Here is a 54,102-nt window from a genome sequence, read left to right on the forward strand (position 1 = left end):
TCAAATCTCAAATCTCAAATCTCAAATCGATTGACTTTTCCCATCGCAATGTGGCGCGTTAGCCAAAAAGAAAAGTTTCGCGGTTTTCATGTCAAATCTTTGAGAATCGAGCGGCCCAATCCCGCTAATGCTGTTGCTAAGGGCGGGGCCTAACCAGCTATTTCGAGTAACAGTGGGCTTCCGGCTGCAAATAATTACAGCTTAGCTATTTACAACCCCAAAAATTTGCCTGACAAGTCTCCAGAGGTTGTACCTTTCACTAATAGGTCTACTGAAACCGCTATTGCGAGTACCCCTACAGATAAGACTGTCCAAGCTGTACCTGTATCAGCATGCCAGCAGCAAGTTCAGGCGGTGGATCGAACAAATCAGACAGCAGAAATTACAGATCGCGTAAAACTAGATGAGCTAGCTCTGAAAGTCTACGATCGCATCGATCGAAGTTGGCAAACTAGCCCTACGTTCAATCAAAATCTAGTCTATCGAGTCACTACAAGTCAAGATGGGGCGATGGCGTTCCGCCCCGCAAGCTACGGCAATTTCGAGCCACTCAATCAACCCGCCAAGGATTACACCAAATAAACTCCTTTGCCACATCTGCTCAAATCTTCCGAAACTAGCAGCAGTAACAGTGCAGCACCAGTCGCTAAGTTTACTGTAGTGTTTGAACCTACAGGAACCTTAGAAGTTAACCCCTAGCTCACATACAACATCTCTCCGGTAAGGCACGCCATCAGCACCTTACTTTTCCTTTTTAACTTAAATGTGCTATTATAAACAGCGCCCTCTAAGGCATTCTACCTCTAAAACAACAAATGAAAGAACTTGACGAGAAAAAAACCCAGGAACTGCTATGCACCATCATGGAATGGGAACTTGCAGGTGTCGTGCGCTATACCCACTATTCACTAATGGTGACAGGGCCAAACCGGATTCCCATCGTGCAGTTTTTTAAAGCACAAGCCACGGAATCCCTACTCCACGCCCAACAAGCAGGAGAAATTCTCACCGGTTTAGAGGGGCATCCCAGTCAGAAAATTGCTCCCATCGAAGAAACCTACAAACATTCGGTGAAAGACTTGTTGGAAGAAAGTTTAAATCACGAGAAAAAAGCGCTCAAAAAGTATAAATCTTTACTTGAAGTTGTGACTGACTCCAGCGTGTATTTGGAAGAATATGCCCGCAATCTAATTGGACAAGAAGAATTGCACCAAGTAGAACTCAAAAAAATGCTGCGGGATTATAGTTGATTTAATCATTAGTTAATTGTTATTGGTTATTGGTTATTTTAAATCACCAATGACCAATGCCCCATTCCCATTCGCTATGATTATAAAAAATGAATTTTAGTGAAGCCATACCAACTTTTGTAATTACCCTGCGCGAAGGCGTAGAAGCCGCCTTAGTCGTCGGAATTGTACTAGCTTGCCTCAAAAAAGCCGATCAAAGCCACCTCAATTCTTGGGTTTATGCAGGTGTCGCCGCCGGCATTGGTGCTAGCGGTATTGTGGGTGTTTTATTCAATGGATTGCTCGCAGCCCTATCCACATCGGCGCAGCCCTACGCACCAGTCATTAAACCGCTATTAGAGGGCGTTTTGGGAATTGTGGCGATCGCAATGCTAAGCTGGATGCTAATTTGGATGACTCAGCAAGCGCGCTTTCTCAAAGCTGAAGTTGAAGGAGCAGTTACAGCAGCTTTGACAGAAAATAGCAATGCCGGCTGGGGCGTATTTGGCTTAATTTTTATTGCGGTACTGCGCGAAGGTTTTGAAACAGTTATATTTGTCAGCGCTCAATTTCAACAAGGTTTAACTCCTGCTTTAGGTGCTTTGGGCGGTTTGACTGGGGCGGCAATCATTGGCGCGCTACTATTCAAGTGGGGCGTAAAAATTGATATCCGCCTGTTTTTCAAGTTTATGGGGGTTTTGTTGCTGTTAATCGTGGCAGGTTTGGCAGTATCTGCACTCAAGCATTTTGACCAAGCCGCTGGGATTTTGTCGCAGATGAATAGCAAGTATGCAGCGATTTGTTTTTATTACGATCGCCTCGCACCACTCCACTCTTGTATTTTAGGGCCGATGATGTGGAATGCAGCGGAGATTTTGCCCGATCGACAATTTCCAGGAGTGATTCTCAAAGCACTGTTTGGATACAGAGATCGACTTTATCTCGTCCAAGCGGCGGCTTACACCATATTCTTAGCCACCATCGGCGGTCTTTATTTCCAAAAATTAGGCTCTCAGGCAACTGTTCCCAGCAAAAATACTCAGCCCGCTCAAAAATCAACTCTTTCTCAGTAGTTCTGTCGGCTAGGGTTACAGCTTATTTCACTGCTTTCACTGCTTCTGAGGCACAAAAAAATTGCCTGATTTTCCAAAATCGGCCAAAAATTTTAGGGGTTTGGGATAGACTCTTTGACATGTGTATGATATTATTTAATAATGGGAATAGTGACTTTTTTTTAAATAAATAGTTATATTTCTATTATTCAATAATACAGTCAAGAGCTAAAAAAAGCAAGGGCTAATCCTCAAAAAAAACAAAATTTTTCTCAACCTCACCAACTTTATAAATCACAAGTCGTAGAGTGGGCGATCGTCGAAAATATGTAACTCGCAGAGAGCAGAATTGGCAATGTCAGGCCCGCAAAGGTGTCGATAGAGAACAGGGGCGATGACCCACTACCAGCAAACAAACGCAGGGTGGCTCTAAAATCTCAAATCCCATCATCACTCGTCGCCACATAAGTCGCGCCCGCCAACAAAAAATCTACTCCAGGCCAGATTTCTGGCGAACAGTCTTTCTGATAACCACTGAAGGCGCTTATAATTAATACAACAATTTTTACATAGCTCAAAAAGGTCTTAATCAACCTTATAATTCTTAAATGAAGCTTAAAATTAAAAAATTGCTTGTTAAAGTTACCTGGAACCCCCAGAAGGCTGTAGCCTCCCCAATCTGGTTAGCGGTGAGATAAATAATGATGCCCCGGATACTTGTTATTGATGATGACGCGGCGATCGCCGAACTCGTAGCCGTCAACCTAGAAATGGCTGGCTACGAAGTCACCCAGGCAGAAGACGGCATCAAAGGTCAGGCACTGGCCATACAACTGCTGCCCGACCTGATCATGCTAGACCTCATGCTGCCTAGAGTAGACGGATTCACCGTATGTCAGCGTTTGCGGCGTGACGAGCGCACCTCAGACATTCCCGTCTTGATGTTGACAGCCTTAAGTCAAACTCAAGACAAAGTAGAAGGCTTCAACTCCGGCGCCGACGACTACCTGACAAAACCCTTTGAACTAGAAGAGATGCTAGCCCGAGTGCGAGCTCTACTAAGGCGCACAGACCGCATTCCCCAAGCGGCAAAACACTCCGAAATTCTGAATTACGGCCCGCTGACCCTTGTCCCCGAAAGGTTTGAAGCTGTTTGGTACGCTCAGACAGTCAAACTGACCCACCTAGAGTTTGAGTTGCTGCACTGCTTGCTTCAGCGCCACGGTCAGACAGTCTCTCCCAGCGAAATTCTCAAAGAAGTGTGGGGTTACGACCCCGACGACGACATCGAAACTATTCGTGTACACATCAGACACCTGAGAACCAAGATGGAACCCGATCCCCGCCATCCTCGGTACATCAAAACCGTATACGGGGCTGGTTATTGCCTGGAGTTGCCCAACAACGAGCAAGTAGCTGAAGAAACCAAATCCTCTGCTTGAGCTAGCACGCCAAATGCAACAAGCAGTTAAAAATCCCGCTAGAAAAGCCTGAGAGCATTAGCTCTCAGGCTTTGTTGTTTGGAGTTTGAGTGAATATGTCAACAAGTAGCCCTTAACTCTCTTGATTCGGAAAAAAACAATCCCGCAGCCCCCTCTAACCCCAGGGCGGTTTCATTCTCTTGTAGGGGCTGCCCCCCGTGGCTGCCCCATGTCTGAAACTGTGAAATCGTCTGTGGGGGGTAGGCACGGAGGCACTACCCCTACAAAATCGCGATTTTCGTGAGAATGAAACCGCCCTGCCTCCAACCGTACTTTTAGAGAAGCTTGTCCATAGGAAAGTACCGGATTTCTTTTTCCCCCTTGTCTTTTCCGAGAGGATTGGAGAGCTACTTAAACAATACTCTAGCCATAATACTCTTTAATAATATTATTTATCAATAAATTTAGACGTATTCTTTTAGCTGCTATTTTGCTAACGAGAGGCCAAACTCCGATCAAGCGCCAAAAACACTCATCATCGTGATATAACGATTTTTTTTCCTACAGATTTACATACCTGAACTCCAATCAGTGAAAATTTTTCTCAAATACCCCTTGACGAAACTACTAAAATTGTTGATTATCTATATCAATAACCTGCGATCGCTGAAAACTCCCCTGACATCTTTCTCAAGAGGTAAATCGCCGTGACCAGCATGGCAAAATCCTTCCCAGCCGAAGAAAAATCATTTCCCTGGTGGGTCGGCAACGCCCGCTTAATCAACCTTTCGGGCCGTTTGCTCGGTACCCACGTCGCCCATGCCGGCCTCATCGTCTTCTGGGCGGGAGCCTATACCCTATTGGAGCTTTTCCGCTTTAACCCAGAATTGCCCATGTACGAACAAGGCTTAATCCTGTTGCCAAACCTAACCAGACTCGGCTTGGGCGGGGGTGCGGGAGGCAAAATTGTCGATACTGATCCGTACTTCGCCCTTAGGGCGATTCACCTCTTTCTCGGCTTCGGCGGCATCTTTTACTCCCTCAAAGGGCCAGCAACCCTCGAAGCAAGAACTTCTTTCTTTGGCTACACATGGGAAGACGCAGACAAAATGACCATTATCTTGGGAATCCGCCTAGTTTTGCTGGGTATCGCTACCTTCTTGTTGGTGGCCAAAGCTATGTATTTTGGTGGTTTATGACTGTCTTTTTCTAATATTTATGTATCGCCACTTTGATTATTTTTGTGGAGTCTGTCCGTAACATTGCCGCAAGGAGCGCATCAAATCAAGCGCTTGTATCCAATTCCTTGTTATTGGGATTTTTTTACTACGGACTACCGCCTCACATTTACAGTGCGCCCGTGCGTTGCTTGTACTGAAGATGCGATGGTTGCACTGACTTTGAACCTAAGACTTGTTTGACCAATGCTTATCCGCAACATTGCTCTAAACTTCACAAAAATTACGCTGAAATACCGACTACCACTGCTTCAGTTCCACCTTGAGCAAGGGGGATAGGTGGCTAGCAGAGTGAGTCTAAACTTAGATTGATTTTCAAGGAAAATATACTTTTGGACAATCTAAACAAGAGCGCGAACAAATAACAGATAATCCAGCAAAATCTCCCTTCAATTTTTTGATTTTTTTCCGACATGAATTTATACAGTGCTAACTCACTCAAAGTCGAACTCAACCAGAGAGGCTGCCGCCTGACTCCCCAACGAGAAACTATTTTGAGTGTCTTTCAAAATCTACCGCAAGGCAATCATTTAAGTGCGGAAGAATTATACAAGACTTTGCAGAATAAAGGAGAACGAATAGGCTTGTCTACTGTCTACCGAACGCTGCATTTATTAGCAAGGATAGGAATTTTGCGGGAACTAGAATTAGCAGAAGGACACAAACATTACGAACTGAATTTTCCCGAATTGCACCACCACCACCATCTAGTTTGCATTCAGTGTCACAAAACCTTTGAATTTAGCGATGAATCGATTTTAAAAATTGGCAAAAAGCAAGTTGAAAAAGCTGGGGTAGAACTGCTTGACTGTCAATTAACTGTGCGTGCGGTTTGTTTGGAAGCGCTACGGAAGGGATGGCCTTCTTTGGTACCCAGCAATTGGTTGTGTCCCAGATATCATTCAGAAATTGATGAGGAAATTAGTTGAGTTGAATGAAATACCCTTCGGTAATTGGTAATTTGTGCTTTTTTATTCGTTATGAGCTGTTAGTTATTAGCACCTACAAATAACCAATGACTACTGACAACTGACTGCTGACTGCTGAATTCTCTTTTGCAATCAAGCAACCTCAGAATCGCAACGTTGGTGTTCCATCCGAAATATGTTAGCGTACAAACTAGCAACAATCTGTTTACCTTCCTGAGTCAACTGCAAGTAACCGAGAGATTCACTGATGTGAGGATAAATGCCGCTCCAGTAAAACTTAGAGTAGCTTTGCAGCAAGTCGCCCGGATGTCGGTAGCCCAAAAGTTTAGTAGCACCGCTTTCTTCCAACTCGTAAAACAGCGCGCCAATTTTCTGCAAATATTGCGGGTTGCTTAGCTGACCTATCAAGTCAGCACCGCGAACTAAACTAGAATAATTAACTGCATCCTCGTCAGTGTTGCCGTCAAGCACCGAAAAACGAGTTTGTTCTATGTTCTGCTTAATTATCTCAGCATTAATTAGCTTGTGGTTGCCGAAGCGCTCGTCAATGAACAATTTAGCTCTGTCAACTCGGTAAGGAGCTAGGCTGGCAGCTGTTGCACCGGGAGCAAGTGCAATTCTCATGCCATCTTTTCCCGTAGCATACAACCCTTCTGATTCTTGGTCTTGCCGGCAAACTCCTTTGACATATCCGATGTCTTGGCACAGCAAAGAAATGATGAAGTGCAGCCAATCTTCGCAGGAAACTCCGCCCTTGCGAATGTGTTTTCCCCGCAAGATTTCTTGACCGACTAAGCTAATGCAAATGGCGTGTTCTACATTGTGATAAAGAGCGTCGCTGTTGGCGATGTTTTCTAACGCCATTGCCCCCACCCAGGCAATAATGTCAGCATAGTCTGATTTGTAGCCTCCGTAAGTGCGGCTGTAACCGTTCTGAAGTTGTTCGATGAAAGCCTCGATCAGCAGTTCTGTAGAATTAAACATACCCTATCCTTTTACCTTAATATTGCCTTTCCACAGCGGTGCATCTATTGGGGAGTCCTCTAATTTTATGGATGAGATTTTAGCTCACAACTCATGCACCCCGTGTGTGTTGTGATCTGTGGGTGGCAAGTGGGTAGCAATCTCAAAACTCATTGACGCTGCTACGCCGGGGGAGTCACGAAGCAATCTCGCGCCCTGACTCAAAACTCCCAAGCAACTCAGTCCGTCACTGACACCCATCCCCGCCGTACTGCATACAGCAGCCTGCTGACAATTTTTCGATCGTCTGAACTTTTTAAACTGTGAGAATTAATTGCGTATTGAATTTGCTGGAACACAGTCCGATCGATCTTACCGGATTTCCAAATGTTCAAGTAAAGTTCGGAAATTTTATATTCAGCAATATAAGCTTTGGTTGTCATCTGCCGTCAACTCAATGTATATTTCTTATTGTCGGGCAATTTTAGATAACTTTATGTGATGTAGATCGGCTATAGACTGTGATGCGATCGCAGGCTGGAGTTAATGCGCCTCTCCTCACAATGGTAATTCGATCGCAAAAGCGCGATATTGCGATCGTCATAAATTTTGCTGACGGCTGTGAAAATCATCATAGTTGCGCCTAAATTATAGGATGTCACATACCATTCGCCCGTTGCGCTCGCCCCCTCCCAACTTGCAGCAAGGAAGGAAGTTTGAGCGCGGGTGGCGCAAATTTCTTGCCAAAGAAACTCGCGTCGTGTACAATACAGAGTCTGGTATCCTCACTTACCCATAATTATTTTCATTAATCCCGTCCCCCCAGAGGGGAAGGGACTTTCAGTGCGGATGCAGCCAAATCACTATATTCAGCAAAAAGCTAGAAATGCCGTAACTCATGCCCACTATTCAGCAACTCATCCGTTCAGCACGGGAACAAACGCAGAAAAAAACCAAATCGCCAGCTCTCAAGAGTTGCCCCCAGCGGCGCGGAGTTTGCACCAGAGTGTACACGACCACCCCGAAAAAACCAAACTCGGCGCTGCGGAAGGTGGCTCGGGTACGGCTGACCTCTGGTTTTGAAGTCACCGCCTACATCCCAGGGATCGGTCACAACTTGCAAGAACACTCGGTAGTAATGATCCGGGGCGGTCGGGTAAAAGATTTACCCGGAGTTAGATACCACATCATTCGGGGTACATTAGACACCGCTGGGGTGAAAGACCGCAAGCAGGGTCGTTCCAAATACGGGGCCAAGCGTCCTAAAGAGAAAAAATAACACGGAACTCGCCCGATCGTCGGGGTAGGGAAGCAAAAATAAATCCGATCGCGCCGCTCAATTGCAAGCTCGATCGTCATAAATCGAGATGTGATCCCAAAACCCCAAACTCAATCATTCAAAATCAAAAATCCCAAATAAAACTATGTCTCGCCGCACAGTTATTCAAAAACGTCCAGTTCCACCAGATCCAACCTACAACAGCCGGTTGGTAAGCATGATGGTGAGACGGATCATGCAGCACGGCAAAAAATCCGTTGCCTCCAGCATCGTCTACGACGCCCTCAAAACCATCCAAGAACGCACAGGGGCTGAACCGTTAGACTTGTTTGAAAAAGCAGTCAAAAACGCAACACCCCTGGTCGAAGTCAAAGCCCGCCGGGTAGGTGGCGCCACCTACCAAGTGCCAATGGAAGTGCGTTCCGATCGCGGTACAACCCTCGCCCTCCGCTGGCTGATCAGATTTGCCCGCGCCCGCACCGGCCGCTCGATGGCAGCCAAGCTAGCCAACGAACTGATGGATGCAGCTAACGAAACAGGGAGTGCTATTCGCAAGCGCGAAGAAACTCACCGCATGGCTGAAGCTAACAAGGCTTTTGCTCACTACCGCTACTAACTGCAACATCGGGCATGGAGAAGAGCGCGATCGTGCGGTATAAAAGCATCGGGTGAGAAATTGGAAAGTGTAAGTTTTGAGTGTTGAGATTGCTTCTCTTGGCGCAGTTGCGATTCGTGAAGCAAACTCAAAACTCTCAAAATCAAAATTCATGCACTCAAAATTCATGCACTCTCTGAATCCTCCATGTCGCATCCTTAATATTTTTGTAAACAAATCTTGCAAAAAATATTAAAATGTAACAATAAGCTCCAGAGACTTTTGTAAGTCACTGGGGAGTGCAAAATAGGGTTACTGTGTAGTATAATAGTATTATAACAGCAACACAAGATTAAGGAGGTAGCTGTGGCACGTACCGTCCCGCTAGAAAAAACTCGCAACATCGGCATCGCAGCCCACATAGACGCGGGCAAAACAACAACAACTGAAAGAATTCTGTTCTATTCAGGCATGGTTCACAAAATGGGTGAAGTGCACGAGGGAACAGCAGTCACTGACTGGATGGAGCAAGAGCGGGAGCGGGGAATTACGATTACTGCCGCTGCTATCACCACCAGTTGGAAAGATTACAAAATCAACATCATCGACACTCCCGGACACGTAGACTTCACGATCGAAGTCGAACGCTCGATGCGAGTGCTCGACGGAGTGATCGCAGTGTTCTGCTCGGTAGGGGGAGTGCAGCCGCAATCCGAAACAGTTTGGCGACAGGCCGATCGGTATAAAGTACCGAGGATCGTGTTCGTCAACAAAATGGATCGGATGGGCGCAAACTTCTACAAAGTCTACGGCCAAATTCGCGATCGCATGAGAGCGAACGCCGTACCCATCCAAATCCCGATCGGCAGTGAAGAAAACTTCCGGGGAATTGTAGACTTAGTGCACATGAAAGCCTATATCTACAACAACGATACGGGAACCGACATCGAGGAAGTAGAAATCCCCGATGAAGTAAAGGATCTAGCCGTAGAATACCGCACCAAGCTGATCGAGTCGGTAGCAGAAACCAACGACGCCCTCACCGAGAAATACCTCGAAGGCGAAGAGTTAACGGAAGACGAAATCCGCTTGGCCCTGCGTCACGGCACTGTCGAAGGTACGATCGTCCCCATGCTCTGCGGTTCGGCGTTCAAAAACAAAGGCGTTCAGCTTTTGTTGGATGCAGTGATCGACTACCTGCCGTCGCCCTTGGAAGTTCCCCCAATTCAAGGACTCCTGCCCAACGGCGACACCGCAGAACGATTTGCAGACGACGGCGCGCCCCTGTCAGCCCTGGCATTCAAAATCATGGCTGACCCCTACGGCCGCCTGACCTTTGTTCGCGTCTACTCCGGTATCCTCAAAAAAGGAACCTACGTCCTGAACTCCACCAAAGACAAAAAAGAGCGGGTTTCTCGCCTAATTGTACTCAAAGCGGACGATCGGATAGAAGTTGAGGAACTCCGAGCCGGAGACTTGGGAGCAGCCTTGGGTTTGAAAGACACCTTCACCGGCGACACCCTCTGCGAAGAAGGAGCGCCAGTGATTCTGGAATCTCTGTTTATACCAGAGCCAGTTATCTCGGTGGCTGTCGAACCCAAAACCAAACAAGACATGGAGAAGCTCTCCAAAGCCCTCCAGTCGCTCTCGGAAGAAGACCCCACCTTCCGAGTCAACGTTGACCCAGAAACCAACCAGACAGTCATCGCCGGCATGGGCGAACTGCACCTGGAAATCCTGGTAGACAGGATGCTGCGGGAATTCAAAGTAGAAGCCAACGTGGGTCAGCCACAAGTAGCCTACCGTGAAACCATTCGCAAATCCGTCCGCGCCGAAGGTAAATTTATCCGCCAAAGTGGCGGTAAAGGTCAGTACGGTCACGTCGTGATCGAACTAGAACCCACCGAAGTCGGAAGCGGGTTTGAATTTGTCTCCAAAATTGTTGGTGGCACTGTACCCAAAGAGTACATCGGCCCGGCAGAACAAGGGATGAAAGAAGCCTGCGAATCAGGTATTGTAGCAGGATATCCCGTGATTGACCTCAAAGCTACTATGGTAGACGGGTCTTTCCACGACGTAGACTCCTCAGAAATGGCATTTAAGATCGCCGGTTCAATGGCGATCAAAGAAGCCGTGATGAAGGCGTCGCCAGTGCTGCTAGAGCCTATGATGAAAGTAGAGGTTGAAGTTCCCGAAGATTACATCGGGAACGTCATCGGAGACCTCAACTCGCGTCGGGGTCAGATCGAAGGTCAAGAGACGGATCAGGGGATAGCCAAAGTTTCTGTAAAAGTTCCACTAGCAGAAATGTTTGGTTACGCCACCGACATCCGCTCGAAAACCCAAGGTCGAGGCATCTTCACAATGGAATTCAGCCATTACGAAGAAGTGCCGCGAAACGTGGCTGAAGCCATTATCGCTAAGAACAAAGGGAACTAATGATTTTAGATTTTAGATTTTGGATTTTGGATTGAATCCAAAGTCTAGAATCTAAAATCTCAAGTCTAAAATCGCTAAAAGAAACAAGGAACAGATCAAGAATGGCACGCGCAAAATTTGAACGGAATAAACCCCACGTAAACATCGGCACGATCGGTCACGTTGACCACGGCAAAACAACTTTGACCGCCGCGATTACGATGACTCTCTCTGCACTAGGTCAAGCAAAGGCTAAGAACTACGCCGACATCGACGCTGCGCCAGAAGAAAAAGCACGGGGTATTACGATTAATACTGCTCACGTGGAATACGAAACCACAGGTCGGCACTATGCCCACGTAGATTGCCCCGGACACGCTGACTATGTGAAAAACATGATCACCGGTGCTGCTCAAATGGACGGCGGCATCCTAGTAGTGTCAGCGGCAGACGGCCCCATGCCTCAAACTCGCGAACACATCCTGCTAGCTAAGCAAGTTGGCGTTCCCAGCCTGGTTGTCTTCTTGAACAAAGAAGACATGGTGGATGATGCTGAACTGTTGGAATTGGTAGAACTGGAAGTTCGCGAACTTTTGAGCTCTTACGATTTTCCGGGCGATGACATCCCCATCGTCACAGGTTCGGGATTGAAAGCTCTCGAAGCGATGCTTGCTAATCCCAAGACTGTCAAGGGCGAAAATGAGTGGGTTGACAAAATTTACAAGCTGATGGAAGAAGTAGATGCTTACATCCCCACCCCAGAGCGCGAAATTGACAAGCCTTTCTTGATGGCTGTAGAAGATGTATTCTCGATTACGGGTCGGGGTACTGTTGCTACTGGTCGGATTGAGCGCGGCACAATCAAAGTCGGCGAAACAGTCGAATTGGTCGGTCTTAAGGACACTCGCAGCACTACGGTGACTGGTGTGGAAATGTTCACCAAGCAGTTGGATGAAGGCTTGGCCGGCGACAACGTGGGCCTACTGCTACGGGGGATTTTAAAGGCGGATATTGAACGCGGAATGGTGATTGCCAAGCCGAAAAGCATCATGCCTCACACTCAGTTTGAATCTGAAGTGTACATCCTCAAGAAGGAAGAAGGCGGCCGGCACACGCCCTTTTTCTCTGGCTATCGCCCTCAATTCTACGTCCGTACCACTGACGTGACCGGCACGATCGCACAATTCACCGCTGATGACGGTAGTGAAGCAGAAATGGTGATGCCCGGTGACCGGATCAAAATGACTGTTGAGTTGATTCACCCGATCGCGATCGAACAAGGAATGCGCTTCGCTATCCGCGAAGGCGGCCGCACCGTCGGCGCTGGCGTTGTTTCCAAAATCCTCAAGTAGGACTCCGATAACAGCTTAAATAGCAGAAAAGCCGCCAAATGTCAATAGGCTTTTCTGCTATTTAGTGAGTAGTGAGTAGTTATAGGTTAGTGGCCAGTTGTTAGTAGTTATGGGTTAAATGTTCAATAACAAATAACAAATAACAAATGACTGATGACTAATGACTAATGACTAAAAATAAACTGAACCTCGAAAATTCAAGAAACAAAAATGGCAACAATTCAACAACAAAAAATTCGCATCCGCCTCAAAGCTTTCGATCGCCGAATTCTAGACGCATCCTGCGAAAAGATTGTAGATACAGCAAATCGGACAGCAGCCACAGCGATCGGCCCGATTCCCCTACCGACAAAACGGCGGATTTACTGCTTGCTGCGATCGCCCCACGTAGACAAAGATTCTCGCGAACACTTTGAAACCCGCACGCACCGCCGGATTATCGACATTCACCAGCCATCGGCCAAAACAATTGACGCTTTGATGAAACTGGATTTGCCAGCCGGCGTAGATATCGAAGTCAAGCTATAGATTGAGGCATTGGAAAATAACAAAAAAAGGAACAAGGGAAAAATACTTTGTTCCTTTTTTTTCATTCCCGGATGCAAGAATAGTCAGAAACCAGTTTTAAAGTTGAGAATACGATCGAGGTGTTGTAAGCTGCGTTGCTGGTAATGCTATGGTTGATAAGATTCTTTTCTTTTTAGAGAAATTTGCTATGATAGTTTAAGCGATCGCTATTCGATATTTCTTCAATTACCAGCTATGAACATTCAGTTGGTTGACTCCTTAATTCAAGTCATTGAATCGCTGACACCTGAAGAGAGTTTGTTGTTCCAAGAAAAACTTTCAGCTAGGGCGATTCAGAGTACACCTGGAGTCTGTGGAGGAAATGCCCGGATTCGCAACACCCGCATTCCTGTTTGGACACTGGTTTCGCTTCACCAACAGGGGGCTGATGATGCTGAGTTACTTCGGAATTATCCAGTCTTGGACGATCGCGATCTAGAGAATGCTTGGCGTTATTACGATCGCCACCGCGAAGAAATCGATCGTATTATTATTTCTCATCAAACCGATGATTGAAAGGGTGAGGCTTTATTCCAATGAAAATTTCCCGATCCCAATGGTCGAGCATTTACGTAGTCTTGACAGTGATGTTTTAACTTCTTATGATGCCGGTCAAGCAAATCAAGGAATTCCTGATGACGAGGTTCTGCGCTTTGCCACTGCACAAAATCGGGCGGTAATTAGCTTCAATCGCGATGATTTTGTGGCGCTGCACCGTCGTGGCGATCGCCACGCAGGAATTATTGTTTGTAAAGACGATCGAGATTACCTGGGACAAGTTACTATTCTTCATGCCTATCTTCAGCAAGTTGATTCGTTGCTCGATCGCCTAATTCGGATCAAAAAGCAGAATCAGCGTGGGTTGAGTCATCCGGTTTTTGTGGTTGAAGAGTATGGGCGATAATTCACCCACACCAACCAAAAACCTGGGTAACAACCAAGGATTTTTGAGGAAAACCCGGTTTCTGATCCTACGCATCAGCCGAAAGTCTCGATCGCCCGCGTCCCATTTCCCCCCGATCGCCCCTCACCCCCGCCCGGAATTGCCTTTAATCAGTTAAAGTAAGAAAAATAAGCGCAAGTACCGTCACTTTTGAGCGACAATGGCATCCTCTTCCTCTGTAGCAGTTCGCGAACTCCCCTTATTTCCGTTGCCGGAAGTGGTTCTATTTCCAGGTAGACCACTCCCACTGCAAATCTTCGAGTTTCGCTATCGAATCATGATGAATACGATTCTGGAGGGCGATCGGCGTTTCGGTGTGCTCATGTGGGACCCCAACCAAAACAAAGTCTCTGCCGTTGGCTGTTGCGCCGAAGTGATTCACTGTCAGCGCCTGCCCGACGATCGCATGAAAATTATGACCCTCGGCCAGCAGCGGTTCCGAGTGCTCGACGCCGTTCGGGAAAAACCCTATTTAGTCGGTCTAGTAGAATGGATCGAAGACGCACCGCCGCAAAAAGACCTCAGACCTTTGGGAAAAGATGTCGAACAACTGCTGAGAGATGTAGTTCGCCTCTCCAGCAAATTGATGGATCAGCCGATCGACCTGCCCGAAGACATTCCCAGTTTGCCCACAGAATTGTCCTATTGGGTAGCCAGCTACCTTTACGGCGCAGCGACAGAACAGCAAACTCTTTTAGAATTGCAAGATACTGCTGCGAGATTGGAACGCGAAACCGAAATTTTGACTTCTACTCGCAATCACTTGGCAGCGAGGACTGTACTGAAAGATACACTCAAATAGTCAATGGGGCAGGCAAAAAGTACGATCGGTTTTGCCTGCATGGAAGCAAGAATCACACAGAGTCATACCATTTTCGATTTTCGATTTTCCCATTGGAGATTAAATAATTGAGAATTAATAGACCTTTTACACAAATATATAGCAACGGGCAAGATGCCCGTTCCACAAAAATAAATTATTCTGTGGAACGGGCATCTTGCCCGTTTCTAAATTAGATGCTTGTGTTAGAAAATCACGACCAACCGAAACCATACGATGCAGTTAGAGGCGGTCAACTGCCACCTCCTGTGGGCGGTGTAGTGCTTGGCGGACTAGCAGGAGTTAAACATCGGCTGTCTAGTTCTGTCAGCGAACATCGCATCGCCGCCCTCAGAGAGACACTGAATTACGGCGATGCTGGCTTAAAAATAGTCATCAAGATTTGTCAAAGCGAAACAGGGCCAGTGCAGCGGGCGGCCTGCGATTTGCTTCGACAAAGGCTGAATTCGATCGCCCGCGAAAAATTACAGGCCTTTGTAGCTTCAAGTTCAGATTCAGAAGCTGAGTTAGACAGCACGGAAAAAATATTAAAGCACTCATCCGGTGCAGTCTCAGAAAAAAATTACGATCGGCAAATGTCCGAAGCACAGTTAATATTTGAGACAATTACGCAGCAAATGCAACCAAATTTGTTGCTATTAGAAGCACTGGTAGCTTCTGTAGAACGCGAAGAATTTACCAGCGAACTGATGAATCTTTGGGAACTATTAATCTTAGAAATTCAGGAACCTCTCAAAGAACTGCGTCAGGCTGTTGGCACTGCGATTTCCGCCCAACTGCGGATTCAGTGGCTGTACAATCAAGCTGAATCTCAAGCCAACCAGTGGCAGCAGCGAGCTTTGCTAGCTCTTCAGAAACAGGATGAGAATTCAGTCCGCCTCGCCGTGGTTCGCCAGCAGGTTCAATTCGATCAGGCTGCAGAACTAAAAATTGACTTAGACTACCAAACTGTGCGAGTAGAAACTCTCAATCGCAACTTGCTGGCTTTGGAAAGTAAGATTGCTCAAGCTAATTCCAAGAAAGAGATCCTCAAGATGCAGCTTCATTTTGCTAAGGTACAGCAGCAAATAGACTTCACTTTCAGCCAAGTCAATAGTATATTTTTTAGTCCTTAGTTGTCGGATTCTCCGGTTATATATTGCGTGAACTCAAACTTGTCTGACGCAAAAATGTATGGCCCCACTTAAAATTGCCTCATCTAACTTAGCTCCTTCCAGATTAGCCCCGCATAAAAATGCCCCGCTCAAATTAGCACCGCTCAAATCTGCTTCTCTTAAATCTGCGCCCTCAAGGTTACTTTCACACAAAAAAGCCTTTCTCAAGTTGGCTTTTCTCAGACTCGAACCCCGCAGTTTAGCGTCGCTTAGATTGGCTTTTTCAAGGTTTGTATTGTCCAAGCAAGCATCTAAGAGGTTTGCTTCCATCAAGTTGGCGTTTTTCAAGTTTGCTCCGCTCAAATTAACACCAATCATTTTGGTGTCGCTCAAGTTGGCGTTTTCCAAGTTTGCTTCAATCAAGTCAGCTCCTGTTAATCTTGCGAAAGTTAGATCGGCTCCGCTCAGGTTAGCCCCATTTAGGCGGGTCATCACCAGGCAGGCATTCTTTAGCTTGGCTGCTATTAAGTTGGCCCCCATTAAGTTCGCCAAAGCAAAATTGATTTCCTTCAGATTTGCACAGGCTAGATTAATATGAATTAGGAAAGCTTCTCGCAAAAAAGCCTCTTTCAAGTTGGTTTCATGAAAATTTCTTTCTCCGGCTGCGTATCGCTTGAGAAGTTCATCAGCATTCATCTCGCCAGCCTCCTAAGTTTTACTTAAAAAGTATAGTACATAAAAAGAAATTATACTACTGACACTAAGCTGTAGCAACCAAAGATTTTTAAAGTTTCTGTGTGATTTTTTAACTCTTCGAGTGCCGATCGAACAAATGCTTCGCAGGCGTTAGCTTCAACGTCCATAAAGAAAATATATTCTCCGAGCGATCGTTTAGTCGGTCTAGATTCAATCCGACTTAAATTAATACCGCGACTGGCAAATACTTGCAAAGGTTTTACCAGTGCTCCCGGCATATTGGCCGGTACGCTAAAAGCTAGTGAGGTATGGGTGCAATTAGACGGTGAAGTATCGAGGATCAACTTAGAAGCAGATTTTGTGGTGGATTTAATGGATGAGCGATCCGCTGCTTCTACGTTTCCGATTTCTCCACCACTCCTGCTGAGTACCCAAAAGCGAGTGTAATTATCGGGATAATCATTAATGGGGTGAGCTAACACTGGCAAATGGTAAAGTTCAGCCGCTCTTGGCGAAGATATCGCTGCTACATTTGTATCTTCCAGATATTGCAATGCTTCCGTGGTTGAATTGGCCGGAATTAATTGAGCTGAGGGAATAAACTGCCCCAACCATACCTGACACTGAGCTAGCGCTTGCGGGTGAGAGTAAACTTTTTTAATCTCGTTAAAATGTTTGGCATTAGACACTAGCGCGTGGGAAATTGGCAAAACTAAGGCGTGTTGAATGCGGAGTTGATCGAGTCGCCACAGTGTATCTAATGTGACAGTGACGCTGCCTTCGATCGAATTTTCGACGGGCACAACTGAATAGTCAACCTGCCCTACGGCAGATGCCTCTAGCGCTTGGGAAATGGTGGAATAAGGACATAGGGTGCATTCCAAGTTTGTTTTCAGGCTCAACCAATTGACATAAGCTAGAGCCGCTGTTTCTGCATTTGTACCAAGAGGGCCGAGATGTGCGATCCTCTTCGAGGGCTTCGCTAACGAAATTTTCATTTAGAGGCAATTTTAGGTTACAAAAGTTTGCTTTACTCTCATCAGCTAGGAAGTATGATGAAAAATTAGCGATGTCCCGAAAGCTTTTATCAGTGATATCTCGGATGACATTGCTGGGCGCGCGACTTAGTGCGCTACGTATGTCACCTTAAAAAGGTGATACTTTATTAAGATATGCTTAGGAATCCTATATTTTGATATTTTCTCATGTATACCCGCTTTAATTCTTCCCAATCCGTTGAGATCGCCGTACCAGAGGAACGAGTTCCCATTCAACATTATCTGCGCCAGCCGAGGCGACTGGTGAACGCCCTTGTGGATCAAAGTCGCACACAACAGCTAAGCGATGACTGTTTCCGCCTAAAAATGCGACCATTACAATTTATGATGCTGAGCATTCAACCCACAGTAGACATGAGGGTGTGGGCCCAGTCGGATGGCACAATCAATTTGGAGTCCGTCGCCTGCGAAATTCGTGGCGTGGGTTATATAAACGATCGCTTTGCTCTCAATCTCAAAGGAAAGCTTTGTGTACACCAAAGCAGCGGGGTAGCATACTTGAAGGGAAAAGCGGATTTGGAAGTGCAAGTAGAATTACCGCCGCCGTTTTGGCTGACGCCCAAACCCATTTTAGAAGCAACGGGGAATGCTTTGCTCAAGAGCGTACTGCTGAGCGTCAAACAGCGGTTGATGCACCAGTTGCTCTTAGATTACCGCCGCTGGGCAAGCAGCGAAAGTGAGCTAAGATCGATCGATATCCCCCCAATCTTATCTTTAGAAGGGTGAAATCCTACTAGAGAAGCTGTTAATTAATTTATAGGGATATTTAGGCACCAATCAGGCCACTTACCACAATATTAGTTAGACGCTAGAATGGGGCATCGGTCGCTTTGTTGGAACTAGCCAGCAGGGATATATAGATAGCTGCCGGTCAGTCAAGATCGATTTGAGTGATCCCTCCAAGTTCATCGTCTTCGATTATTCCCACGCCCCCCGGCAAAGGAGTTGACCTGTCTTTTGAAACTTCGTCCTTTTGGCGGAGTTCGCGCTGCGGTGGCTTGATTATTTTGCCCGGTTGATTCGTGGCGGCCACCCGAATCCTGATTTTTGGCCCGGAATTGCCCAAGCGAATTGTCATCCCGTCTACAACTGACACCTGAGCGATCGGTCTATCATTTACATAAGTGCCGTTAGCACCAAAATTAATAATTTCCCAGCCCTGGGCGTGATTCCACAGCTCTACGTGGTGGCGGGAAACTACAGCGCTGTAAATAATTACATCATTGTCGTTTGATCGACCGATCCGAACCACCGGTTCTGATTCAAAACACCAACTTTGAACTGGGACAGACTGGATAGGATGTAAAAGAGTTAAGGTAATCACTGATGTTTTGACACTCCACCGCCAGACAGAAACGGGGATACTTCCAGAGAGAGAGAGATTTTTTGGGAGAGAGCTGCAAAAATTTTGATTTTTAAAGCCGTCATCAGTGCGCCCGGATTTCCTCGCTCTGCCCTAAAAGTCGAACTTTTGGCTGCTTGAGGCATTGGAACCAACTTTTGAGGGTTAGCTTTTGGCGCAGGCGCAAATTTTTGCTGTCCTCGGTAACAACCAAACACGCTGGTATTAATCGGGTGAACTTCCCAGTGATGGACAGCGGTCTTAACCGCTTGATTAATTTGGGCTGTGAGGGAGCGATTGTGCCGATGGGTGAGCCGCTCAATTCGATCGGCCAAATCACCCTTTTCCCGCTGACGAACCAGAGAATTTAACTCAGACCCGCGCTGGTTGCACCGCTGATTCGAGTTCTTGAGGGGGCGACAGTCACTGCTCAACGAATCGCTGTTTGTAAAGAAAGAAGTTAACCAATTATTAATCCTGGGGTCTCTAGATAAAATACTTGTTGATGGTATCTGAGATGTTGCACCATTCTCAATTAATTGTTTAGGAACAGGCTTTTGGGCCTGTTCCACAAGAAAATTCACTCTTTGTGGAACAGGCCCAAAAGCCTGTTCTTGAGAATGGTGAAAGATGTGAGTTGTATCAAACAGCATAGGTCATTTTGAGTTGCTAACATTTTCCTTATTGATGCGATACCTTTAAAATACAATGCTTTGAGCAGCACTGGAATTTTGAGCGACAACGGATCAATCTCTCATAGCGAAAATACCGATCGACCTTCCTCGCGCGCGTCGCCCCAAAATGCGATCGGCAATTAGTCCCCCGGCGAGCGGGAAGGCCAAACTTCAGCTCAAATCTGACTCAGGCGGCTCCGGCTTCGGCTCTGGCGGGACAGATTCTTGCCTTTGCCGCTTCAACTCTGCAACTTTTTCTTGAGCTACATCCCTGACTTCTAGAGCTTTATCTTGGAATTTTTCCGCCAGACTTTGAGCGCCCCGCTTCACGCCTGCCACATTTTTGAGAGTTCTGTCGAAATCTTCATGTAAAAACTCTGCTACCAAACCGACTTTTTTGTGCAGTCCCTCCGCGTACTGCACTGGCTCCGATACAGCCGCTTCAGAGACGATCGCCCGCTTGCTGCCGATGGTCGAAATAGCTGCCACAGGTAACAAGTAAATGTCGTCTAAAACACCGCGCCAGCCGCTCGATTTAAATAGGTAGTGGGTGACTGAACCCGTGCGGACATCAAATAGGTAGTCAACCACTGCACCTGCCTGATTCCCCGTGTCTGTGAGCACCTCAAGCCCGATCGGACAAACAGCTTGTTCCGGCTGATGCAATGGGGGCAGTTCCGGGTTAATGGTGACAAAAACATTTTCCCCCACCGTATCTACTTGCGCCCAAGCGAACCAAGTTTTTTTGCTGCCCAAAAGTCCCGACTTGCAAGTAAAGCCGATCGCCCGTTGGGAGTGAGCATCGAGCCAAACCCGATCTACCCTGCCGACCTCTTCCGCCGTTCTGCGGTCGATGGTGCGGCGGCCCTGCAGTTCACTGCGCCTAACAATCTGTGGTGATGTACTCATAAATAAACTCCTGAGTGCCGCCTTTGAAAAATGTCGATCGTCCAAAGAAGCCGATTTAATATTCTTCTTCCGAATAATGGCGATTATTATCTGCCTGGGTTAACTCGTCCTCTTCCCTGGAAGTGCCAACTTCTTTGTGGTCGGGAACAGGAATCGTGCTCATGTGCACGCCGGCCGAGGGAGCGTGAATTTCCTTAGCCTCCCTGGGCTTGACGCTAAGAAGTCCTAACTGGACGGAGGACTGATTCGGGCCTACATTGATTTGAATTTTCGGCCCAGAGCGAGCCAAGTGAACGATCAGACCGTCCACAATGGGAACCTTAGCGATCGGCTTACCATCGAGGTAAGTCCCGTTGGTACCTAAATTGATCAGTTCCCAAGTTATGCCGCTGCGCCGCAATTCGATGTGGCGACGAGAAACCACAGCGCTAAAAAGAACGACGTGGTTTTCGGTCGAGCGCCCGATCCGGACGACCTGCTCGTCTTCAAAGATCCAACTGCGGACGGGTATAGACTGGAGTGGATGTAGCAAGGTCAGCTTAATCACATTGGCAGCATTGAGTTTTGGTAGAGCGCCTCAAGATGCGATTTTAGATTTTAGACTTTCGATCGCCCAATCCAAACTCGCTCTAAGAGATTTGAAATAAAAACGTAACCAGGTCTCCTTTGCCCAGAGAGATGCGGTCTCCCGGTCGCAACCGGTGGCGGTTTCCCTTGGGTAGCGGAGTATTGTTGACGTAAGTGCCGTTGGAACTGCCTACATCTTCTAGGTAGCAAGCATCTCCCTCCACCCGGAGATTTGCGTGTACCCGAGAAACTATCTCAGAATTAGCAAATCCCGAAACATCAATATCCGGCGGCACTAAGTCATTTGGCTTGCCTATGTGAACCACAGCCAGACTGTGAGGCAATTCCATCGGCGTATTTGTCTGAACGTGTAGCAGGCGCGCCGACTGCTGTTGCAGTTGAGTTTTAGCTACACCTGCGGGCTGTGGGCCCGGAACCGGAGGAGAGATATTTACTGGTATTGCCACCGATTCAGTTGTAACAGGAACCGAGGGCGAAGGGGGGGGATCGGGAATCGCTGGAATGCTGGCGGGAGTTTTTTCCAAGTTGAGCCCCTTATTCAGGGTAACTAGAGGTTCCATGACCATCAGGGGTTCGGGTGGCACTAAATCCGGCGCCGGTGACGATACCACTGTGGGGCCTACAGGCGAGGGGGACGGTACTGTCACCTCAACTTCTGGAACTATGGAACCCGGACGCAAGTTAAAGCCACACTGGCCGCAAAATGCTGCATCTGTCTGAACTGCTGCACCGCAGTTCGAGCAACTTGCGGTAACAGGTAAAGGCGTGTAGCAAGCCTCACACTGGCTGGCCCCGTCGGGGTTCTGGTGATTGCAATTGGGACAGACAATCATCGATTTCTCCTTGCTATCGGCCAGATTTTTAAATCAGCCTCATCAAAAGTCGTTGGGTCTGAAACCCCGTCCTTACAGGACGGCTTGACATTGAATTGAATCCCCTTGCGGGGTAGGGGGGTATGGTTGCCCCCCCGTGAGGATATGGTTGTCCTCAATCTCCCATTTCTGGGGTAAAGTTAGCTTCGCCAATGTTTAAGGAGCTTGTTAGGCTAGCAGCACTGTTCCAGTGACCTTAGAACTGTTTAACCACTAGCGACAGAGCAAGGGACTAGCTTCGTATCCCAGGGTGTCGTGACTCACAAAACGTAGTCAGTTAAGACTTAGGCCCGTCAGAATGGCTTGTTAGATTTCTCTTTCAAGCCTCATGCCTTTAGGCTGAGGTTCCTGACAAAAATACTCGTGTATATGGTCAAATTTTAACTTTAACCGCCACAATTCTTATATTGCTTCTAATACTAGCAACTGAGCTGACGCCGTGACGTTAGCTGTGATGGGCAAGATTGAGTTAGTGATAATGCTGACTGTGTTGGGACGCTTGGGGCTCTGTCGGCTATTTTACGGAGGAGCCAGCAGCCGCATCGAGGAGCCACCAAAGCTCGCCTTCTGGTTGAACGAGTCTGGCTGGATAGGTCATTTCGTCGGCTGCGGGGGCAAAAATTTGAGCTAGGGCGGGTTGTTTGCTGGCTCCTGCGACCATGAAGATGACGCACCGGGCCCGGTTGATTAAGGGGACTGTAAAGGTAATGCGGGGTTGACCGTCTTTGTTGCCGACAGTTACTAGGGCGTCGCGGACTTGCAAGGCTGCTGTGCCGGGAAATAGAGAGGCTGTGTGGGCGTCGTCTCCTATGCCCAATAAAATGATGTCGAAGGCAGGAAACTCGCCCTCGGATACTTTGAAGAACTGCTGTAATTCGGTTTGGTGCGCCTCCGCGTCGGCTGCGGGGTCGCCGGCGGCTGTGGGCATGGGGTGGATGTTGCTGGCGGGGATATTCACTCGATCGAGCCACGCGAGGCGCGCCATTTTTTGATTGCTGTCTGGGTGTTCTGGGGGAACGTAGCGTTCGTCGCCCCAGAAAACGTGAATTTTGTCCCAAGCCAGGTCTTGGGCTGCGATCGCTCTGTAGAGTGGTTCTGGTGTGCTTCCGCCCGCTGCGGCGATCGTACAAAGTCCGCGTTCTGCTATGGCTTCTGAGATTTTCGACAGCACAATCTCCAGCGATCGATCTATTAGTTGTTCCCGATTTGCTAATACTTCTACTATTTTTTTCATTAATTTCCTCTCAACTTTCCTATTCGTGCTGTTCTCAGCAATTGCCAATTTTACCTTGACATTTTGGTTAGACATTTTGGTTTGAGGTCGCTCTGCTGACAGACTCGGCAGGCATGGCACACCATCCCATACAATTTTATCATCTTATGCCCCTTGATTGGAGGAAAGGCAGACATATTCCTACCAGTGCTTTATGGATTTTCACCTGTTGCATTGAGCTGTCACAACTTTCAATCAAAAGTTCGATCGTACTCGGAGCATCTGGGCAGAAAGTAAAAAGCGTTTTTTGGGACTCCGATCCGCCCCGCACAGCAAAGTCTATAAATATAGCCAGCCGGACGATCGCACACCGACAGTAAAAGCCAAACCGAGATGCTCCCGATCGCACTTACCCCTGCCTAGCAAAAATAATCAAGATTGATGTGGTAGACTAGGAAAAATAGTTTTAAATCCGCACGCTCGGAAGGAAGCAAAACTATGTCAATTTTTAAGCGATTTCCTACATCAGTCCGCTATCTAATAGCGCGGTTGCGCCACTGGACCCAACCGGCGGTTTGGGCTCCGTTAGCCGTGCTGTGTGCGGGGGGGTTATTTATCTGGGAGGTCTCTGTAAATCCCGAAAGGTTGAGCATAGATGGCGAAGAAGAACCAGCCACAAACAATCCAGTTTCGCTATCGGGACTATCTGCTGAAGATACCGCCATTGCGGCTGAAATCGACAGCTCGCCAGTGCTAGTCAATCAGTTTAATGGCTCTACTGCTTCTGAACTAAACTTGTTAAATTCATCAGTAGTAAAAAGCAAAGGTTTATTCGAGGAACTTCGAGATCGGGACTTAGAAACTCCTCAGCCATCTTCAGCCTCCAAGCGGGTAGGAAGCAGCGGATTTGTCCCCTTGCCAAATTTAGCAAATCCTGCTGTCGAGGCCGGAAACAATAACCCCCAAAATTCCAGCTTGCCAAGTTCAAACGCAACACCAGCGTTGAGTTTATCTGGCAGCGGGAGACTAACTTCCGGGATAAAAACGATTAAGCCTGAGTCTGGGGGTACAGCGACAGCAACTTTATCGCAGGCGTCGAGTGATGCTAATTCAGATAAACAAAACGAAAATTCTCTGCCTTTGAGTCCGCTGCAAGCAGCTATGAAAAAATACGTCGTTGCTAACACTTCGGCAACGGCGGCTTCGGCTGAGAAAACAGCAGACTCGGCTAAATTGCTCGATCGACCGGCTTCCGATCCGGCGGCAGGAAATGCGACAAATTTGCTCCCAACGACCGCTACAGCTCAAGGTGGAGCAAATCCTGTGAATGTTCCCACAGCACTTCCCCCACTTGTGGCTCCGACAAATACTGTGAGCAAGGAATCTCAAGAATTATTAAAACCGACAGCTACAGTCCCTGAATCATTGGCGGGGTTAACTTCCAGAGTACCGAACCTCCCCGAAATTAATGCAGGGGCTGCAACGGTGGCTTTGCCGAAAAATCCCTACCAAACTGATTTATCTGGTTCCGGCTTCGCAACTGAAGTTCAACCTGTGGCACTTCCACTAGCCATACCTTCGCCAACACCTCTACTTCCGAATGTCGCTCCATCTCCCTTTCCAAGTGGGATTGGCGGAAGCAAGATAATTAGCCCTCAATTCTCTCCTAATTCAGCGAATTCTCAATTTCAAACACCTCCACTGAGTCAGCTTAATTTACCACAGCAGCCTAACTTTGGAGTTGTTCCCCAAAATACAAATCAGGGCGTGCAGCCCATTCAACCTCAAACTTTTGCTACACCCGGTTCCCTGGCTCCGGGACGCTACATTGGCGGTGGCGAAATTAATACTTTTGCTAATCCTTAAATGATGGAAGTTGGGCCACGAAAACGATATTATCAATTCCCAATTCCCTATTCCCAATGTTAGTGGTAAAACTTACCTAGCGGCAGCCCGCGCCAACAATAATCCTCCGATTCCCAAACCAAACACGATCGGCAGCCAAGCCGAAAGAATCGGAGTCAAAACAGCTTTCACGCCCATAGAACTGGTAATGAAAGAAAATACGTAGTAAGTAAAAATCACAACTACGCTAATACCAAAACTCGTTCCTCGACCGGAGCGGCGCGGTTGAGTTCCCAAAGCGGCTCCCACTATACCAAATACCATGCACACGAAAGGAAAAGCATATTTTTCTTGAATTCGCACCTTTAATTTGCGAATTTGCGGTTCGTCGCCACTGTTTTTAATGATTTCCAAACGCTCTAAAGCTTGGGCAATGTTCATTTCCTTGAAATCCCGCGCTCTAGCAGCTAAATCTAAGGGCGTGCGGGGGAGTTGCAACTGCTGGTGTTGAAACCTCACTATATTGCGGTAAGACCCGTCAGGAGCAACTATATAAGCGGTTCCGTTGAAAAAATCCCAAGTATTTTCGGAGGGATTCCAAGTAGCTGATTCTGAAGAAACGATTTGATTGAGGCCTGGGGTGGAGCGATCGATAATTGTTAAACCTTTCATTCGCTGGCCGTCAAATTGTTCTGCATAAAAAAAACGGGCCAGGATTTCGTCGCCGCCTTTTTCTGGTTTGCGAAATTCTGTGTAGATAATATTTCTATCTTGAAATATCGGTTTTTCTCGCTTCAGGGCTCTGTCTAAAGTCAGAGTAGCTCTGTAGCTGGCGGCGGGAACAACTAACTCTTGCAAACCAAAAGTGAAGCCTGCAACAATTAAACTCATTATCACAGCAGGCAGTATCAATCGGTAAACGCTAACTCCGCAACTGCGGAGGGCGATGAGTTCGCTGTCGCTGGACATTCGGCTGTAGGCCATTAAGGTTGCTAGCAGCATTGACATGGGGAAAGCCAATACTACGAAGTAGGGAATTTGCAGGAGAAAAATTTCTATGGCGGCGGTGTAGGGAAGGCCGGATTCTGTTACTCTGCGGACTAAATCAAATAAGGCTCCAACTGTGACGGCGACGGATGTAAAGAGTCCGACGCCAAAGAGAAATGGCCCGATTAGTTCTTTGGTAATGTACCAGTCCATTACTGAAATTCTCGGCAGCCAGTTGATGGGATTCAAAGAATTGGATATTGCTATTTTCATAGTTGCCCGTTCTCGCCGATTGCTCCTCAATCTAAAATCTAAAATTATGCTGTTTGCCGAATGCCTTCAAAAAACTATCGCACGAAGCTGTCGCCCAAGTAATACTGACGTACTAAAGGATTGCTGTAGAGTTCTTCTTCAGCCCCGGAGGCTAAAATTTGGCCGTCTCGCATGATGTAGGCTCGATCGGTAATTTCGAGGGTTTCTCGGACGTTGTGATCGGTGATGAGGATGCCGATTTTACGATCGCGCAGTTTGGCAATAATGGTTTGAATTTCGTCTACGGCGATCGGATCGACGCCTGCAAACGGTTCGTCTAAAAATAGGAACATGGGCCCGTCTCGCCCCGCGGCTAATGCTCTGGCTAGTTCAGTCCGCCGCCTTTCGCCCCCCGATATTTGAATTCCCAAACTGGATGCTATTTTTTCTAAGCGAAATTCTTGCAATAGGAAATCGACTCGCTCGCGCCATTCCCAGCGCGGCACTTGAGTTTGTTCTAGGACTAACAAAATGTTGTCCCGCACGCTCATGTTTCGGAAAATGCTTGCTTCTTGAGCGAGATAGCCAATTCCCAAATGTGCTCGCTGGTGCATCGCCAATTTAGTGATGTCTAAATCGTTTAGCCAAACGGTACCTTGATTGGGTTTTTCTAATCCGGTTGCTATGTAAAATGTTGTGGTTTTGCCGGCACCGTTGGGGCCGAGTAATCCTACGATTTCTCCTTGGGCTACCGACAGGTTGACGCGACTAACTACATTGCGTTTTCCGTAGGATTTGTGAATATTTTCGAGTACAATTTTCATTTTCGCTCCCGGCAAGCTCTACAAGCTAATTTCAGACTGCAGCTTTGTGCGATCGAGTCTCTAATTTAAATTTTACCTTTTCAAGTTTGTCAGTTTTATAAAGACGAAATTTCGCATCTATCCCAAGTAGTATGTTTTGGCTGAGGCGAAATTTCGCTGCTGCGAGCCACTGTTACCGGGGGGCTGTAGTTGGACGTGGGGAGCCCAATGTATTTTGGGCAGCCGCATCTTGTTCCGGGGCAACCAGATAAACAGATTCTACCTGTCCTGGGTTGTCTGGCAGGGCAATAAACCGCCCTTCGTCGATCAGGTATGTTATGGTTTCGCCGCGCAGGCTGTTGCCCTGCTGCAATACGTAAACATCCCCGCTGAGAATGATCCGGCGCTCACGGCTGAAATATTGAGCTTGAGCTGCGGTTGCTTGTATTTGGCGGGCTGGATAGTTGATTTGGACGTTGCCGCGGGCTGTCACGATGCCGGTTTTGGAGTCGGCTTCTTGAATGTCCGATCGCACACTGAGAGTGCGGGGTAGCCCGGCTTGCGGGTAGGTGGGAGAGGCGATCGCGCCTGCCAGAGTGAGGGGCAACAGCAGCGATAATCCTTTGAATATTCGGGAATTGAGCAGTTTAGCGGAGGGCATCATCAGAACTATGGGTTTGAAACCCCGTCCTTTTAGGACGGCTTTACGTTGAATTGAATCCCCTCGCGGGGTGGAGGGGTATGGTTGCCCCCCCGGTGAGGTATGGTTGCCTCAATCTCTTTTCGGAGTAAAGTTAGCTTCGCCAAAGTTTTAAGAGCTTGTTAGGTTGAAAGCACTGTTCCAGTGACCTTAGAACTGTTTAACTCTCAACGACAGAGCAAAGGACTAGCTACGCATCCCAGGGTGTCGTGACTCAAAAAACGTAGTCTGTTAAGACTGAGGCTGGTCAGAACGGCTTGTTGGGTTTCTCCTTCAAGCCTCATGCCGTCAGGGCTGAGGTTCCTGACAAGCTTGGAGCCTCAAAATTTTTGAAATTGCTGAAGGGCATTATCTCCAGTTAGATATTTTATCTTAACGGTCAGAAAGATTCCCGTGAGGTCGATCAATTGACCCGATAGTCTCAACCAATTATCCTAGCAAGACAACAGCGAATTTAATTGGCTATTTTGCTGAGTGGCTGCAACTGTCTTAACCGGGAACGGGCAAGATGCTCGTTCCACAGTCAATTAATCTGCTTGTGCAGCGGGCAAGAAAGCCTGCCCTCCTCTGTGTAGATGCCAAGTATACTGCACCCTAATACAAACATTTATTTAACTTTTATTTAACTTTTTGGTACTTTGATAATTCGCGGCAATTGCAAGCCTGCAACTTCTGCACCTGTTAATAAAGGTAAAAAATCAGCAACTTTTTCCGGCCCTGCTTGTTGCAAAGCGCTCAAAAGTTTAGCACTTTGCCCGATCAAGTCTTCAACGGCAATTCCGGCATAACTCGGCTGATAATAACTGAGCCGATTTATTCCTTCTCCCAGCAAGATTACTGCACCGCGCCAGTTTTGATTTCCTAAGTGATAAAGCGCGACCGCAATTTGCAATATTCCCTGATAAAACCTTTTTTTCGGCTCGCCGGCTTCCATCCACAAAGCCTCTAGTGTGTCGTGACAAGCGTAAAAGTCTTGGCTGTTAAACTGTTCGATACCTTGCCAAAACTCGATCGGCATTTCCTCTGTCATTCGATTGGGTATTGGGGATTTTCGATGGCGGATGTGTGTTTGAGTAGGCGGCGATCGATTTTTGTTAAATAGCTAAGTCTTAAAAATAGGAAAAATAACGACCTGTTTTCAAAACTACTGCCATTTCACGACCGCCTACTTAACCGATTACATAGTGTCTCTGACAGCTTGAATCTGATCCATTCCTATTTCCTGATTAGTTCCAGCGAAATCGTTATCTGGCGTCAGAAATAACATACAGTGACACTCTTTGCGCTCGCGCATGGGAATGCAGGGACAGTTCCAGTAGGCGGCTTTTACTTCGGCTTCTTTATCTTCGTAATGGCGACAAGGGCATAAGGGAGCGCCTAGTTCATCCTTGTGTTTTGCTAGTCCTTCTATCACGACAGCAGTGACGGAAGGTTCAGAACAAAAGAAAGTTCCGGTACGCTTGGCGTAGGTTTCGGAGAAATTCTTCATCGCCTCCAAAGTTTTTTCGTTGGAGAGTTTAGATTTTTCTGTTGTGTTCATAGTTTAGGATCGAAGTTGAGGATGCTACGAGCTTTTGACAATTGTAGCGCAGAATGTGATTTTAAACACTTGTATATTTCTGTTTACTTACAAGGAGGAAAACCTTGACAAAGATTGAGTTTTAGGTTGTTGGTTTTTTAGTGGTTTTTGTCTATCCCGGAGGGTGCGGGAAACTTGCAGCAGGGCGGGTTTTTGGAGCTGCCAAAAGATTTGGGCGATCGATCGCCCTCAACTATCATCCCCCAAAGGGGATAAAAATCGGATAAGATAGCACGGCACTCTTTCTGTGACGGTTATAGGCACGGCATCTGATGGCAACTTCCCCGAACCGCACCCACAGCAAAAAATCTCCTCCTTCTGGGCTGATTTGGCCGGCTGACACCGAGTTAGTCGGATTAGTGTTTGAATTGACTCCCCGTGCTGCTAGCCATCTGTACGCGCAGTATGCTATAGGTTTGCACGCTTGGTTTTTAGGTCAAGTACAACAAACTGACCCGGATTTATCGAAACTTTTGCGCGATGAACAGTCAGAAAAAGCCTTTACTCTTTCGGGATTGGAAGGTGATTTGCTCCCCGGTGGCAAAGAATTTCAGCTTTTGGGCGATCGAATTTATCGCTGGTACGTAACAGGACTTTCAAAGCCAGTAGTGCAGTGGCTGAGTCAGTGGCTGCAAAATTTGCCCGAAGAGATAGATTTGCGAAATGCTCCGCTGCTAATTCGCTCTTGGGATATTGCTTTTGCTCCCACAACTTACCAGCAATTATTAACAGCAAAACCCCCATTTTCGCCAACCATCAAACTTAGTTTTGTGACTCCTACAAGCTTTCGTAGCAAAAGCCATCACTTCCCTCTGCCAGTTCCCGAAAATGTTTTTCACAGCTATTTGCGTCGCTGGAATAACTTTTCTGGGGTAAATTTTGACCAAACAGAATTTTTGAATTGGATTGATGAAAATGCAATTATTAGCCGCCACAAATTGGAGTCGCAAAAGGTAGCGGCGGGCAAAAAAGGCATGGTAACGGGATTCACTGGGGCTGTGGAATTTGGGCTAGGGCGATCTGCTCACAATCGTCCTGATTTTGTACAATTATTTTATGCTTTGGGGCGGTTAGCGCCTTACTTCGGCACCGGCTACAAAACAACTTTTGGATTGGGACAAACGCGAGTACAATGGTTGACAAAAGCGCTACCTGAAGTGTCGATACAAAGCGTCTTGGCGGCGCGAATAGAGGAATTGACAAAGAAGTTTATGGCGCACAGAAAGCGTAAAGGTGGAAGTCGCGCTGCTGAGATTGCTGAAACTTGGGCAACGATTTTGGCGCGCCGGGAATTCGGGGAATCTTTGTTGGATATTGCTGCTGATTTGGAAATGCCTTATGAAACTGTGAAAACTTACGTGAAGTTGGCAAGAAGGGCTGTGAAAGTGGAGGATTAGCGCGAATTTCTTGACTGTTGACTGTTGACTGTTGACTGTTGACTGTTGACTACTGACTGATGACTAATGACTGATGACTGCTGACTAATGACTCTTAGTAAATAGGTATATGTCGTCTCGCTGATATTTTAGTTGAAATTGAGGGGTGTTTTTTAGTTGAGCTACTAAGTTATTAACAAAATCTCGATCGCTCATCCAGCCAGGATATCTGAGGTTCAGCAATATATAATCAAATTCTGCGAGATTTGCAGGCGGCGTGTTAGCCTGAGTTAATTTTACTACAGGGCGGTGCGCTAAGTGCGGAGCAATCTGAGCAGTTGTTAAAACACTGCCTTTGGTTTCTACAAGAGAAATTGCCTCTTTGGTAGCCGGCAAAGTGTCGAGTCCCTTTAAATAAATAGTCCAAAAATAGCCGTATTTCGCTAAAGCTAAGAAAGCAATCAACGACCAAATTACAATGACTCTAGGCAAGGGATAATTAGGAATTGGCAATCTCTCAAATATTGTTTTTCCCTTTTGCTGATTGCTAGCTGCCAAACTGGAAATTACGGCAACCAACAAAAACGGCAATATCGGCACAGAATATTGATGAATTAAATCCCGCTGAGCGGGGATATCGGAAAGAATATTCATCGCCAACATCGGCACAGCACTAATTAAAGATGACAGATGACGCGGGGACAGCCACCAAATTATAGGTAATAGCAATAACGCTAAATATCCAAAAGTATCTAAAGAAAACAAACGCCCTAAAACTAGATTGGGTTTCACTATTAAATTAATAGCAATTTCAAAAACCGAGTTTCCCAAATATTGATATCGCCCGATTCCCGCGTGTTCTCTTCCCTGATTAAAATACGGTATAACTGCCTGAGTAACTACCAGAAACCAACCCGCGCCTAGAAATAGAGCTATGAGCCCAAAATTACGTTTTTTGTCAAAACACAACAGCCACAAACCCATCGCAGCCACAGTTAAAGATAGCACGGCTTTGCAGCTCAAAACTAATGCAATAGCAGCACAAAACCACAAAGTTTTATTCAGCCTCGCGGCTAAGATTGCTGCTAGCAGTGCTGGTAAAGCAATTACTTCTGGGTGGAAGTCGAAGAGATTGACATTAAATACTGCGGGATAAAGCAGATATACGGCTGAAATTGCAATTGCTTTTTGTTCGTTTAACCCCGCTTGACGTGCCAAACTCCAACTCGGCCAAGCGCCTAAAGCTAGGGAAACAGCTTGCACTAAAAAAAGCCAGTGAACATCGGGATATATTTTGTAAAGTAAAGCTAGTGGATAGAAAATAAAAGCGGCGTGGTCGCCCCAAATATTGATTGCCATTAAAGAGGAAAATGGCGTTTGATTTTGGGAGATTAAATAAATTGCTTGGTCAAAAATTGCTAAGTCGAATGCAGTTGACTGAAACAAAGCATGCCGCGCGCTGCTAGCGGCAAATAAGACTATCGTTGTCACGACAATCATTAAAAATACTGGATGAGTTTTTAGGAATTTTAAAGTTAGCATTTTATTGTTTAATCAGCGATTCGTTTAAATAGCATAACTTCGTTTTTTTGATAAGTTAATTTAAAATCGGGAGACTTTTTCAGTTGATTTGCTAAGGTATCACCAAGTTTTTCAGTATCAGGCCAGGGATGGCGCAGGTTTAATAATATGTATTGAAATTCAGCTAAATTTGTTTGGGGCGAAATTTGTGACAGCAATTTTACTATTGGGCGGTGGGCAAAGTGAGGGGCAAGTCTATTATCTGTTAAAATACTGCTTTGGGGTTGAACTTGTGCGACTGCTTCGCGTGTAGCTTGCCAGGTATCTAGTCTATTTATGTACAGATAAAAATCTTTATATTCGCCCAGAAAGAGGAAAACTATTAACGACCACATTATCATGATTCTCGGCAATTGAATTCCCCGCCTGAGTTGAGGAATTAGGAAATTTTTAAAGGGTAAATTTGCCATTTTGCTGGAGGGAAAATTGGGCACATTTACCGATGTTAAAAACTGTTGGTTATTTGCTTTATCCTCTTCCTTGTTTTCTCTTATTTCTTCCCTCTTCCTTGTTTCTTCCTTTGCGATAACTGCTAAAAATAAAAATGGCATTACAGGCACTGAATACTGATAGGCTAAGCTGCGTTGAAATGACAAGTCAGATAGGATATTAATGAGTAGGGTAGGGATGGCAGGAATTAGCGCTGTTAAATATTGTAGGCGTAGTTTCCCTGAAAATGGCAATAGCAGCCAAATCACAGGTAAGGGGAGTAGAAATAAATATTTTAATGTATCAAAGGAAAGGAGTTTTCCTAATACTAACTGTGGTTTTAATATGAGATTGATGATAATTTCTAGTACCGATTTCCCTAAATAGCCGTAGCGCCCGACGCCAGCAACTTCGCTGCCACTAAAGAAGGGGATGATTTTCTGGGAAGCTATCAAAAACCAAGCTGCACCGAGCAAAAGTGCGATCGCCCCGCACCGTTGCTTTTTTTCGCAAAAAAACAGCCATAAACCCATAGCAGCAACGGTTAGAGACAAAACCGCCTTGCAACTGAGAACTAACACAATAGCGGTACAAAACCACACAATTTTATTTAAACGCGCAGCCAAAATTGCTGCCAAAAGTGCGGGTAAAGCGATTACTTCGGGGTGAAAATCAAATAAATTGATGTTAAATACCACCGGATAGAGCAAATAAATCAATGCGATCGCACGGGATTGTTCTTGATTCAAACCTGCCAAACGCGCTAAACTCCAGGTAGGCCAAGCGCCAAGGGATAATGCAAGTGCTTGTACAAACAGCAGCCAATGCACATCCGGGTAAATTTTGTACAGCAAAGCTAGCGGATAATAGATTACCGCTGCGTGATCGCCCAAAATATGAATCCCCATTAAAGAAGAAAAAGGCGTTTGGTTTTGGCTGATTAAGTAAATTGCTTGGTCAAAAATTCCCAAATCGAAAGCAGTTGATTGGAATAAAGCGTGGCGTAAACTGCTACACAAAAAGAAAATTGCCGCCGCAGTCGCGATCGCCCAAACCAAACTCGACGGTAGGTGCGATCGACCTTCCTCTCTATTTTCGGCGATCGAGACACTGATGTCCTCACGGTCATCAGCAAAATTTTCCCTATTCTGCATGAAATCTGGCACTAGGTGGTCAATCGATTTTAGATTTTAGATTTTAGATTTTAGATCGAAGCATTGACCCCACGGATAAATTCGGGGAATCCTTTATCGGATACAGGTTTTTTATTTCTGGACGGATGAATCACGTGGCGGGTATCCTGGATGCTTTCGGTCACTCAAAATATGATTCCATCGAATGTGCTTTCCACGCAATAGTTAACCACTAATTTTTATCCCCGCAATCGTAATATTAGAATAATCCACAAAACATTAAAAAATTGTGAAAGCAATAACTCTTCTCGGATCCACAGGCTCGATCGGCACTCAGACTCTGGATATTGTAGCTCAATACCCCGATCAATTTCGGATTGTCGGGTTAACCGCCGGACGAAATGTAACGTTGCTGGCCCAGCAAATTCGCCAGTTTCGACCGGAAATTGTTGCGATTTGCGACGAAGATCAATTACTGGAATTGAAGGAGGCGATCGCAGACATCGACCCTCAACCTATTTTACTTGCTGGCGAGTCAGGCGTTGTGGAAGTTGCCCAATACGGCGACGCTCAAGCCGTCGTCACTGGCATAGTTGGCTGTGCCGGTTTGCTGCCAACAATTGCGGCTATCAAAGCAGGCAAAGATATCGCCTTAGCCAATAAAGAAACATTAATCGCAGGGGGCCCTGTTGTCAACCCCTTAATCGAAAAATACGGCGTTAAAATATTACCTGCTGACTCGGAACATTCGGCAATTTTTCAGTGCCTCCAAGGTGTTATGGTTGGCGGGTTACGGCGAATTATTCTCACTGCTTCGGGGGGTTCTTTTCGAGATTTGCCGATCGACAAATTAGCAGGAGTAACAGTAGCCGATGCTTTGAAACATCCAAATTGGTCGATGGGGCAGAAAATCACGATCGATTCTGCTACTTTGATGAATAAAGGATTAGAAGTAATTGAGGCTCATTACTTGTTCGGAATGGATTATGACGACATTGATATTGTCATCCATCCCCAGAGCATAATTCACTCATTAATTGAGTTGCAAGATACCTCGGTTTTGGCGCAATTGGGCTGGCCGGATATGCGTTTGCCGCTGCTTTACGCTTTGTCTTGGCCGGAGCGAATTCACACAGATTGGGAACGGCTGGATTTGGTAAAAGCTGGGGATTTAACTTTCCGAGAACCCGACCACGAAAAGTATCCTTGTATGCAGTTGGCTTATGCGGCGGGACGTGCGGGCGGTTCGATGCCTGCGGTGCTGAATGCGGCAAACGAACAGGCGGTAGCGCTATTTTTGCAGGAGAAGATTCAGTTTTTGGATATTCCGAAGCTGATTGAGAAGGCGTGCGACAAACATCAAGCCGATAACTGTGAAAGCCCTGCTTTAGACGATATTTTGGCAGCGGATAGGTGGGCGCGGCAGGAAGTTTTGGCAGATAGTATGGAATTGGGCGATCGGATTCTTTCGGTTCGCTAATTGTATCAGCCGACTTGCACTTACCCACAAGCCCTAGGAGTGAATAAATTCCCCGTCTCATAGGTAAAGTCGGTTGAAATTGAGATATTGCACCATTCTCAATAAGCCTTTTAGGAACAGGCAAGATGCCTGTTCCACAAGAAAATTCACTCTTTGTGGAACAGGCATCTTGCCTGTTGCTGAAAATGGTGCAAGATCAGAGTTGAAACCGACTGCCAAACCTTAATAAATATCCAGTCCTCTTTCAGAGGACTTTAGCTATGAGACAGGGGTTTCAACCCCTGGCGGACTATGCCAAAAAGTGCAAAATATCGGCAAAACCCTATAAAAAATTGAGCCGACTTTAGCCTTTTATAGACTAACTCCCAACTTGTGGCACAAAATCAGCCGCACTCATCTTTTCGTACATTTCAAAAGGTTGGTGAATCCAAGGATTGTCAGCCAAATAATCTACATAATAATCCGGCTTGGCAACAGAACAAGCCTTGTACCAGAGTACAGCAGTCCGAATTTCCTGAATATCCTCGCCGTAGCGACTCTTCAGCCAAGCGATACCTTGCTCTAAACTAATTCCCGAATCCACCAAATCGTCAATCAGGAGAATGCGGCTGCCCAAATTATCGCCCACCATTGTCAAATCGCGGGCAAACTCGATCGCGCCCCGGACATTCCCCTCGGCCCCACCATAGGACGAGGCCGCTAAAATCGCCAGAGGTTTGTCGAAAATCCGCGACAGAGTATCTCCAACCCGCAGCCCTCCCCTGGCCAGACAGACAATTCGATCGAATTTCCACTGAGATTCCTCAATTTTTACAGCCAACTCCTCAATTTTCCGATGGTACTCAGGCCAAGAAACGTAAAGGTCACTCATCAAAAAAATGGGTCTGAAACCCCGTCCTAAAAGGACGGCTTTACATGAATTTTTGTTAAGATATACCATTTCACACAAGACGTGCTAGTATGTGAAATAGCGTATTTAAGGTCAGCATGACACTAAAAGCCTTCAGCTATCGATTCTACCCAACGCCGGAACAAGAAAGTTTGTTGCGACGTACTTTGGGTTGTGTTCGTTTGGTCTACAACCGTGCTTTAGCCACAAGAACGGAAGCTTGGTACGCAGAACACAAACGGGTAGGCTATGCTGAGACTTCTTCCATGTTAACCGACTGGAAGAAAACTGAAGAACTAGATTTTCTGAACAAAGTGAGCTGCGTGCCACTGCAGCAATGCTTGAGACATTTACAAACGGCTTATACCAACTTTTTTGATGGGCGGGCACAATATCCTAACTTCAAAAAGAAACGCAACGGTGGTAGTGCAGAATTTACCAAGTCAGCATTTAAGTTCAAAGATGGACAAGTCTACCTAGCAAAAAGCACAGAAGCGTTACCCATTCGCTGGAGCCGGACACTACCTGATGGTTGCCGACCATCAAGCTTAAGCGTAAAGCTTGCACCATCAGGTAGGTGGTCAGTTTCTCTGCTGGTAGAGGTTGAAATTGAAGCATTACCCAGAACAGATAATCAAGTCGGTATCGACCTGGGAGTTACAAGCTTGCTCGCTTTGAGCACTGGCGAAAAGATTGCCAATCCCAAAGGATTCAAGGCAAAGTATCGCAATCTTAGAAAAGCGCAAAAATCTTTAAGTCGCAAACAAAAAGGGTCAAAAAACCGTCACAAAGCACGACTCAAAGTAGCGAAAGTGCATCAAGAAATTAGTGATGCAAGGAAAGATAATCTTCATAAGCTAACAACACGGTTGGTGCGTGAAAACCAAACTATCGCCGTAGAAAACTTAGCTGTGAAGAACATGATTAAAAATCCCAAACTTGCCGCTTCTATAAGTGATGCAAGTTGGGGGGAATTAGTCAGACAACTTGACTACAAGTGCGATTGGTACGGTCGTACTTTAATTAAGATTGACCGATGGTTTCCGAGTTCAAAACGGTGTGGTAATTGCGGACACATCGTTAACAAGATGCCGTTGAATATCCGGGAATGGGATTGTCCTAATTGCGACACTCACCATGACCGAGATATTAATGCGGCAAAAAATATTTTGGCGGCAGGGCTTGCCGTGTCAGTCTGTGGAGCGACCGTAAGACCCCAACAGAGTAAATCTGTTAAGGCTGGTGCGAAACCCCGTAAGGGACAGAAGCAGAAACCTGAATCGTGAGGTTTGGGAATCCTCGTGCGTTTACGCCTGGGTGGATGTCAATCCTAATATTATTGAAATATCAAAGGTATTATTAATTATTTTGGGGAAAATGACATGGATGCAGAGGAACTTCTCAGACGGTATGCAGCCGGAGAAAGGGTTTTCCACAAAGTAGACCTGAGCGGTGCCCATATGTCAAGGACAAATTTGCGCGATATTGACCTGAGTCACGCTAATTTAAAAGGTGCAAATTCGATCGGTCTCACCCTCTATAGAGCTAATCTGTATCAAGCAGATATCAGTCAAGCCAACCTCTCCCAAGGCAACCTCATGTCCGCTAATTTTGGCGAATGCGAGGCGGTGGGAGCGAACTTGAGCGGATCCATCTTGCGGAGTGTCGTCTTCAGCGGGGCCGATTTAACGGGGGCGAGTCTCAGGGGTGCAGACATGAGAGATGCAAACCTTCAGGGGGCAATTTTGATTCAAGTTTATGCAGTTAACGCCAACTTGCAAGGTGCAAACTTGACAGAAGTCAAGCTTTGCGGAATCAACCTGAGCAAAGCAAATTTAACCGATGCGAACTTAACACAAGCTGACCTCAGCCGTGCTAACTTAACTCAAGCAAATCTGAGCTGGGCAAATTTGACGGAAGCAAATCTGGAAAAAGCGGATTTGAAGGGAGCCGATTTGAGCGGAGCTAACTTGAGCTGTGCAAATCTCCATCAAGCAGATTTGAGCGGAGTTTCCCTTAAGGGAGCAAATCTCCGGGGAGCAAACTTGCATCAAGCTTCTTTGCGCGGGACAAATTTGAATGAAGCGAATCTGAGAGAGGCCATGATGCCTGACGGCACAATCTGTGACTAAATAAGCTGAGAAAATAGAAGTTAAAACCGCAGGGTGCTTGTGGCGCACCCTACATTTAGGCTAATGCCTGATTTTTTTAAGGGGATTTAATTCTGCCTTCAAGTGACAGTGCATTTAAAGAGTAGTGGCAAAAAATTTAGAACCGAGTTTAATCTACAACTTTCAGCCAGCCCCGGCGAACGGCGTGGAGCAAGCGGTTGATGGCTGTTTGATCTTCTTCGGTAAGACAGTCATTTAACAGGGCTGTTTTGAGCTGTTGTCGGTGAGTGGGAGTCAGCAGACCGGAGTGATATACCTGAAAGACTAGCTCTGCAATAGTAAATTGAGGTAACAGCGTTTGGGTTTTCATCATGTGTTTTTTCTTTGAACTCACTTTTGACAGTATTAACTAATTTTTCCAAAATTTATGTGATTCAACTACGGGAGTAAATGTGATCAATTGGCTCTTGATGAGTGATTTGTGTCAGCCGGACTTGGGGATCGGATATTTCCTCGATAGCCCCGCAACTTGAAACACCAACCCCGTCCCGATTTCTCGCTTTTGGCAACTCCGAAATCTCTACTTTTGGTTAAGAAACGGTAACAAATAAATTAAGATTTATCTATTAAGAGATTACTAATGACTGCTAGGGAAATCGCTCTGCTTAATTCAAGGTAAAACTTTTAGCCTGTTTATAAACCCGCTTTTACCTACATTTACCTAGTTTCTTGGTGTGGTCTTTGTTCCGTGGATATACTTAATAACCCGCCCAAAGACAGATACAAGTTTCCGACAGGAGTGGCCATCGATCCAAAATTTTAAGCTCTAGTTCATGCTCCCACATTCATCTGTGAAGTCAATCTAAAATCTAAAATCTAAAATCTAAAATCCAAAATCGACTGGCTGCTTCAAATCAAAAATCCCGGCTTCTTCAAGAAACCGGGTCGAGCTTTTCGATCGCAGTACAATTTTTTTTTGAGAGGGTTAATGGAGCGACCTACTCACTTCAATCTTATTGTTGGCAAAGCTTGACAGGAGAGAAAGTAGAAATACTCATCTCAACTTCTGGTGTGAGGAGACTAATCGGAAATCCTGACCCATCCGCGGCGGATGGCGTGCAGCAGGCGGTTGACTGCATCTCTGGCGTCTTCGCTGAGAGCGCTTTGGCAGAGTTCGCGCAATCCGTGGCTTTCGGTGCGAGTCAGATTGCCTGAATGAGTGACTTGATAGAACAGTTCAGCGATCGCCCGATCGGATTTTAAAGTCAGAGCTTGCATGAAATCTCGTTGAACTCGACTATTATAATATCGATCATTTGACAAAAGAGTAGGGTGATTGCAGTCGGGTAAGCTGTGTGATCGTTCTTGGCTCCGTTTGTGACCTAAGTCTGCCAGTATACGTGATTTCAATCACATAAAACCCAATACCTCGATCGCATAAGCTATGATGGGGGTGGTAGCCTCAAGGTTTGACAAAACCTCGAAAAGCTATGAATGCAAGGCTTTGAGTTCCCCAGACCGCCGCGCAGCGGGAGTAAGTCCGCTCAACATCGCAGGCTATGGACTTGGATAGCTGTGAAACTTTTGGTTTTAGACACTGGCAGCTTGCAGATCAGGGCATAAAGCTGCGATCGGCGAGCCACGGCCTGAGATACAATAATTATAAATACTCCTATCGCATCTATAGGCAGGCAGGTAAAAAAATGATAATGATTAGCTACTTTTCGATTTCCTTAATCGTTTTTATTGTTTGGTTCAAAAGTTTTTTGAATGATACTGCGACATCTAAAAAAGACGTGATATCTTGGATAGCCTTAATCATCGGCCCTCTCGTTTGGCCTGTTGTTCTGCCCCTATCCCTTGTGCAAATGACCAGCAAAAAGTCTGTTGTAAAAACAGCTCAATGCGAGCAAGAATTCTAATAAATTGTGGAAGTAACTGGCTTCAACACAGTCGCTGATCTCGTCCTAAATTATTCGGCGTGCATCGCTCCTGGCAGCGAGTAATTTATCTTGTTTAATTGTAAAAAAAAGGCATCTAGAAGGTAGAACCCTATAAAAATTCTGAATCCTAAAACAGTATTTTTTTACCGCTATCCAATTCTGCCTTCTGCTTTGTGACCGAAAGCATCCAGGATACAAGCCCGCGGATTCATTCCGAAAGCAGACTCAGGACCGGTGAAATAAAAAACCTGTATCCGATGAAACTTGCCGAACGTATTTATCTCGCGCAAGTCAATGCTTCAATTCTTTAATCTAAAATCTCAAATCTAAAATCGATTGACCCAGCCCAAAAACGGATACAAGTTTCCGACAGAAGTCGGCAGCAGCGCAAAATTTTAGGGTCTTGTTCAAGCTCTCAGATTCATCTGTGGAATAAATCTCAAATCTCCAATCGTTCAACTAAGCGAGATTGACTCAGCCCTCGCCAACGTCTCACGCCGAAGTCTCCAATCGACTGATGCCTAATTTTCTTCTGTCACACCGTGATTTAAGGGTGTGGCTCAGTTAAAATTGTTCAGTCAAAATTATCAGACTCACATTGGCCGACAGCGACTGCAACATTTTTTTACTCAAAAATTATCTGCCATCTCAACCAAGCTCAAAATTAATATGTAATGTAACATGGCCTGTTGCTTGCAAAAATATAACTTCAGACATATTTTTGCCTGCAGCTGACCAACTTAAGAATTTTTATTACTTCCGGCCACGGCGTACCATTAATCGAAGGTGGGAAAATCCTGCCACGGCGTGGAAAAACAGCTAGGTTCTTTGCCCTTTAACCTTTTCCAGATCCCTTTCTTCCAATCGTAGCAGCTCTAAACAGGAAATTGTAGAGTTCGTTTTCGCCCAAAATGCCTAACTCTTACCGCAGTTAGATAGACAATTAAAGGCAGAGACTGCAATATGAAATAGGCAACAAAAACTGTTTCAAATCTCAAGTACGACTTATTTTGGGCGATCTGGCATCAGGAGTGTATAACGCGAGCCAGGGAAATTTTTAGAGGTGCGAGATGTTTGGGAACTTCTAAAAAAAAGTGCCGTCACTGTATCCAAATTCGTTATTTGCATAAAAAGTAGGAGTCAAAATGAACGAAGTATCTGAGAAACCAATTTATAGAGTTCTTAATCTATTGTCGCTGCTCGCGCTGACCTACTATGCAGCTACTTCCATCAATTATATTTTCGAGAGTGACGCTCAAATCTACAGGTACGATAGCCAGAGCAATTCCAACGCGTCACCCGCGCAACTAGCAGCACACCGCTAGGAATAAATAGTAGAGATTTTATCTCAATTAATGCCGAATTAAATTTCGGAAAATTTGCTAATCGTTAACGATCAGCTCGAAGTTAACAACAATTAGTAAAAAACTCTTTGCTAAAAAGTTAATATTTTTCCTCACAGGTATGAGCGATCGAATGTACCAAAAAAAATATCTATATTAATTGGTTCTCCAAAGAGAGCAGAGTGATGAAATGATCGTCAAGCATTTTCATCAGTAAGAGCATTAATAGGTTTAGTAATCGCTTCATCCCGAAGAGTTGAAGGTAGATATAGCAATCCTCGCATCATTTGCATAATTATTGTAGGGGCAATCCCACGCCCGGTTGCCCGATAGATAGGGGGTAGGCACGGAGGCACTACCCCTACAAATTTATCTGAATCATTTAGGATTGCTATATGCTTCAAAACGGAAAATCGCTTTGATTTTTGCCCACTACAACTAGATGGGAGATAAATCCGGCGAGTATGGAGGTAATAATTTTACTTGGGAGCCGATAGATACCATCAAAAAATTGGCGGCTTCAGCATTATGAACAGGTAAATTATCCATAACTACAATTGCGCCAACCCATAACTGCGATTCATCTGTGGACTAAATCAAAAATCAAAAATCAAAAATCTAGTGACAGTACCGTCACAAATCTACCGGCCAACCGTTCATCCCAACTTCACCAAAAGACGATCGCTACATTGTCTGATTGTGCGGATGGATGCGGCTCATGGTTGAAATGACGGATTGGGGTTGAAAAACTGGGTTTTTAGCCAAAATCCTACATTGAGCGTGAGGGATTTGGCTGGAAACATCAAGGTGATGAGGCTCAAAAGTCCGTCCGGAACCGCGTAGGGACGGACTTTTGATTGAATCCGGCCTCCAGCGTGCGCGGGCTTGCTTTCAAAGCCAGCTAAAAAATTTTGATTTCTGGGGAACTATTGGCGAAAATCAAAAGTCAAGTCAACAACAGTGTACTTAAAAGAAGTCGCAGCTCAGTTCCAGCCCCATTGCGGGCGATCGAACTCTCCGGCGATCGACAGTGCCCGCGGGCCCGGTGCAACTTCTCAATCTTGAGAGCATACTCCCATTAAAAATGGTCTCTGTGTATCTTCCGGGTATTGTTTTAATAATGACTAGCCACACCGACGGTCATTATGGTAAACTCGCAAACGTTTAAGTGGAATATTTTCGTGTTAGAGGAGGCAGTGGTGGAGTCGAGAGTCAAAAGCAGGAAACAACCGAGATTTGCTGCTCAACGAATACAGGATTCAACTCGCGCTCCGAGGCTCGCTGCTGACAATTTAAATTACATGACAGCTTATAGCAGCCGGGTCAATTAGGGTCTCAACCGATGTCCGGTTTCATTTATTGAATCCCTTTGGAGGGAAAAGTGTATTGTAGAAAAATGATTCATCTTTTAGGAGGAGTGTAAATGACACAGGTAACAAATCCAACACAACCAGCAAGTTCACTATCTGGAGGTGTCGGTGGCGGTGGCTTTACCGTTATCGGCACCCAAGGCGACAACAGGTTGAACGGCGGCCTCGGCAGCGATATCATCCAGACTTTTGCGGGCGCTGATGTCATCGCTGGTGGCAGTGGCAACGAGCTGATTCTATCGGGCGGTGGCAATGACAGTATCGGCGGTGGCGACGGCAACGATACCATCCTTTCAGGCAGCGGCAGCGATGTGGTCGCTGGCGGCACCGGTGATGACTTCATCTTTGGCGGTAAAGGGGATGACCTCGTAGACGGTGGCGATGGCAATGACTTGATTTCTGGCGACAGAGGCAACGACACCGTACTCGGTGGAGGTGGCAGCGATACAGTCTTTGGCGGCCAAGGCAGGGATGTTGTCGGCGGCGGCGACGGCAACGACATTCTCTACGGTGGTAAAGACAACGATACTGTCGATGGTGGCGCTGGCAATGACTTTATCTCTGGCGACAGAGGAAGTGATGTCCTGACGGGCGGTGCTGGCAGCGATACGTTCTACTTCTTCTCCAGCGGTGGCGAATATGGGGTAGACACGATCACTGACTTTACCCCAGGCGAAGATAAGATCCGCTTGAAGCAGGGCGGTGTGTTCGCTGGTTTGGGCAGCACGTTCGAGGCAAGCGAGTTTGTCGTCGTTTCTGGTTTCAACGAAGCTACTCCAGGATCTGCCACGACGAACAAGTTGGTCTACGACCCAACAAGCGGTAAGTTGTTCTTCAACGGCACCAGCGGAGTGCTAACTGTTGCTCAGTTGCAGCCTGGCCTGACGATTACCTCGAACAACTTCGAGTTGTTCTAAAACAATTGGCTGTTGTGGGGCGGCACCGGATAAGATTCGGGGCTGTTCTCACAAAGCCGGTAGTTTTAAAGGATTTCAACCTCACTCTGCTACAAGCGGGGTGAGGTTGAAATATTCAATGCAGGAACTGAAGCAGGGGCCGTTAAAAAAAATCGATCGACAGTTATTGATAAAATTAATCGATCGCCCGATCGGGCAAAAAATAAATCAATACGCTTGGGTTAAGCTCGATCCCCCCGGCGCCTAGGGCGGGCACGGGGGCACCGCCCCTACAAGGGGGGGGACAAGAACTTACTCTTGCGTCGCCCAACAACTAGGGGGATGCGAGGGGGATCTCCGAGGAATAAATATTTTTAAGCCAAGCGTATTGAAATATAAATACAAAGTTTTTAAATTACACTTTCTAGGTTTTACTGAAGCGGTAAAGAAACCGCAACTGCACCGCGAGCAATGAGCACTGAAGAATATATCCGGCAAGCCCAAATTTATTTGAAGCGGGGGAAGTTAACTGAGGCGATCGAGTTTTGCCAAAAGGCGATCGAACTTCAACCGTTTTCGCCCTCGGCTTACACGACTTTAGGCGAAATTCTCGAAGCGAGCGGCGATCCGACGGCGGCAAGAGACGCTTTTGTGCAAGCTTTGGAGATTTCGCCCCAGTTTTTTCTGGCTCATGCTTATTTGGGTCAACTTTACAGCGAGTATTGCTGGCTGGATGAGGCGGTTTTTCACTACCGGCAAGCTCTGGATTTGAAACCAGACTGGCCGGAACTTCATTATAACTTGGGAAATGTTTTTTACAAGCAGGGTAATTTGTTGGGGGCGATCGACTGTTACCGAAATGCGATCGCCCAAAAACCGGATTATCTTGATGCTTTATACAATCTGGCTGTGGTTTTAGATGAAAATAGTCAGCTCCAAGCGGCAATGGATACCTACCGACAGGTGATTGCCGTGGCGCCGGATTACGTGAAAGCTTACAGCAATCTGGGTGTGATTTTGCTAAAGGACGATCGCGCTGCTGAGGCGCTCGAAGTTTACCAGCGGGCGATCGAGATTAAGCCGGATTGGGCGACGCTGCACAATAATTTGGGCCAAGCCTTCCTGGACAAAAGTCCGGAAAGGGCGATCGCATCTTACCTCACAGCTATTGAGTTGGAGCCGGACATGGTTTTGGCTCACTACAATCTGGGGAAAGCGTGGCAATTACAGGGGGAACATTCGGCGGCGCTTGCTTGTTTCGATCGCGCGATCGAGATCAATTCCGACTATATTTCGGGCTATACAGACGCCGGGTTTTCTTTGATGGTTTTGGGCAAAATTGCTGAAGCCATGCCTTATTTTGAGCGGGCAATAGCTCTGAAGCCTGATTTTGTTGAGGCTTACTGTCGCTTAGGAGACAGGCGCAGAGTGGCGGCGGTAGAAGATGATGAATTGTCAAGGGCGATCGCTGCGTGCGATCGATTTCTCACAGCACTAACTGGAAGGAAGAAGGAAGAAGGAAGAGGGAAGAACGAAGAAAAAGAAACTATTCCCAATGCCCAATGCCCAATGCCCAATGCCCAATTACCAATTGCTGAAATTTGCGATAATTTAGCCGAAATTTACTTGCATTTGGGAAATGCTTTAACAGAGTACGGCGGACACGAATCTGCCGCCGCTTATTATCAAAAAGCTTTGCAAATTCAACCACAGAATGCAGAGATTTACTGGCGGGTGGGAAATTCCTTAGCCCAGCAAAAGCGGTTCATTGCAGCAATTGCAGTTTACCGCATGGCTTTGACGATTCAACCTGCTTTACCGCAGGTTTATTTTGAGTTGGCAAAACTGCTGGAAAAACAGGGGCGCTGGGAACGGGCGCTCGATTATTATCAAAAAGTTTTAGACTTGCAATTGCACGGGTATGGAGAGCAGAAAGAGTGGAAAAAACAGAGTTTTATCTTGCCAGATAGCACTTCTATAAAACCTCCTCACGCTATTTATTTATCTAGTTGGGATTGGCTGGTTAATGCTAAGTTGGATGCTGACAATTATGTGGAAATATTTTGGAAACCTGCACCAGAAGCAAGTGCAGAAAATATTCCGAATTCCCAATTGGCGAGATCCAATTCCCAATTGGCAAATTCCGATTGTGCCGGGTTAACTTGCGGGCTGTGTTTGCAGCGACTTTCTAAGTGGTTCGATCCGGTGCATTTGGGTTGGGGAGTTTGCCGTTTGTCCAACTCGCAACCGCTACCTGTGGAGTCGCCAAAGACTTTTGTGGCTGCAATTCCCAACGGGCGAGTTTGGATTGTGCCGCAGGAAAATTATTGGCTGATTTGCAAGGCGATCGCTGTAATTACTCCTGACAATTATTTATTGGCTGATGTGTCGAGAGATTATCCGGGGTTTTTACCTGGATGCGAAAAGCATGATGTGAGGAAACACAGCGTTTTTCAGTTAGAATCCTTCCCGTCTCTCAAGCAAATTGACGGCAGCGTGGCGGTGCTTTCTGGCTTGTCGGGAAATGTCTATTTTCACTGGATGGTTGATGTTTTGCCGCGGATAGAATTGCTGCGGCACAGCGGTAGGGATTTGGCGGATATTGATTGGTTTTTAGTGAATAGTTGTCAACACCAATTTCAGCGGGAAAGTCTAAGAATTCTGGGCATTCCCGAAGAGAAAGTCTTGGAGAGCGATCGCTTGCCTCACATTCAAGCAACCGAGTTAATTGTGCCGTCTTTTGCGGGATATTTGGGCTGGCCTTCTGGGTGGGCGATGGATTTTTTGAGGCGGGAGTTTCTCAAGGGAATTCTACCTAGTTCGAGCTATCCCAAACGCATTTATATCAGCCGCAGCAAAGCAAGATATCGACGAGTTTTGAACGAGGAAGATGTGGTTGAGGTGTTGGAGAAATTTGGGTTTGTTTCTATTTTACCTGAGTCGATGTCTTTGGCAGAGCAAATTGCTCATTTTTACCACGCTGAGGTAATAGTTGCCGCCCACGGCAGCGGCTTGACAAATACGATTTTTTGTGGGCAGGGAACTAAAGTGATTGAGTTGGTGTCGCCTCACTATATCAGCCATTATTACTGGGGAATCAGTCAATATTTGCAGTTGGAACATTACTTTTTAGCGGGCGAGGCTTTTGAATGCTATCCTATTAGACAGTTGATGTATCAGAATTCGCTGACTGAGGATATTTTAGTGAACTTGAGTTCGCTGAAAAGGATGGTTGAGGTGGTGGGTTTGAGTTAGTTGGTGTCTGGAGCAAGTTTAATTATGCCCTCGATTGAGAAGATGGAAAAGGCAGCGGTTGATTTGAGTCGGCAAGCAGAAGTTTATTTCGCCGAAGGAAAGTTGAATGAGGCAGTTGCTGCTTGCGAGTCAGCGTTGAAAATTGAACCGAATTTGGCGGCAGCTTGTCAGACGCTGGGAAAGGTGATGCAGGTTCGAGGTGAAATCGAACAAGCTAAGCAGTGGTATGAAGCGGCGATCGATCGCAATCCAAATTTGCCGGAAGTTTACGCTAATCTCGGCATTTTGTATTCTCAAGAAAAACAGTGGGAAAAGGCGATCGCCAATTGTGAAAAAGCGATTTCGCTAGCGCCGAATTTTGCTGCTGCTTATCGGCAGTTGGCGAGAGTTTGGACGCAGTTGGAGAAGCGAGAAGAGGCGGCAGAATGTTGGTATCAAGCTTTTAATATCGAGCCGAATTGGGCAACTGCTGACGAGCACGTCACTCTGGGAAATAGTTTAGTTGAATTGGGAAAGTGCGATCGCGCTATTGAGTGTTATTCGCGGGCAATTAAGTTAAACCCGCAACTGGCAACAGCTTATCACAATTTGGGGGAAATGCTAGTCGGGGAGAAACGGTGGGATGAGGCGATCGCCAATTACCGACAAGCCATTGCCATCAATCCAAATTCTTTTGAATCTTACCACAGTTTGGGTAAGACTTGGGCGGAGCGAGGAGAATTGGATCGGGCGATCGCCTGTTACAACAAAAGCCTCGAACTCAATCCAAATTATGCTCGTGCTTACGTGGGTTTAGGTAATGTTTTCGCACAAAAACGCGACTTTGATGCAGCTATTAAATGTTACCGTCAGACTCTGGAAATCAATGATAATTCCTACTGGGCATACAATTGCTTAGGGGACGCTTTGGCTCAAAAACAACTGTGGCCCGAAGCTATTAGTTGCTACCGCAAAGCTATTGCAATAAATCCCAATATTCCTTGGTTTTATGTCAATTTGGGAGTTGCCTTAACCTGCGAACAATCCTGGGATGAAGCTGTGGCTGCTTACCTGCACGCGGTTCAGATTGAGCCGAATTTGACCGGAATCAATCAACGGTTGGGATATGTTTTGCGGAAGCGCAGCGAATCGGGTTTAGACAGCACAATCGCAACTTATTGTCAAGGTGTAGAAATACTTGCAAGCGGGAAAATTTACCACAACTTGCTGGGAATTGAGTTAGATGGAGCGGAGTTTTATATAAATTTAGGCAATATTTTAGCGAAACAGAAGCAGTTGGAAGGTGCGATCGTATTTTATAGTATGGCACTGCAAATTGAACCCAATGCTGAGGAAGTTGTCGCCCAACTGAATGATGTGCGGGCGAAACAACAGGAGTTGTACGCACAAATTGCTGCTTACCGCCACCAAATAGAAATCGATCCGACCAATTCTAAGCCTTACAACGATTTAGGAAATATTTTACCCCAATTAGGGGAATTAGAAGAAGCAATTATTTGTCACCAAAAAGCGAGCGAATTGAGGGGTTGGGGTGATTGTGCGGCAAAAGATTATCAATTTACCCAAGATTGGTTTACCCACAATATTCCTATTTGGCAACGGCATTTGCAGGAATTTACCGGAATTGCGGATTTTCAAGTTGTGGAAATCGGCAGTTTTCAGGGAATGTCTGCTTGCTGGCTGCTGGATAATATTTTAACTCATCCGACGGCAAAGATTACTTGTATTGATTTGTATTTCCAACAACATTTTAAGGGCAATATTGTTAAAACGGGAGCAGCAGATCGGGTAATTGAATTAGAAGGTTACTCTCAAGATGTGTTAGTGAATTTGACTTCGGAATATTACGACGTTGCTTACATTGACGGCTGCCACAAACCCACCAGTGCTCTGCAAGATGCGATTTTATCTTGGAGGTTGGTGAAAGTTGGGGGATTGATGATTTTTGACGATTACGAGTTTACGTTTCCCGACAGCCCGGAGCAAGATACTAAAATTGGGATAGATGTTTTTTTGGAGATGTTTGGAAGTCAGTTGGAAGTTGTACACAAAGGCTATCAACTGATTGTTAAAAAAATTGGCAATCAAAGTTTGGGCGAGGAGCAAACTCTGTTGTCTCTGGGTTGGGAAAAGTTGGGGGATATTGCGGCGAATTCCGGTTATTTGGATGAGGCGATCGCCCGCTATCAAACAGCTATTAAAATTAAGTCTGGCAACTACTTAACTTACCACAAGTTGGGTAAATCTCTGCAAAAAAAAGAACTATTTGACGAAGCTGGGGCAGCTTACCAACAGGCGATCGCACTAAACCCTAATTTTAGTTGGTCTTACCACTTTTTGGGGGAGACTTTGCAGGCGATTGAGGAACACGACGAGGCCGCTGCTGCTTACCGCAAAGCTATTGAGTTAAATCCCGATTTTTGTTGGACTTACAACAATTTAGGCGATGTGCTGATGGAGCTTTGTGAGTGGGAGGAAGCTGCTGTTGCTTACCGCAAGTTAGTTGAAATAAATCCCGATTTTTGTTGGTCTTACGATAGATTAGGTAAGGCTTTGGTTGCGCTGGAAAATTGGGAAGAAGCGGCGGCGGCTTACCGCAAAGCTATTGAATTAAATTCCGATGATTGTTGGCTGTACAATTGTTTGGGGGAAGTTCTGGAATCACAAAAAAAATGGCCGGAAGCAGCAGTGGCTTTTGGTCGTGCTATTGAGCTAGAATCCGATCATAGTTGGCTGTACAAAAAGTTGGGTGATGCACTGCGTAATCAAGGGGAATTGGAAAGGGCGATCGCCATTTATGAAAAAGGTATCAATCTCGATCCAAAATCCTGCTGGTGTTACGAAGGATTGGGTTTGAGTTTAATGGCTAAACAGCAGTGGGAACCGGCAATCACTAATTTAGTTCAAGCCCTGCAAATTAAACCGGATTTGTTTGAAGTTTACGATAATATAGGTTATGCTCTGGAACAAAAAGGAGAAGCCGATGAGAGCTATCGGGCAAAATGCAGTAATCAAAATTTACCCTTAAGTATTCTCGAAAAATACTGTGGGTTTACAGAAGATTTGACCGTTGCAGCAGAATCGAATCTGCACCTCACCTGCATTGACATCCATCCTGCGAGTCACATCAATTTATCAGATTCCAAAACGATCGACAGCAGCCACAGATTTTGGGAGCATCAAAGTCATTCCAGAAAAGCTTTTGTTGCCGTATTACCAAACGGACGAGCTTGGGCTGATGTGGTGACTACCGCCGTGATTACTTCAGACAATAAACTTGTTACTGATATTTCAATGGGTTGTGCTGAATTGGTAATCACTTCCGACAAATTGCCTCCTGCTGAACACGTCGATGGAAATGTAGCTTTTTTATCTGCTCGCTGGGGTGGAGCCGCTTATTTTCATTGGATGTTTGATGTGATGACGCGATTTGACCTTTTGCAGCGGAGCGGATTGATAGAAACTATAGATAAGTTTGTTGTCAATGCCTCGGATTCTTCCTATCAAGCAGAAACTTTAGAGACTTTAGGAATTCCTCAAGATAAACTTTTAGAAAGTCGCTGCAATTTACACATTACCGCCGATAAATTAATAGTTCCGTCAATATTTTATGACGGATCAGGAGCGGTTTCAAAATGGAAGTGTGAATATCTCAAAAAGACATTTTTAAATGAACAACAGTCCCTAAATACAGACTATTCAGAGCGAATTTATATCACCCGCCAACAAGCATCCTATCGGCGACTCGTCAACGATGAAGAGGTAATTAAATACTTAGAAAAATTTGGGTTTCGCAGTGTCAAGTTGGAAACGATGTCGGTAGCGGAACAAGCATCGTGTTTGGCTGCTGCTAAAGTAGTTGTCGCACCTCACGGAGGGGGGTTGACTAATCTAGTTTTTTGCAGTCCGGGAACTAAGGTAATTGAGATTTTTTCTCCCCTTTACGTGCCGCATTGTTATTGGATGATTAGCAATTTGTGCGGTTTGGAACATTACTATTTACTTGGTGAGTTGGTAGATGACCCAACTCAGAAATATCCGGGACATAAAGATATACGGGTGGATTTGAACTCGCTGGAGAAGTTAATGAATCTTGCAGGAGTTTTTCATGGATAATGAGTACCACGATTTGGGGAATTCCCTGCAAGAAAGCGGTCGGTTTAATGAGGCTGTTGCTGCGTACAAAAAAGCTCTTGAATTAAATCCTAGTTTTTCTTGGTCTTATCACAGTTTGGGTGATGTTTTGCTGAAACTTGAAAAATGGGAGGAAGCTGTCGCTGCTTACAAAAAAGCTGTTGAGTTAAATCCCGATTTTTCTTGGTCTTATCACAATTTGGGCGATGCTTTGCTGAAACTTCGGCAATGGGAAGAGGCTGCTGTTGCTTACCGCTGCGAGATTGCTCTAAACTCGGATTTTGCTTGGTCTTTTTGCAATTTAGGCGACGCTTTAACTAAACTAAAACAGTGGGATGAAGCTATTGCGACGTATTTAAAAGCTATTAAAATTGACGGAGATTTGCCGGGAATTTACGAGAAGTTGGGATATGCTCTCGGACAAACTGAGTCGGATTTAAAGTTGGTTTTAGAACAATATCAATTGCAAATTACACCGGAAAATTGGGGATTTTATTTGCAGTTAGGAGAGAATTTAGCTAAGTACGATCGCCCAAAAAGCGCAATTATTATTTACCAACTTCTCTTGACATATGCTCCGAATTGTGCAGAAATGTCAGCGAAAATAGAGGAGTTGTTGCAGCAGCAAGAAAAGTGCGTTAGCGAAGCCCTCGAAGAGGATCGCGCATTAGCTTCATCTCGCGCAACTGTCGCCCAAAAACCAGATGATTGCTGGTCTTATTACAATTTAGGTGCTGTTTTGAGCCAGCAAAAATATTGGGAGGAAGCGGCGGCGGCATTTTTCCAAGCAATAGAAATAAATCCCGATCTTCCTTGGTGGTTTTATTACAATTTGTGGGAAGTTTTTGTTAGGCAAAACAAGCTATATGAAGTTGAGAACTTGTGCCGCGAAGTTGTTGCCGCTAAACCGGAGGCTTTTTGGCCTTATCTGAATTTGGGGGAAGTTTTGACGAGGCAATGTAAAATTGCCGAGGCGATTAGCTGTTATCAAACTGTTAGTTTTAAACAAAGTTTTGCATCTATTATCAGTAAAAGAACAGGCAAGATGCCTGTTCCACAATCAGATACAGGCAAGATGCCTGTTCCACAAGCAGATACAGGCAAGATGCCTGTTTCACAAGCAGATACAGGCAAGATGCCTGTTCCACAAGCAGATACAGGCAAGATGCCTGTTCCACAAAATTGGAACTTAAAACCAGTCCAAGTTCCTAACTTTATAATTATTGGTTCTCAGCGGTGCGGCACGACTTCTCTGTATACTTATTTAGCTCAACACCCGCAAATTTTGACTCCGATTAAAAAGGAGATGGATTTTTTCTCGTGGCACTTTGACAGAGGGATTGATTGGTATTTGGCTCATTTTCCGCCAATGCCTTCGGGAGAGGAATTTGTAACTGGCGAAGCAAGTCCAAGCTATTTTGACTATCGGGAAGCACCGGAACGTCTCTACACCGCGTTTCCAGAGGCTAAACTGATTGTACTTTTGCGAAATCCGGTCGATCGGGCGATTTCTCAATTCTACCGCTTGACTGGCTTAAATTGGGAAGCGCGATCGATCGATCGAGTAATTAGCCATGAAGTTGAACGGTTGAATCAAAATCCAGAATACATCATCGGCGAGGAACCGGGGAATTATTTAGCTCGCGGTAGGTACATAGAATTTATTAAAAACTGGCGGACTTTCTTTCCCCCAGAACAGTTGTTAATTTTGAAAAGCGAAGATTTTTATGCAGATGCGGCCACAACTGTCAAGCAAGTTTTAGAATTCTTAGATTTGCCGGAATATCAATTGTCTGAATACCAAAATGCTAATCCTGGTTCTTACCAGCGGGTAAATGCATCGGTTCGCGACAGGTTGAGCGATTATTTCCGACCTTACAATCAGGAATTAGAGGAATATTTGGGGAGGCAGTTTGATTGGGAATAAAGTTGAGCTAAGATTAGAACAACTTGTAAGGAGGTAATACCAATGCTGACGATCGAGCTAGATACATTACTTAAAGAACAAGCACTCCAACGCCAAGATCCTGAAGATCGCTACATTACCGATAGCGCCAACTGGGAACAATACGAGACACTGCTGAATCGGATTGGAGATACAGCGGGATATCGAGTTACTTATTTAGATGGAGTTTTGGAAATTATGTCACCTTCACGCCGCCATGAAAGTCGCAAAACTGGCATTGGAAATCTGCTAGAAATTTACTTTGTAGAAGCTGAAATCGAATATTTTCCTTTTGGGTCTACAACTCTGCGACAAGAGGAAAAAAGTGGCGGTACGGAACCGGATGAAGCTTACTGTATTGGCACAGATAAAGAATTTCCCGATTTGGTAATTGAAGTGATTGTTACCAGTGGTAGCATCAATAAACTAGAACTGTATAGAAGGTTGAATGTGCGAGAGGTTTGGTTCTGGCGAAATGACCGATTTTCTATCTACCATTTGCGAGAAGAAATTCCGGTTGAATTCGTGTCCAACTGCGGTTATGAATTAATCACACAAAGCGAATTGCTGCCAGGAATTGATATCGATCTATTGACAGAATGTGTAAAAAATCCTCACCCGTTAGCAGCAGCAAAGGATTGGAGACAGAATTGCCGACATACTTAGGAATGATAATTAAATAACTTCCACTCTTGAAAGTGGGATGGGCGTGCCGCCCGTCCAAAAAGGACGGGCGGGACGCCCATCCCACCATAAAAAATAAAAATTTAAGTTATTT

General features: G+C 45.8%; 51 protein-coding genes and 1 pseudogene. 30 read left to right on the plus strand and 22 right to left on the minus strand.

Annotation, left to right across the window (positions count from 1 at the left end; translation table 11 throughout):
• Window positions 1-225 precede the first annotated feature (225 nt).
• From QUB24_RS11445 to QUB24_RS11470, 6 genes and pseudogenes are all read left to right on the plus strand, one after another.
• Window positions 226-582, plus strand: a complete 357-nt coding sequence (locus QUB24_RS11445) for a hypothetical protein (RefSeq protein WP_333153290.1) — start codon at window positions 226-228, stop codon at window positions 580-582.
• A 233-nt stretch (window positions 583-815) separates the two neighbouring features.
• On the plus strand, window positions 816-1,250 hold the full coding sequence (locus tag QUB24_RS11450; protein ID WP_332954961.1) for a ferritin-like domain-containing protein: 435 nt from the start codon (window positions 816-818) through the stop codon (window positions 1,248-1,250).
• A gap of 89 nt (window positions 1,251-1,339) precedes the next feature.
• Window positions 1,340-2,302 carry an FTR1 family protein gene (locus QUB24_RS11455; RefSeq protein WP_333153291.1) on the plus strand — a complete coding sequence of 321 codons (963 nt, stop codon included), beginning with the start codon at window positions 1,340-1,342 and terminating at the stop codon, window positions 2,300-2,302.
• A gap of 683 nt (window positions 2,303-2,985) precedes the next feature.
• Entirely contained in the window at window positions 2,986-3,723 is a 738-nt protein-coding gene (locus QUB24_RS11460) for a response regulator transcription factor (protein WP_039886887.1), read from the plus strand.
• A gap of 695 nt (window positions 3,724-4,418) precedes the next feature.
• Window positions 4,419-4,898, plus strand: a pseudogene (locus QUB24_RS11465) (chlorophyll a/b binding light-harvesting protein); the annotation flags it as partial.
• A gap of 455 nt (window positions 4,899-5,353) precedes the next feature.
• Window positions 5,354-5,869: a transcriptional repressor gene (locus tag QUB24_RS11470; protein WP_333153292.1), complete on the plus strand. Its 516-nt coding sequence runs from the start codon at window positions 5,354-5,356 to the stop codon at window positions 5,867-5,869.
• A gap of 132 nt (window positions 5,870-6,001) precedes the next feature.
• On the opposite strand, the gene QUB24_RS11475 is transcribed toward QUB24_RS11470, so the two are convergent.
• The 3 genes from QUB24_RS11475 to QUB24_RS11485 form a co-directional block, all read right to left on the minus strand.
• Window positions 6,002-6,853 carry an Npun_R2479 family HD domain-containing metalloprotein gene (locus QUB24_RS11475; RefSeq protein WP_333044556.1) on the minus strand — a complete coding sequence of 284 codons (852 nt, stop codon included), beginning with the start codon at window positions 6,851-6,853 and terminating at the stop codon, window positions 6,002-6,004.
• Between the two features lie 218 nt (window positions 6,854-7,071).
• Window positions 7,072-7,275 carry a hypothetical protein gene (locus QUB24_RS11480; protein WP_333153293.1) on the minus strand — a complete coding sequence of 68 codons (204 nt, stop codon included), beginning with the start codon at window positions 7,273-7,275 and terminating at the stop codon, window positions 7,072-7,074.
• Between the two features lie 69 nt (window positions 7,276-7,344).
• Window positions 7,345-7,467, minus strand: coding sequence for a hypothetical protein (locus tag QUB24_RS11485; protein ID WP_333153294.1), 123 nt, complete (start codon window positions 7,465-7,467; stop codon window positions 7,345-7,347).
• A gap of 20 nt (window positions 7,468-7,487) precedes the next feature.
• Here QUB24_RS11485 and QUB24_RS11490 point away from each other — a divergent pair, with 20 nt between their 5' ends.
• The 10 genes from QUB24_RS11490 to QUB24_RS11535 all read left to right on the plus strand — a co-directional run bounded on the left by QUB24_RS11490 (window position 7,488) and on the right by QUB24_RS11535 (window position 15,942).
• A complete protein-coding gene (locus tag QUB24_RS11490) occupies window positions 7,488-7,631 on the plus strand; it encodes a hypothetical protein (RefSeq protein WP_333153295.1) in 144 nt (47 codons plus the stop codon).
• A gap of 99 nt (window positions 7,632-7,730) precedes the next feature.
• Window positions 7,731-8,111: a 30S ribosomal protein S12 gene (gene rpsL / locus QUB24_RS11495; RefSeq protein WP_006632197.1), complete on the plus strand. Its 381-nt coding sequence runs from the start codon at window positions 7,731-7,733 to the stop codon at window positions 8,109-8,111.
• A 145-nt stretch (window positions 8,112-8,256) separates the two neighbouring features.
• Window positions 8,257-8,727 carry a 30S ribosomal protein S7 gene (rpsG, locus tag QUB24_RS11500; protein ID WP_006632196.1) on the plus strand — a complete coding sequence of 157 codons (471 nt, stop codon included), beginning with the start codon at window positions 8,257-8,259 and terminating at the stop codon, window positions 8,725-8,727.
• A 345-nt stretch (window positions 8,728-9,072) separates the two neighbouring features.
• On the plus strand, window positions 9,073-11,145 hold the full coding sequence (fusA, locus tag QUB24_RS11505) for an elongation factor G (protein ID WP_333059036.1): 2,073 nt from the start codon (window positions 9,073-9,075) through the stop codon (window positions 11,143-11,145).
• 101 nt (window positions 11,146-11,246) lie between these two features.
• Complete coding sequence (gene tuf, locus QUB24_RS11510) at window positions 11,247-12,476, plus strand: elongation factor Tu (protein WP_333034796.1); 1,230 nt, start codon at window positions 11,247-11,249, stop codon at window positions 12,474-12,476.
• Window positions 12,477-12,686: 210 nt separating this feature from the next.
• Window positions 12,687-13,004, plus strand: coding sequence for a 30S ribosomal protein S10 (gene rpsJ, locus QUB24_RS11515; RefSeq protein ID WP_006632193.1), 318 nt, complete (start codon window positions 12,687-12,689; stop codon window positions 13,002-13,004).
• Window positions 13,005-13,238: 234 nt separating this feature from the next.
• Window positions 13,239-13,559 (plus strand): DUF433 domain-containing protein, encoded by a 321-nt coding sequence (locus QUB24_RS11520; RefSeq protein ID WP_333153296.1) that lies wholly within the window; start codon window positions 13,239-13,241, stop codon window positions 13,557-13,559.
• The gene (locus QUB24_RS11525) at window positions 13,552-13,947 is read left to right on the plus strand and encodes a DUF5615 family PIN-like protein (protein ID WP_333148762.1); all 396 of its coding nucleotides are present in this window, start codon (window positions 13,552-13,554) and stop codon (window positions 13,945-13,947) included. The genes QUB24_RS11520 and QUB24_RS11525 overlap by 8 nt, the downstream gene beginning before the upstream one ends.
• A gap of 199 nt (window positions 13,948-14,146) precedes the next feature.
• Window positions 14,147-14,788 carry an LON peptidase substrate-binding domain-containing protein gene (locus tag QUB24_RS11530; protein ID WP_333153297.1) on the plus strand — a complete coding sequence of 214 codons (642 nt, stop codon included), beginning with the start codon at window positions 14,147-14,149 and terminating at the stop codon, window positions 14,786-14,788.
• Window positions 14,789-15,003: 215 nt separating this feature from the next.
• Window positions 15,004-15,942, plus strand: a complete 939-nt coding sequence (locus QUB24_RS11535) for a PspA/IM30 family protein (RefSeq protein WP_333153298.1) — start codon at window positions 15,004-15,006, stop codon at window positions 15,940-15,942.
• A 33-nt stretch (window positions 15,943-15,975) separates the two neighbouring features.
• On the opposite strand, the gene QUB24_RS11540 is transcribed toward QUB24_RS11535, so the two are convergent.
• Together QUB24_RS11540 and pheA are read right to left on the minus strand one after the other, a co-directional pair.
• Window positions 15,976-16,617, minus strand: coding sequence for a pentapeptide repeat-containing protein (locus QUB24_RS11540; protein ID WP_333153299.1), 642 nt, complete (start codon window positions 16,615-16,617; stop codon window positions 15,976-15,978).
• Between the two features lie 50 nt (window positions 16,618-16,667).
• Complete coding sequence (gene pheA / locus QUB24_RS11545; RefSeq protein ID WP_333153300.1) at window positions 16,668-17,615, minus strand: prephenate dehydratase; 948 nt, start codon at window positions 17,613-17,615, stop codon at window positions 16,668-16,670.
• Between the two features lie 207 nt (window positions 17,616-17,822).
• On the opposite strand from pheA, the gene QUB24_RS11550 reads away from it, so the two are divergent.
• Window positions 17,823-18,401 carry a DUF1997 domain-containing protein gene (locus tag QUB24_RS11550; RefSeq protein ID WP_333153301.1) on the plus strand — a complete coding sequence of 193 codons (579 nt, stop codon included), beginning with the start codon at window positions 17,823-17,825 and terminating at the stop codon, window positions 18,399-18,401.
• A 145-nt stretch (window positions 18,402-18,546) separates the two neighbouring features.
• On the opposite strand, the gene QUB24_RS11555 is transcribed toward QUB24_RS11550, so the two are convergent.
• The 6 genes from QUB24_RS11555 to pgl all read right to left on the minus strand — a co-directional run bounded on the left by QUB24_RS11555 (window position 18,547) and on the right by pgl (window position 23,294).
• Complete coding sequence (locus QUB24_RS11555; RefSeq protein ID WP_333153302.1) at window positions 18,547-18,999, minus strand: FHA domain-containing protein; 453 nt, start codon at window positions 18,997-18,999, stop codon at window positions 18,547-18,549.
• A complete protein-coding gene (locus tag QUB24_RS11560; protein WP_333153303.1) occupies window positions 18,996-19,670 on the minus strand; it encodes a hypothetical protein in 675 nt (224 codons plus the stop codon). The genes QUB24_RS11555 and QUB24_RS11560 overlap by 4 nt, the downstream gene beginning before the upstream one ends.
• A gap of 192 nt (window positions 19,671-19,862) precedes the next feature.
• Window positions 19,863-20,600, minus strand: coding sequence for a PRC-barrel domain-containing protein (locus QUB24_RS11565; protein ID WP_333153304.1), 738 nt, complete (start codon window positions 20,598-20,600; stop codon window positions 19,863-19,865).
• Window positions 20,601-20,655: 55 nt separating this feature from the next.
• Window positions 20,656-21,147 carry an FHA domain-containing protein gene (locus QUB24_RS11570; protein WP_333153305.1) on the minus strand — a complete coding sequence of 164 codons (492 nt, stop codon included), beginning with the start codon at window positions 21,145-21,147 and terminating at the stop codon, window positions 20,656-20,658.
• Window positions 21,148-21,229: 82 nt separating this feature from the next.
• On the minus strand, window positions 21,230-22,021 hold the full coding sequence (locus QUB24_RS11575) for an FHA domain-containing protein (RefSeq protein ID WP_333153306.1): 792 nt from the start codon (window positions 22,019-22,021) through the stop codon (window positions 21,230-21,232).
• 553 nt (window positions 22,022-22,574) lie between these two features.
• Window positions 22,575-23,294, minus strand: coding sequence for a 6-phosphogluconolactonase (gene pgl / locus QUB24_RS11580; protein WP_333153307.1), 720 nt, complete (start codon window positions 23,292-23,294; stop codon window positions 22,575-22,577).
• A 146-nt stretch (window positions 23,295-23,440) separates the two neighbouring features.
• On the opposite strand from pgl, the gene QUB24_RS11585 reads away from it, so the two are divergent.
• Entirely contained in the window at window positions 23,441-23,653 is a 213-nt protein-coding gene (locus QUB24_RS11585; protein WP_333153308.1) for a hypothetical protein, read from the plus strand.
• A 118-nt stretch (window positions 23,654-23,771) separates the two neighbouring features.
• Window positions 23,772-25,139, plus strand: coding sequence for a hypothetical protein (locus QUB24_RS11590; RefSeq protein WP_333153309.1), 1,368 nt, complete (start codon window positions 23,772-23,774; stop codon window positions 25,137-25,139).
• 72 nt (window positions 25,140-25,211) lie between these two features.
• Here QUB24_RS11590 and QUB24_RS11595 read toward each other — a convergent pair whose 3' ends face one another.
• The 5 genes from QUB24_RS11595 to QUB24_RS11615 form a co-directional block, all read right to left on the minus strand.
• Window positions 25,212-26,378: an LptF/LptG family permease gene (locus QUB24_RS11595; RefSeq protein WP_333153310.1), complete on the minus strand. Its 1,167-nt coding sequence runs from the start codon at window positions 26,376-26,378 to the stop codon at window positions 25,212-25,214.
• 74 nt (window positions 26,379-26,452) lie between these two features.
• Window positions 26,453-27,181, minus strand: a complete 729-nt coding sequence (gene lptB, locus QUB24_RS11600; protein ID WP_333129396.1) for an LPS export ABC transporter ATP-binding protein — start codon at window positions 27,179-27,181, stop codon at window positions 26,453-26,455.
• Window positions 27,182-27,353: 172 nt separating this feature from the next.
• The gene (locus QUB24_RS11605) at window positions 27,354-27,824 is read right to left on the minus strand and encodes an LptA/OstA family protein (RefSeq protein WP_333153311.1); all 471 of its coding nucleotides are present in this window, start codon (window positions 27,822-27,824) and stop codon (window positions 27,354-27,356) included.
• Between the two features lie 658 nt (window positions 27,825-28,482).
• Entirely contained in the window at window positions 28,483-28,890 is a 408-nt protein-coding gene (locus tag QUB24_RS11610; protein ID WP_333153312.1) for a DUF309 domain-containing protein, read from the minus strand.
• A gap of 147 nt (window positions 28,891-29,037) precedes the next feature.
• Complete coding sequence (locus QUB24_RS11615; RefSeq protein WP_333104114.1) at window positions 29,038-29,400, minus strand: ferredoxin thioredoxin reductase catalytic beta subunit; 363 nt, start codon at window positions 29,398-29,400, stop codon at window positions 29,038-29,040.
• Between the two features lie 311 nt (window positions 29,401-29,711).
• On the opposite strand from QUB24_RS11615, the gene cas6 reads away from it, so the two are divergent.
• Window positions 29,712-30,836: a CRISPR-associated endoribonuclease Cas6 gene (gene cas6, locus QUB24_RS11620; RefSeq protein WP_333153313.1), complete on the plus strand. Its 1,125-nt coding sequence runs from the start codon at window positions 29,712-29,714 to the stop codon at window positions 30,834-30,836.
• Between the two features lie 84 nt (window positions 30,837-30,920).
• Here cas6 and QUB24_RS11625 read toward each other — a convergent pair whose 3' ends face one another.
• Together QUB24_RS11625 and QUB24_RS11630 are read right to left on the minus strand one after the other, a co-directional pair.
• The gene (locus QUB24_RS11625; RefSeq protein WP_333153314.1) at window positions 30,921-32,357 is read right to left on the minus strand and encodes a DUF2079 domain-containing protein; all 1,437 of its coding nucleotides are present in this window, start codon (window positions 32,355-32,357) and stop codon (window positions 30,921-30,923) included.
• Between the two features lie 8 nt (window positions 32,358-32,365).
• Complete coding sequence (locus QUB24_RS11630) at window positions 32,366-33,979, minus strand: DUF2079 domain-containing protein (protein WP_333153315.1); 1,614 nt, start codon at window positions 33,977-33,979, stop codon at window positions 32,366-32,368.
• Between the two features lie 268 nt (window positions 33,980-34,247).
• On the opposite strand from QUB24_RS11630, the gene dxr reads away from it, so the two are divergent.
• Window positions 34,248-35,438: a 1-deoxy-D-xylulose-5-phosphate reductoisomerase gene (gene dxr / locus QUB24_RS11635; RefSeq protein WP_333153316.1), complete on the plus strand. Its 1,191-nt coding sequence runs from the start codon at window positions 34,248-34,250 to the stop codon at window positions 35,436-35,438.
• A 358-nt stretch (window positions 35,439-35,796) separates the two neighbouring features.
• On the opposite strand, the gene QUB24_RS11640 is transcribed toward dxr, so the two are convergent.
• Window positions 35,797-36,309 carry a phosphoribosyltransferase family protein gene (locus QUB24_RS11640; RefSeq protein ID WP_333153317.1) on the minus strand — a complete coding sequence of 171 codons (513 nt, stop codon included), beginning with the start codon at window positions 36,307-36,309 and terminating at the stop codon, window positions 35,797-35,799.
• Between the two features lie 116 nt (window positions 36,310-36,425).
• Here QUB24_RS11640 and QUB24_RS11645 point away from each other — a divergent pair, with 116 nt between their 5' ends.
• On the plus strand, window positions 36,426-37,613 hold the full coding sequence (locus QUB24_RS11645; RefSeq protein ID WP_333153318.1) for an RNA-guided endonuclease TnpB family protein: 1,188 nt from the start codon (window positions 36,426-36,428) through the stop codon (window positions 37,611-37,613).
• A 96-nt stretch (window positions 37,614-37,709) separates the two neighbouring features.
• Window positions 37,710-38,459, plus strand: coding sequence for a pentapeptide repeat-containing protein (locus QUB24_RS11650; protein WP_333153319.1), 750 nt, complete (start codon window positions 37,710-37,712; stop codon window positions 38,457-38,459).
• Window positions 38,460-38,607: 148 nt separating this feature from the next.
• Here QUB24_RS11650 and QUB24_RS11655 read toward each other — a convergent pair whose 3' ends face one another.
• Window positions 38,608-38,808 carry a hypothetical protein gene (locus tag QUB24_RS11655; RefSeq protein WP_041622289.1) on the minus strand — a complete coding sequence of 67 codons (201 nt, stop codon included), beginning with the start codon at window positions 38,806-38,808 and terminating at the stop codon, window positions 38,608-38,610.
• A gap of 710 nt (window positions 38,809-39,518) precedes the next feature.
• Complete coding sequence (locus tag QUB24_RS11660; protein WP_006632170.1) at window positions 39,519-39,716, minus strand: hypothetical protein; 198 nt, start codon at window positions 39,714-39,716, stop codon at window positions 39,519-39,521.
• A gap of 281 nt (window positions 39,717-39,997) precedes the next feature.
• On the opposite strand from QUB24_RS11660, the gene QUB24_RS11665 reads away from it, so the two are divergent.
• Window positions 39,998-40,360, plus strand: a complete 363-nt coding sequence (locus tag QUB24_RS11665) for a hypothetical protein (protein WP_333153320.1) — start codon at window positions 39,998-40,000, stop codon at window positions 40,358-40,360.
• A gap of 1,802 nt (window positions 40,361-42,162) precedes the next feature.
• Here QUB24_RS11665 and QUB24_RS33605 read toward each other — a convergent pair.
• On the minus strand, window positions 42,163-42,282 hold the full coding sequence (locus QUB24_RS33605; RefSeq protein ID WP_445300402.1) for a transposase: 120 nt from the start codon (window positions 42,280-42,282) through the stop codon (window positions 42,163-42,165).
• Between the two features lie 865 nt (window positions 42,283-43,147).
• Here QUB24_RS33605 and QUB24_RS11670 point away from each other — a divergent pair.
• The 6 genes from QUB24_RS11670 to QUB24_RS11695 all read left to right on the plus strand — a co-directional run bounded on the left by QUB24_RS11670 (window position 43,148) and on the right by QUB24_RS11695 (window position 53,990).
• Window positions 43,148-44,011 (plus strand): calcium-binding protein, encoded by an 864-nt coding sequence (locus QUB24_RS11670; protein WP_333153321.1) that lies wholly within the window; start codon window positions 43,148-43,150, stop codon window positions 44,009-44,011.
• Window positions 44,012-44,129: 118 nt separating this feature from the next.
• Window positions 44,130-44,258 carry a hypothetical protein gene (locus QUB24_RS11675; protein WP_333153322.1) on the plus strand — a complete coding sequence of 43 codons (129 nt, stop codon included), beginning with the start codon at window positions 44,130-44,132 and terminating at the stop codon, window positions 44,256-44,258.
• A 203-nt stretch (window positions 44,259-44,461) separates the two neighbouring features.
• A complete protein-coding gene (locus tag QUB24_RS11680) occupies window positions 44,462-47,245 on the plus strand; it encodes a tetratricopeptide repeat protein (protein ID WP_333153323.1) in 2,784 nt (927 codons plus the stop codon).
• Window positions 47,246-47,269: 24 nt separating this feature from the next.
• On the plus strand, window positions 47,270-51,361 hold the full coding sequence (locus QUB24_RS11685; protein WP_333153324.1) for a tetratricopeptide repeat protein: 4,092 nt from the start codon (window positions 47,270-47,272) through the stop codon (window positions 51,359-51,361).
• Window positions 51,354-53,306 (plus strand): tetratricopeptide repeat protein, encoded by a 1,953-nt coding sequence (locus QUB24_RS11690; protein ID WP_333153325.1) that lies wholly within the window; start codon window positions 51,354-51,356, stop codon window positions 53,304-53,306. The genes QUB24_RS11685 and QUB24_RS11690 overlap by 8 nt, the downstream gene beginning before the upstream one ends.
• A 42-nt stretch (window positions 53,307-53,348) precedes the next feature.
• Window positions 53,349-53,990: a Uma2 family endonuclease gene (locus QUB24_RS11695; RefSeq protein ID WP_333153326.1), complete on the plus strand. Its 642-nt coding sequence runs from the start codon at window positions 53,349-53,351 to the stop codon at window positions 53,988-53,990.
• Window positions 53,991-54,102 lie beyond the last annotated feature (112 nt).

Source organism: Microcoleus sp. B9-D4 (assembly GCF_036705105.1).
In the GTDB taxonomy this organism is placed as follows: Bacteria; Cyanobacteriota; Cyanobacteriia; order Cyanobacteriales; family Microcoleaceae; genus Microcoleus.

What these genes read in the sequence shown, in the direction of transcription:
- pheA (WP_333153300.1), bottom strand. Translation starts at nt 17,615, where the DNA reads ATGAAAATTTCGTTAGCGAAGCCCTCGAAGAGGATCGCACATCTCGGC.
- QUB24_RS11450 (WP_332954961.1), top strand. Translation starts at nt 816, where the DNA reads ATGAAAGAACTTGACGAGAAAAAAACCCAGGAACTGCTATGCACCATC.
- QUB24_RS11650 (WP_333153319.1), top strand. Translation starts at nt 37,710, where the DNA reads ATGGATGCAGAGGAACTTCTCAGACGGTATGCAGCCGGAGAAAGGGTT.
- pgl (WP_333153307.1), bottom strand. Translation starts at nt 23,294, where the DNA reads ATGAAAAAAATAGTAGAAGTATTAGCAAATCGGGAACAACTAATAGAT.
- QUB24_RS11550 (WP_333153301.1), top strand. Translation starts at nt 17,823, where the DNA reads ATGTATACCCGCTTTAATTCTTCCCAATCCGTTGAGATCGCCGTACCA.
- QUB24_RS11655 (WP_041622289.1), bottom strand. Translation starts at nt 38,808, where the DNA reads ATGAAAACCCAAACGCTGTTACCTCAATTTACTATTGCAGAGCTAGTC.
- QUB24_RS11460 (WP_039886887.1), top strand. Translation starts at nt 2,986, where the DNA reads ATGCCCCGGATACTTGTTATTGATGATGACGCGGCGATCGCCGAACTC.
- QUB24_RS11695 (WP_333153326.1), top strand. Translation starts at nt 53,349, where the DNA reads ATGCTGACGATCGAGCTAGATACATTACTTAAAGAACAAGCACTCCAA.
- QUB24_RS11690 (WP_333153325.1), top strand. Translation starts at nt 51,354, where the DNA reads ATGGATAATGAGTACCACGATTTGGGGAATTCCCTGCAAGAAAGCGGT.
- QUB24_RS11645 (WP_333153318.1), top strand. Translation starts at nt 36,426, where the DNA reads ATGACACTAAAAGCCTTCAGCTATCGATTCTACCCAACGCCGGAACAA.
- QUB24_RS11560 (WP_333153303.1), bottom strand. Translation starts at nt 19,670, where the DNA reads ATGCTGTTTGATACAACTCACATCTTTCACCATTCTCAAGAACAGGCT.
- QUB24_RS11520 (WP_333153296.1), top strand. Translation starts at nt 13,239, where the DNA reads ATGAACATTCAGTTGGTTGACTCCTTAATTCAAGTCATTGAATCGCTG.
- QUB24_RS11605 (WP_333153311.1), bottom strand. Translation starts at nt 27,824, where the DNA reads ATGATGCCCTCCGCTAAACTGCTCAATTCCCGAATATTCAAAGGATTA.
- QUB24_RS11525 (WP_333148762.1), top strand. Translation starts at nt 13,552, where the DNA reads ATGATTGAAAGGGTGAGGCTTTATTCCAATGAAAATTTCCCGATCCCA.
- QUB24_RS11490 (WP_333153295.1), top strand. Translation starts at nt 7,488, where the DNA reads ATGTCACATACCATTCGCCCGTTGCGCTCGCCCCCTCCCAACTTGCAG.
- QUB24_RS11630 (WP_333153315.1), bottom strand. Translation starts at nt 33,979, where the DNA reads ATGCAGAATAGGGAAAATTTTGCTGATGACCGTGAGGACATCAGTGTC.
- QUB24_RS11640 (WP_333153317.1), bottom strand. Translation starts at nt 36,309, where the DNA reads ATGAGTGACCTTTACGTTTCTTGGCCTGAGTACCATCGGAAAATTGAG.
- QUB24_RS11665 (WP_333153320.1), top strand. Translation starts at nt 39,998, where the DNA reads ATGGACTTGGATAGCTGTGAAACTTTTGGTTTTAGACACTGGCAGCTT.
- QUB24_RS11480 (WP_333153293.1), bottom strand. Translation starts at nt 7,275, where the DNA reads ATGACAACCAAAGCTTATATTGCTGAATATAAAATTTCCGAACTTTAC.
- rpsL (WP_006632197.1), top strand. Translation starts at nt 7,731, where the DNA reads ATGCCCACTATTCAGCAACTCATCCGTTCAGCACGGGAACAAACGCAG.
- QUB24_RS11625 (WP_333153314.1), bottom strand. Translation starts at nt 32,357, where the DNA reads ATGCTAACTTTAAAATTCCTAAAAACTCATCCAGTATTTTTAATGATT.
- QUB24_RS11670 (WP_333153321.1), top strand. Translation starts at nt 43,148, where the DNA reads ATGACACAGGTAACAAATCCAACACAACCAGCAAGTTCACTATCTGGA.
- QUB24_RS11615 (WP_333104114.1), bottom strand. Translation starts at nt 29,400, where the DNA reads ATGAACACAACAGAAAAATCTAAACTCTCCAACGAAAAAACTTTGGAG.
- QUB24_RS11530 (WP_333153297.1), top strand. Translation starts at nt 14,147, where the DNA reads ATGGCATCCTCTTCCTCTGTAGCAGTTCGCGAACTCCCCTTATTTCCG.
- QUB24_RS11455 (WP_333153291.1), top strand. Translation starts at nt 1,340, where the DNA reads ATGAATTTTAGTGAAGCCATACCAACTTTTGTAATTACCCTGCGCGAA.
- rpsJ (WP_006632193.1), top strand. Translation starts at nt 12,687, where the DNA reads ATGGCAACAATTCAACAACAAAAAATTCGCATCCGCCTCAAAGCTTTC.
- QUB24_RS11470 (WP_333153292.1), top strand. Translation starts at nt 5,354, where the DNA reads ATGAATTTATACAGTGCTAACTCACTCAAAGTCGAACTCAACCAGAGA.
- QUB24_RS11535 (WP_333153298.1), top strand. Translation starts at nt 15,004, where the DNA reads ATGCTTGTGTTAGAAAATCACGACCAACCGAAACCATACGATGCAGTT.
- QUB24_RS11540 (WP_333153299.1), bottom strand. Translation starts at nt 16,617, where the DNA reads ATGAATGCTGATGAACTTCTCAAGCGATACGCAGCCGGAGAAAGAAAT.
- QUB24_RS11485 (WP_333153294.1), bottom strand. Translation starts at nt 7,467, where the DNA reads ATGATGATTTTCACAGCCGTCAGCAAAATTTATGACGATCGCAATATC.
- rpsG (WP_006632196.1), top strand. Translation starts at nt 8,257, where the DNA reads ATGTCTCGCCGCACAGTTATTCAAAAACGTCCAGTTCCACCAGATCCA.
- cas6 (WP_333153313.1), top strand. Translation starts at nt 29,712, where the DNA reads ATGGCAACTTCCCCGAACCGCACCCACAGCAAAAAATCTCCTCCTTCT.
- QUB24_RS11685 (WP_333153324.1), top strand. Translation starts at nt 47,270, where the DNA reads ATGCCCTCGATTGAGAAGATGGAAAAGGCAGCGGTTGATTTGAGTCGG.
- lptB (WP_333129396.1), bottom strand. Translation starts at nt 27,181, where the DNA reads ATGAAAATTGTACTCGAAAATATTCACAAATCCTACGGAAAACGCAAT.
- tuf (WP_333034796.1), top strand. Translation starts at nt 11,247, where the DNA reads ATGGCACGCGCAAAATTTGAACGGAATAAACCCCACGTAAACATCGGC.
- QUB24_RS11475 (WP_333044556.1), bottom strand. Translation starts at nt 6,853, where the DNA reads ATGTTTAATTCTACAGAACTGCTGATCGAGGCTTTCATCGAACAACTT.
- QUB24_RS11590 (WP_333153309.1), top strand. Translation starts at nt 23,772, where the DNA reads ATGTCAATTTTTAAGCGATTTCCTACATCAGTCCGCTATCTAATAGCG.
- QUB24_RS11680 (WP_333153323.1), top strand. Translation starts at nt 44,462, where the DNA reads ATGAGCACTGAAGAATATATCCGGCAAGCCCAAATTTATTTGAAGCGG.
- QUB24_RS11575 (WP_333153306.1), bottom strand. Translation starts at nt 22,021, where the DNA reads ATGATTGTCTGTCCCAATTGCAATCACCAGAACCCCGACGGGGCCAGC.
- QUB24_RS11610 (WP_333153312.1), bottom strand. Translation starts at nt 28,890, where the DNA reads ATGACAGAGGAAATGCCGATCGAGTTTTGGCAAGGTATCGAACAGTTT.
- QUB24_RS11675 (WP_333153322.1), top strand. Translation starts at nt 44,130, where the DNA reads ATGCAGGAACTGAAGCAGGGGCCGTTAAAAAAAATCGATCGACAGTTA.
- QUB24_RS11660 (WP_006632170.1), bottom strand. Translation starts at nt 39,716, where the DNA reads ATGCAAGCTCTGACTTTAAAATCCGATCGGGCGATCGCTGAACTGTTC.
- QUB24_RS11595 (WP_333153310.1), bottom strand. Translation starts at nt 26,378, where the DNA reads ATGAAAATAGCAATATCCAATTCTTTGAATCCCATCAACTGGCTGCCG.
- QUB24_RS11585 (WP_333153308.1), top strand. Translation starts at nt 23,441, where the DNA reads ATGCCCCTTGATTGGAGGAAAGGCAGACATATTCCTACCAGTGCTTTA.
- QUB24_RS11565 (WP_333153304.1), bottom strand. Translation starts at nt 20,600, where the DNA reads ATGAGTACATCACCACAGATTGTTAGGCGCAGTGAACTGCAGGGCCGC.